The organism is Algibacter sp. Ld11 (genome assembly GCF_045066735.1).
In the GTDB taxonomy this organism is placed as follows: Bacteria; Bacteroidota; Bacteroidia; order Flavobacteriales; family Flavobacteriaceae; genus Algibacter.
On the sequence record NZ_JBISHH010000007.1, the window covers coordinates 173,015 to 230,685 of the forward strand.

Annotated in this window: 54 protein-coding genes and 1 tRNA gene (1 of these 55 cut by a window edge); 35 read left to right on the forward strand and 20 right to left on the reverse strand. The window is 33.8% G+C overall.

All coding sequences use genetic code 11. From position 1 onward, the window contains the following. Positions 1-635 carry the 5' portion of a M48 family metalloprotease gene (locus ACJJV4_RS03785; protein ID WP_405292138.1) on the reverse strand. It extends 133 nt beyond the left edge of the window, so only the first 635 of its 768 coding nucleotides appear in the window; the start codon lies at positions 633-635; its stop codon lies beyond the left edge, outside the window. Between the two features lie 97 nt (positions 636-732). Continuing rightward, a complete protein-coding gene (locus tag ACJJV4_RS03790) occupies positions 733-1,182 on the reverse strand; it encodes a GNAT family N-acetyltransferase (RefSeq protein ID WP_405292139.1) in 450 nt (149 codons plus the stop codon). A gap of 44 nt (positions 1,183-1,226) precedes the next feature. On the opposite strand from ACJJV4_RS03790, the gene ACJJV4_RS03795 reads away from it, so the two are divergent. Both ACJJV4_RS03795 and ACJJV4_RS03800 read left to right on the forward strand, forming a co-directional pair. Next, positions 1,227-1,652, forward strand: coding sequence for a GNAT family N-acetyltransferase (locus ACJJV4_RS03795; protein WP_405292140.1), 426 nt, complete (start codon positions 1,227-1,229; stop codon positions 1,650-1,652). Positions 1,653-1,701: 49 nt separating this feature from the next. Continuing rightward, positions 1,702-1,774 (forward strand) — tRNA-Gly (locus ACJJV4_RS03800). Between the two features lie 374 nt (positions 1,775-2,148). Here ACJJV4_RS03800 and dnaN read toward each other — a convergent pair. The 4 genes from dnaN to ACJJV4_RS03820 form a co-directional block, all read right to left on the reverse strand. After that, positions 2,149-3,267, reverse strand: a complete 1,119-nt coding sequence (gene dnaN, locus ACJJV4_RS03805; RefSeq protein WP_405292141.1) for a DNA polymerase III subunit beta — start codon at positions 3,265-3,267, stop codon at positions 2,149-2,151. 175 nt (positions 3,268-3,442) lie between these two features. After that, complete coding sequence (gldG, locus tag ACJJV4_RS03810) at positions 3,443-5,827, reverse strand: gliding motility-associated ABC transporter substrate-binding protein GldG (RefSeq protein ID WP_405292142.1); 2,385 nt, start codon at positions 5,825-5,827, stop codon at positions 3,443-3,445. A 59-nt stretch (positions 5,828-5,886) separates the two neighbouring features. Then, positions 5,887-6,183 carry a putative quinol monooxygenase gene (locus ACJJV4_RS03815; protein ID WP_405292143.1) on the reverse strand — a complete coding sequence of 99 codons (297 nt, stop codon included), beginning with the start codon at positions 6,181-6,183 and terminating at the stop codon, positions 5,887-5,889. 53 nt (positions 6,184-6,236) lie between these two features. Next, on the reverse strand, positions 6,237-7,115 hold the full coding sequence (locus tag ACJJV4_RS03820; protein WP_405292144.1) for an S-adenosyl-l-methionine hydroxide adenosyltransferase family protein: 879 nt from the start codon (positions 7,113-7,115) through the stop codon (positions 6,237-6,239). A 169-nt stretch (positions 7,116-7,284) separates the two neighbouring features. On the opposite strand from ACJJV4_RS03820, the gene ACJJV4_RS03825 reads away from it, so the two are divergent. The 4 genes from ACJJV4_RS03825 to ACJJV4_RS03840 all read left to right on the forward strand — a co-directional run bounded on the left by ACJJV4_RS03825 (position 7,285) and on the right by ACJJV4_RS03840 (position 11,253). Next, on the forward strand, positions 7,285-8,238 hold the full coding sequence (locus tag ACJJV4_RS03825) for a PhoH family protein (RefSeq protein WP_405292145.1): 954 nt from the start codon (positions 7,285-7,287) through the stop codon (positions 8,236-8,238). Positions 8,239-8,458: 220 nt separating this feature from the next. Further along, positions 8,459-8,968: a hypothetical protein gene (locus tag ACJJV4_RS03830; protein WP_405292146.1), complete on the forward strand. Its 510-nt coding sequence runs from the start codon at positions 8,459-8,461 to the stop codon at positions 8,966-8,968. A 120-nt stretch (positions 8,969-9,088) separates the two neighbouring features. Further along, positions 9,089-10,033: a phosphoribosylaminoimidazolesuccinocarboxamide synthase gene (locus tag ACJJV4_RS03835; protein WP_405292147.1), complete on the forward strand. Its 945-nt coding sequence runs from the start codon at positions 9,089-9,091 to the stop codon at positions 10,031-10,033. 68 nt (positions 10,034-10,101) lie between these two features. Beyond that, complete coding sequence (locus ACJJV4_RS03840; RefSeq protein ID WP_405292148.1) at positions 10,102-11,253, forward strand: adenylyltransferase/cytidyltransferase family protein; 1,152 nt, start codon at positions 10,102-10,104, stop codon at positions 11,251-11,253. 86 nt (positions 11,254-11,339) lie between these two features. On the opposite strand, the gene ACJJV4_RS03845 is transcribed toward ACJJV4_RS03840, so the two are convergent. The 5 genes from ACJJV4_RS03845 to ACJJV4_RS03865 form a co-directional block, all read right to left on the reverse strand. Continuing rightward, on the reverse strand, positions 11,340-11,987 hold the full coding sequence (locus ACJJV4_RS03845; RefSeq protein WP_405292149.1) for an HAD family hydrolase: 648 nt from the start codon (positions 11,985-11,987) through the stop codon (positions 11,340-11,342). A gap of 21 nt (positions 11,988-12,008) precedes the next feature. Then, complete coding sequence (locus ACJJV4_RS03850; protein WP_405292150.1) at positions 12,009-12,794, reverse strand: carbonic anhydrase; 786 nt, start codon at positions 12,792-12,794, stop codon at positions 12,009-12,011. A 74-nt stretch (positions 12,795-12,868) separates the two neighbouring features. Next, positions 12,869-15,280, reverse strand: coding sequence for a TonB-dependent receptor domain-containing protein (locus tag ACJJV4_RS03855; protein WP_405292151.1), 2,412 nt, complete (start codon positions 15,278-15,280; stop codon positions 12,869-12,871). Beyond that, complete coding sequence (locus ACJJV4_RS03860; protein WP_405292152.1) at positions 15,267-15,674, reverse strand: RNA methyltransferase; 408 nt, start codon at positions 15,672-15,674, stop codon at positions 15,267-15,269. Before ACJJV4_RS03860 ends, ACJJV4_RS03855 begins: the two co-directional genes overlap by 14 nt. A 2-nt stretch (positions 15,675-15,676) precedes the next feature. Continuing rightward, positions 15,677-16,765, reverse strand: a complete 1,089-nt coding sequence (locus ACJJV4_RS03865; protein WP_405292153.1) for a heparan-alpha-glucosaminide N-acetyltransferase domain-containing protein — start codon at positions 16,763-16,765, stop codon at positions 15,677-15,679. A gap of 76 nt (positions 16,766-16,841) precedes the next feature. Between ACJJV4_RS03865 and ACJJV4_RS03870 the strand changes: the two genes are divergently transcribed. The 3 genes from ACJJV4_RS03870 to ACJJV4_RS03880 all read left to right on the forward strand — a co-directional run bounded on the left by ACJJV4_RS03870 (position 16,842) and on the right by ACJJV4_RS03880 (position 20,368). Then, positions 16,842-18,218, forward strand: a complete 1,377-nt coding sequence (locus ACJJV4_RS03870) for an alanine/glycine:cation symporter family protein (protein WP_405292154.1) — start codon at positions 16,842-16,844, stop codon at positions 18,216-18,218. Between the two features lie 184 nt (positions 18,219-18,402). Further along, positions 18,403-18,660 (forward strand): DUF4212 domain-containing protein, encoded by a 258-nt coding sequence (locus ACJJV4_RS03875; RefSeq protein WP_405292155.1) that lies wholly within the window; start codon positions 18,403-18,405, stop codon positions 18,658-18,660. Beyond that, positions 18,650-20,368: a sodium:solute symporter family protein gene (locus tag ACJJV4_RS03880; RefSeq protein WP_405292156.1), complete on the forward strand. Its 1,719-nt coding sequence runs from the start codon at positions 18,650-18,652 to the stop codon at positions 20,366-20,368. The genes ACJJV4_RS03875 and ACJJV4_RS03880 overlap by 11 nt, the downstream gene beginning before the upstream one ends. 118 nt (positions 20,369-20,486) lie before the next feature. Here ACJJV4_RS03880 and ACJJV4_RS03885 read toward each other — a convergent pair whose 3' ends face one another. After that, on the reverse strand, positions 20,487-21,071 hold the full coding sequence (locus tag ACJJV4_RS03885) for a superoxide dismutase family protein (RefSeq protein WP_405292157.1): 585 nt from the start codon (positions 21,069-21,071) through the stop codon (positions 20,487-20,489). A 219-nt stretch (positions 21,072-21,290) separates the two neighbouring features. Beyond that, positions 21,291-22,208, reverse strand: a complete 918-nt coding sequence (locus ACJJV4_RS03890; RefSeq protein ID WP_405292158.1) for an AraC family transcriptional regulator — start codon at positions 22,206-22,208, stop codon at positions 21,291-21,293. A gap of 229 nt (positions 22,209-22,437) precedes the next feature. Between ACJJV4_RS03890 and ACJJV4_RS03895 the strand changes: the two genes are divergently transcribed. The 22 genes from ACJJV4_RS03895 to ACJJV4_RS04000 all read left to right on the forward strand — a co-directional run bounded on the left by ACJJV4_RS03895 (position 22,438) and on the right by ACJJV4_RS04000 (position 44,718). Then, positions 22,438-23,937: an aldehyde dehydrogenase family protein gene (locus ACJJV4_RS03895; protein WP_405292159.1), complete on the forward strand. Its 1,500-nt coding sequence runs from the start codon at positions 22,438-22,440 to the stop codon at positions 23,935-23,937. Between the two features lie 78 nt (positions 23,938-24,015). Further along, the gene (locus tag ACJJV4_RS03900; RefSeq protein WP_405292160.1) at positions 24,016-24,372 is read left to right on the forward strand and encodes a DUF779 domain-containing protein; all 357 of its coding nucleotides are present in this window, start codon (positions 24,016-24,018) and stop codon (positions 24,370-24,372) included. 163 nt (positions 24,373-24,535) lie between these two features. Beyond that, entirely contained in the window at positions 24,536-26,443 is a 1,908-nt protein-coding gene (gene acs, locus ACJJV4_RS03905; protein WP_405292161.1) for an acetate--CoA ligase, read from the forward strand. 138 nt (positions 26,444-26,581) lie between these two features. Beyond that, on the forward strand, positions 26,582-27,895 hold the full coding sequence (locus ACJJV4_RS03910; RefSeq protein WP_405292162.1) for a hypothetical protein: 1,314 nt from the start codon (positions 26,582-26,584) through the stop codon (positions 27,893-27,895). 254 nt (positions 27,896-28,149) lie between these two features. Next, the gene (locus ACJJV4_RS03915) at positions 28,150-29,100 is read left to right on the forward strand and encodes an SDR family oxidoreductase (protein ID WP_215957482.1); all 951 of its coding nucleotides are present in this window, start codon (positions 28,150-28,152) and stop codon (positions 29,098-29,100) included. 9 nt (positions 29,101-29,109) lie between these two features. Continuing rightward, positions 29,110-30,021, forward strand: coding sequence for a helix-turn-helix domain-containing protein (locus ACJJV4_RS03920; protein WP_405292163.1), 912 nt, complete (start codon positions 29,110-29,112; stop codon positions 30,019-30,021). 3 nt (positions 30,022-30,024) lie between these two features. Beyond that, positions 30,025-30,528 (forward strand): hypothetical protein, encoded by a 504-nt coding sequence (locus tag ACJJV4_RS03925; RefSeq protein ID WP_303558724.1) that lies wholly within the window; start codon positions 30,025-30,027, stop codon positions 30,526-30,528. Between the two features lie 230 nt (positions 30,529-30,758). After that, a complete protein-coding gene (locus ACJJV4_RS03930; RefSeq protein WP_145001962.1) occupies positions 30,759-31,331 on the forward strand; it encodes a Crp/Fnr family transcriptional regulator in 573 nt (190 codons plus the stop codon). 118 nt (positions 31,332-31,449) lie between these two features. Beyond that, entirely contained in the window at positions 31,450-31,932 is a 483-nt protein-coding gene (locus ACJJV4_RS03935) for a cupin domain-containing protein (protein WP_405292164.1), read from the forward strand. A gap of 32 nt (positions 31,933-31,964) precedes the next feature. Beyond that, a complete protein-coding gene (locus ACJJV4_RS03940; protein ID WP_405292165.1) occupies positions 31,965-33,062 on the forward strand; it encodes an L-dopachrome tautomerase-related protein in 1,098 nt (365 codons plus the stop codon). A 133-nt stretch (positions 33,063-33,195) separates the two neighbouring features. Next, a complete protein-coding gene (locus ACJJV4_RS03945) occupies positions 33,196-34,134 on the forward strand; it encodes a cyclase family protein (protein WP_405292166.1) in 939 nt (312 codons plus the stop codon). 25 nt (positions 34,135-34,159) lie between these two features. Further along, positions 34,160-35,368 carry an MFS transporter gene (locus ACJJV4_RS03950; protein WP_405292167.1) on the forward strand — a complete coding sequence of 403 codons (1,209 nt, stop codon included), beginning with the start codon at positions 34,160-34,162 and terminating at the stop codon, positions 35,366-35,368. Between the two features lie 3 nt (positions 35,369-35,371). Further along, the gene (locus tag ACJJV4_RS03955) at positions 35,372-36,310 is read left to right on the forward strand and encodes an aldo/keto reductase (RefSeq protein WP_405292168.1); all 939 of its coding nucleotides are present in this window, start codon (positions 35,372-35,374) and stop codon (positions 36,308-36,310) included. A gap of 55 nt (positions 36,311-36,365) precedes the next feature. After that, a complete protein-coding gene (locus ACJJV4_RS03960; RefSeq protein WP_405292169.1) occupies positions 36,366-37,334 on the forward strand; it encodes a TIGR03571 family LLM class oxidoreductase in 969 nt (322 codons plus the stop codon). 241 nt (positions 37,335-37,575) lie between these two features. Continuing rightward, positions 37,576-38,055 carry a hypothetical protein gene (locus tag ACJJV4_RS03965; RefSeq protein WP_405292170.1) on the forward strand — a complete coding sequence of 160 codons (480 nt, stop codon included), beginning with the start codon at positions 37,576-37,578 and terminating at the stop codon, positions 38,053-38,055. Positions 38,056-38,377: 322 nt separating this feature from the next. Then, positions 38,378-39,274, forward strand: a complete 897-nt coding sequence (locus tag ACJJV4_RS03970; protein WP_405292171.1) for a hypothetical protein — start codon at positions 38,378-38,380, stop codon at positions 39,272-39,274. After that, positions 39,274-39,906, forward strand: a complete 633-nt coding sequence (locus ACJJV4_RS03975) for a hypothetical protein (RefSeq protein WP_405292172.1) — start codon at positions 39,274-39,276, stop codon at positions 39,904-39,906. Before ACJJV4_RS03970 ends, ACJJV4_RS03975 begins: the two co-directional genes overlap by 1 nt. Before the next feature lie 55 nt (positions 39,907-39,961). Continuing rightward, a complete protein-coding gene (locus ACJJV4_RS03980) occupies positions 39,962-40,648 on the forward strand; it encodes a hypothetical protein (protein ID WP_405292173.1) in 687 nt (228 codons plus the stop codon). Positions 40,649-40,875: 227 nt separating this feature from the next. After that, positions 40,876-42,555 carry a hypothetical protein gene (locus ACJJV4_RS03985; protein ID WP_405292174.1) on the forward strand — a complete coding sequence of 560 codons (1,680 nt, stop codon included), beginning with the start codon at positions 40,876-40,878 and terminating at the stop codon, positions 42,553-42,555. Between the two features lie 164 nt (positions 42,556-42,719). Beyond that, positions 42,720-43,514, forward strand: a complete 795-nt coding sequence (locus ACJJV4_RS03990) for a hypothetical protein (RefSeq protein ID WP_405292175.1) — start codon at positions 42,720-42,722, stop codon at positions 43,512-43,514. 240 nt (positions 43,515-43,754) lie between these two features. Next, positions 43,755-43,979 (forward strand): hypothetical protein, encoded by a 225-nt coding sequence (locus tag ACJJV4_RS03995; protein ID WP_405292176.1) that lies wholly within the window; start codon positions 43,755-43,757, stop codon positions 43,977-43,979. A gap of 175 nt (positions 43,980-44,154) precedes the next feature. Further along, the gene (locus ACJJV4_RS04000; RefSeq protein WP_405292177.1) at positions 44,155-44,718 is read left to right on the forward strand and encodes a porin family protein; all 564 of its coding nucleotides are present in this window, start codon (positions 44,155-44,157) and stop codon (positions 44,716-44,718) included. Positions 44,719-44,778: 60 nt separating this feature from the next. On the opposite strand, the gene ACJJV4_RS04005 is transcribed toward ACJJV4_RS04000, so the two are convergent. The 3 genes from ACJJV4_RS04005 to ACJJV4_RS04015 are packed head-to-tail and all read right to left on the reverse strand — an operon-like array spanning position 44,779 to position 47,999. After that, complete coding sequence (locus tag ACJJV4_RS04005; protein ID WP_405292178.1) at positions 44,779-45,444, reverse strand: PolC-type DNA polymerase III; 666 nt, start codon at positions 45,442-45,444, stop codon at positions 44,779-44,781. Between the two features lies 1 nt (position 45,445). Next, the gene (locus ACJJV4_RS04010) at positions 45,446-47,362 is read right to left on the reverse strand and encodes a DUF294 nucleotidyltransferase-like domain-containing protein (RefSeq protein WP_405292179.1); all 1,917 of its coding nucleotides are present in this window, start codon (positions 47,360-47,362) and stop codon (positions 45,446-45,448) included. Between the two features lie 22 nt (positions 47,363-47,384). Continuing rightward, positions 47,385-47,999, reverse strand: coding sequence for a fumarylacetoacetate hydrolase family protein (locus ACJJV4_RS04015; RefSeq protein ID WP_405292180.1), 615 nt, complete (start codon positions 47,997-47,999; stop codon positions 47,385-47,387). Between the two features lie 337 nt (positions 48,000-48,336). Here ACJJV4_RS04015 and ACJJV4_RS04020 point away from each other — a divergent pair, with 337 nt between their 5' ends. The 3 genes from ACJJV4_RS04020 to gyrB all read left to right on the forward strand — a co-directional run bounded on the left by ACJJV4_RS04020 (position 48,337) and on the right by gyrB (position 52,924). Further along, the gene (locus tag ACJJV4_RS04020) at positions 48,337-50,109 is read left to right on the forward strand and encodes an ABC transporter ATP-binding protein (RefSeq protein WP_405292181.1); all 1,773 of its coding nucleotides are present in this window, start codon (positions 48,337-48,339) and stop codon (positions 50,107-50,109) included. A 3-nt stretch (positions 50,110-50,112) separates the two neighbouring features. Beyond that, positions 50,113-50,631: a DinB family protein gene (locus tag ACJJV4_RS04025; RefSeq protein ID WP_405292182.1), complete on the forward strand. Its 519-nt coding sequence runs from the start codon at positions 50,113-50,115 to the stop codon at positions 50,629-50,631. A 343-nt stretch (positions 50,632-50,974) separates the two neighbouring features. Further along, positions 50,975-52,924 (forward strand): DNA topoisomerase (ATP-hydrolyzing) subunit B, encoded by a 1,950-nt coding sequence (gene gyrB / locus ACJJV4_RS04030; RefSeq protein ID WP_405292183.1) that lies wholly within the window; start codon positions 50,975-50,977, stop codon positions 52,922-52,924. A gap of 109 nt (positions 52,925-53,033) precedes the next feature. Here gyrB and ACJJV4_RS04035 read toward each other — a convergent pair whose 3' ends face one another. The 4 genes from ACJJV4_RS04035 to ACJJV4_RS04050 all read right to left on the reverse strand — a co-directional run bounded on the left by ACJJV4_RS04035 (position 53,034) and on the right by ACJJV4_RS04050 (position 56,902). Beyond that, the gene (locus ACJJV4_RS04035) at positions 53,034-53,498 is read right to left on the reverse strand and encodes a hypothetical protein (protein ID WP_405292184.1); all 465 of its coding nucleotides are present in this window, start codon (positions 53,496-53,498) and stop codon (positions 53,034-53,036) included. Positions 53,499-53,671: 173 nt separating this feature from the next. Continuing rightward, positions 53,672-54,709 (reverse strand): hypothetical protein, encoded by a 1,038-nt coding sequence (locus ACJJV4_RS04040; protein WP_405292185.1) that lies wholly within the window; start codon positions 54,707-54,709, stop codon positions 53,672-53,674. Positions 54,710-54,968: 259 nt separating this feature from the next. Then, the gene (locus tag ACJJV4_RS04045) at positions 54,969-55,754 is read right to left on the reverse strand and encodes a membrane metalloprotease (RefSeq protein WP_405292186.1); all 786 of its coding nucleotides are present in this window, start codon (positions 55,752-55,754) and stop codon (positions 54,969-54,971) included. An 89-nt stretch (positions 55,755-55,843) separates the two neighbouring features. Next, positions 55,844-56,902, reverse strand: a complete 1,059-nt coding sequence (locus tag ACJJV4_RS04050) for a hypothetical protein (RefSeq protein ID WP_405292187.1) — start codon at positions 56,900-56,902, stop codon at positions 55,844-55,846. A gap of 203 nt (positions 56,903-57,105) precedes the next feature. Between ACJJV4_RS04050 and ACJJV4_RS04055 the strand changes: the two genes are divergently transcribed. Further along, positions 57,106-57,627 carry an RNA polymerase sigma factor gene (locus tag ACJJV4_RS04055; protein WP_405292188.1) on the forward strand — a complete coding sequence of 174 codons (522 nt, stop codon included), beginning with the start codon at positions 57,106-57,108 and terminating at the stop codon, positions 57,625-57,627. Positions 57,628-57,671 lie beyond the last annotated feature (44 nt).

Genomic DNA, 57,671 nt, shown 5'->3' on the forward strand with positions numbered 1-57,671 from the left:
ATCTCTTCTGGGTTATAACCTGCTTTTAACATAAACCGTACGCCCAATTCGTCGCTTTCAAGCTCGTCATCACGGCCGTTTGTAAGTAAGGTGTTTTGTCCTATTCCGCTAACTACACCTCCCATATCGGCACCTACAGAACCAGCTGTTGTTAAACCTTGCCAGTATTCACTCTCTGCAATACGCTCTGCACTATGGCGCCCAAGAACGTGGCCAACCTCATGGCCTAAAACACCAGCCAATTGGTCTTCGTTTTCTAATTGCGAAAACAAGGCATAGGTAATAAAAATTTGTCCGCCCGGTAAAGCAAAAGCGTTTATGGTATTTGGGTCGGCAAGTAAATGAAACTCATATTCATACGGGGTCTGTTTTGCTATACTATTGTTTACTAATTTATTTCCAACATTATCAACTAACGCTTGGTATTGGGTGTTTTCGTGCAAACCGCCATGCTGTTGTGCCATTTGTGGAGCACTTTGCAAACCAATAGCGATTTCTTCATTGGCATTCATAGAGATAGTTTGCATACGGCCCGTATATGGGTTTTCTTCCCTTTGGCTACATCTTTTAAAAACAAAAAATAATGCAATTGCAACGCCAATTAGTAAGCGTACTTTTAAATTTTTCCCTCTCATTTTGGTTGGTTTTTAGTGTTTAGTAAAATACAAAATAAAGCAATACATAAATTAGACCCGTTTTTCTTCACTCAGTCACTTTAAATTAATTTATAGTTTAAAGGCATTTTGTCATTACAAAATGTGGTCCTATATCTGCGATGTTAAAAGAATCTCCAAAAACGATATAGCCATTTCTCATGTAAAAACTCACGGCAACTTCTCTCGCATTACACCAAATTAATGTCGCACTCTTTTTAAATAAAAAGGCATCGCAATATTTCAGTAGTTTATGTCCAACGCCTAAACCTTGGTAAGCTTCCAAAACAGCCATACCTCTCAATTGGTATTGCATTTGTGCTTTAAAATTATGGTTTCTATTTTTTAAAAACGAACAGACTCCAATTAATTCTTCAGAATTGTAAATGCCAAAATGTAGTGTGGTTTCTAAATTGTCACCTTCAAAAACACAAGACGTAACGGGTTTCCCTTGTCTTAATACAGGATGTCGCACGATGTGTGTTTCTTTAGCTTCTATTTGTTTTATGGTGTAATTTTGCTTTTTCATAAAATCAAACTTAATTAAAATATTTATCTTCACTAAAAAAAATAATGTCAATCGCATTTAAAATACTCGAAAAGGAAAATATAGATTTAGTAATTCCTTTAATTCAAAAATTGAATAACAATAAAGTTTCCGATGCTATATTGCGCGAACGTTTTGTCGAAATGTTTTCGCAAAATTATGAGTGTGCCGGACTTTTTAAAAATAATGAGCTTATTGGTGTTTGCGGGATGTGGTTTTGCACAAGGCATTATTCTGGCAGAAGTGTGGAAGTGGATCATGTTTTTATAGATGAAATTTATAGAGGACAGCGTTTAGGGGCTCAGTTTTTTGAATGGATTTACAGTTATGCAAAAAATAAAGGATATCAGGCTTTAGAGCTAAATACCTATGTATCAAACCATGGCTCGCACAAATTTTATTTTAATGAAGGTTTCAAAATTTTAGGCTATCATTTTCTAAAAAAAATGTAATTTTATTTTGACCAATAAGTATATTATCTATATATTTGCACCCGGAAATGCGAGAGTAGCTCAGTTGGTAGAGCGTCAGCCTTCCAAGCTGAATGTCGCCGGTTCGAACCCGGTCTCTCGCTCAAAAGCTTCATAGAAATATGAGGCTTTTTTGTTTTCTATATTTTCCTTTTCTCAAAGCTTTATTATTTAAAAAAAGTAGAGATTTATTCTTAGCCAGACACAATATTCAATAGGTTCTTTTCTAAAACTATTTTGGGCGTTACCCTTTGGGTCAGGCTTTTCGTTACAAGTCCTCGCATCCCGATTTCATCCGGGCTGCTGTGGGCTTTTCTCTGCAATCCTTAACGCGGGTTTTTCGTGAGGTTACTTCATACTTAATAGTGTTAAGTTTAAAACGCTATTTTATTTGTTTAATAAAAACAAAAAGAGGTTATTTGACTTTAATCAAATAACCTCTTTTATTATGTTGTAATGCTACTATTTCAATATAACCTTATGCATTTAGCATAACAGGCATAACAAGCATAGTAATGTGTTCACCTTCATCTAAACCATCAACAGGTGTTAAAATTCCTGCTCTGTTTGGCATACTCATTTCAAGTTGCACTTCATCCGATCCTAAATTGTTTAGCATTTCGGTTAAAAAACGAGAGTTGAAACCAATTTGCATATCATCACCTTGGTAATCACAAGTTAATCGTTCTTCTGCTTTATTGCTGTAATCTACATCTTCTGCAGAAATATTTAATTCGGCACCAGCAATTTTTAAACGAATTTGGTGCGTTGTTTTGTTAGAGAAAATACTAACACGACGCACAGAGTTTAAAAACTGTGTTCTATCTATAGCTAGTTTGTTTGGATTCTCTTTCGGGATAACCGCTTCGTAATTTGGATATTTTCCATCAATTAAGCGACAAATTAATTCTGAATTTTCAAAAGTAAATTTCGCGTTACTTTCGTTGTACTCAATAGTGACATCGTTTTCACTACCTGCTAAAATTCCTTTTAATAGATTTAAAGGCTTTTTAGGCATAATAAACTCGGCTACTTGGTTTGCCTGAACATCTCCACGAGTATATTTTACTAATTTGTGAGCATCTGTAGCAACAAAAGTTAAACCTTCTGTAGAAAATTGAAAAAATACACCACTCATTACTGGGCGTAAATCATCATTTCCAGCTGCAAAAATAGTTTTGCTAATTGCTGTTGCTAAAATATCACCAAGAATTACAGTTTTACTTGGGTCTTCTAAAGCTACTGCTTTTGGAAATTCATTACCATCGGCATAAGCTAAAGCGTATTTACCGTGGTTTGAGCTAATTTCAACCGTGTTATTATCTTCAACTACAAAAGTTAAAGGTTGTTCCGGGAATGTTTTTAAAGTATCTAGCAACAAACGCGCAGGAATGGCAACACTGCCTTCACTGTCACTCTCAACGTCTAGCGTAGAAGCCATAGTGGTTTCTAAATCACTAGCCGAAACCGTAAGCTTGTTGTGGTCTAATTCAAATAAAAAATTATCTAAAATAGGTAAGGTGTTTGAGCTATTGATTACACCACCTAAAACCTGCAATTGTTTTAACAAATAAGTACTTGATACTATAAATTTCATGTGTTGAATTATATTTTTTAGAGGTCAGCTGTTACATTTTTTATAGTTGTTCTAAACAACTGTAAAAAAGTGTTTAGGTATAAATGTTTCAGCTATTAACTTAGTTTAATTTGTATTTATGCTACTTACAAATATATTCTTTAAGACTTATATTTGGAAACAAACTTATTAACATTTAAGCACTATATTTTTTCTTTCTAAAGTAATTAAAGCTAAATCCAAATATAGCTAACAAAACCAGTGGCAATGCGATGTTAATAAGTTGCCATTGCGTTTTTTCTGCTGTAATTTTTTGTTTGTTTAAAAATGCGACAGCAATTTCTTTAGATCTAATGTTTATAAGTCCGTTATCATCGAGTAAATAATTTACTGTATTCAGTAAAAATTCTTTGTTACCGTAATTTTTTCCCGTCCATCGATCGAAACCTAATTCTTGCGGTATATTTTTAACCACATCGTTTTTAATAATATCGCCATCTGCAATAACAACAACTTTTGTAGTCTTGCTTTTATCTTTGTTTTCAGAGAGCTCAAATGGTTTGATTCTATTGCTGTAAACTGACGGAAACTTACCTTCTAGTAAAACGGCTAAAACTTGTTTTCCTGAGTTAAATTCTGCCGGATTTTGTTCTTGTGTTACCACGTCTAAACTTATTTTTCGTGGTGTGCCTTCTAATCTTGTTAACGGAGCTGTTTCTAATAGAATGGTTTTTTGTACGCCATTTTTAAGCGTGTCTATTTGGTTTGCAAAATCGAATTTTACCAAGTCTAAATTGTTTACAACAGGATGGTTGCTGCTTGAGTTACCGAATGGTGAATATGGCCAACGTAAATTTTGAAATTGCGATTGGCTACCTTCTCCAATTGCCAATGTAATGGGCGCAGAGTATAGTGAGGCAACCATTACTGGGTTTATTCGGATACCATATTTAAAGAAGAAGTCGGTTAAGTTTACATCACGCTGAACGGCATAGTTTGTACCTGAAGCATTGTATAAACTATCTTTTTCAATAGCAACAGCATCTATAAGCCATAGGCTTTTTCCTCCTTGCATGGTGTATTGGTCTAACACAAATTTTTCCGGTTCTGTAAAAGCTTCTGTTGGTTTAGCCGAAATTATTAAATCGAAATTATTTAATTCGTTTAAAGTCTTTTGAGGTTGTTTAGCAACACTATCTAGAGTAAAAGGAGCAATTAAATAATATTCCCCTAGTTTTTTTACAAAATCTGCGATGTATTTATCTTCTAGTTGTTGGTTTCCTTTTAAAATGGCTATTTTTTTACTTTTAGGATTGGTAAGTTTTCTAAAACCATCCGCGAAAGCGTATTCTAAATGCTGAACTGAGTTGCTTACCAATTCTTCTTGGTTGGTACCAATTTTATTTTTAATTAAAGGTATAGTTACTGTTAGGTTGTTATAGCTCGCTAATGCCCACGGAAAAATAATAGCTTGTGTTGAGGCGCCATTTTCTTGAACACTCATTTGCATGGGTGTTAAACCGCGCTGAGTAAGCTGTTCTATTATAATATCACGATTGGCGGCATCTGCCAATGGATTGAAAAAATTAAAAATTATGTTGGGGTTTTCGGCTTCAAACTCTTCAAGTAATTGTTTGGTTTCAGTTTGTAGACGTCTGAATTCTGAAGGGAAGTTTTCACCTTCTAAGAAAATATCAATTATTAATGGAGATTCAACATCTTTAATAATGTCTAAACTCGCTGCGCTTAATGTATAACGAGAATCTTCGGTTAAATCAAAACGTTTATGTATTCCGTTACCAGCACTATTCAGAATAAATAAACCAACAAAAAGACTAACAATTTGTATCCAATATTTTTTCTGTAACGCTTCGTTTCTAATCCCTTTTACCGTTAAAAACATAAAAAAACTTGTAATACTTAAAAAATATAAAACATCGCGAGTATCTAAAACGCCACGGCTCATGCTTTTGTAGTGGGAACTCATACCGAATTGATCTATAACATTACTAGAAGCAAAATCGGCAATACCTTCAAAACCAATGTAAAACAGAAAACATAAAAAAACGGAACTTATAAATGCTACAATTTGATTGTCGGTAAAAGTAGATGTGAAAATACCAATGGCTGTATAAGAAGCAACTAAAAAGAGTAATCCAAAATAAGAGCCAAGCGTGCTGCCAATATCTAAGTTGCCAATAGGGTTTCCTAATTGGTTTATGGTGTAAGCATAGAGTAGTGTTGGCGCAAGTGCTATTAAAATTAGAATGATGGCTCCAAGATATTTACCTAATACCACACGGGTAAGTGAAATAGGTTTGGTTAGTAAAAGCTCTAAGGTGCCTTGTTTTTTTTCGTCGGAAAAACTCCGCATAGTTACCGCTGGAATTAGGAATATTAAAATCCATGGTGTTAGGAGAAAGAAAGGTGACAAATTGGAGAATCCGTAATCTAAAATATTAAAATCACCTTTAAATACCCATAAGAATAGTCCGTTTAGCAATAGAAAAATGGCAATGACTAAATAGCCAATGGGTGATGCGAAAAATGTATTTATTTCTTTTTTTAGTATGGCGAGCATATGTTTTACAAATGTAGTCGCAATTATAAATTATTGCTTTTTATTATTAAATGTTAGTTTCAATCTAATGTTTCTAACCTATCCAAACTCCAAGCTTCTGGTCTAGCTCTAAAGAGTGGTTTTAGAGTTTTCCAAAGAGCTTTAAATTCTTTAGATTTTCGATATTCTTGCAACTGGGCATCACTTTCCCAATAACTGTAAGTGAAAAGTATAGTTGGATCGGTTTTATCTCGATATAGTTCTAGAAAAGTACAGCCGTTAGAGTCCCTAATTCTAGTTTTGTTGTTTTCAAAACTTTCCAAAAAGACGTCAACATTCTGTCTATAAAAACCCATTTTAACAATTCGAACTAACATATTTTATTGTTTTGGTTATTCCAAAAGAGATTGTATTCAAAAGTTTTATTTTTTTAAATACGCCCATCTAGCGCTATTTGGCTTTTTGCAATAATAGAAGCCGTACTGAAATTAACACTTACTGCATCCATAATACCCAAACCTAATAAGGTAGATGCACTACCAACTGTAGACGGATTACTTTTAAAAACTGAAATTTCTAAAAACCCGCCAGAATTAAAAACGACTAATTTTCTCCCTTCATCTTGACGTTTTTCAGCAGGAATTTCAAAATTTACAATATCGCTATATTTTAGATGTATTTTTTTGAATTTGTAATTTCGAGCCGATATTTCAAAATCTCGACCTTTCTGTATACTTTCAAAAAAGCTCCGTTTTATATTCGTTACAACATTACCATAGTTATCTATATATATAATACTGCCTACAATTTGAGTTTTATCGTCATTAACAAAAGGTTCTATATTTTTAATAGGCTTAATACTATTTATGTTTTTTCCAACCACATCTAAAGTTCCGCCACGAGCAATATGGCATGCTACTTTTACAAATACATCTAGCACAGGGAAACTCGTTTGTATTTTATCGTGAATATTAATTTCAACAATTTTTTCAGGCACAATTTCCGAGCAAATCATACTCATAATACCATTGTTGGCACAAATAAAATAATGGCCATCTAATTTAACAGCAATATGCTTGTTTTCCGGGTTAATTTCCGAGTCAATACCAATAATATGTATAGTGCCTTCAGGGAAACTACTATAGGCATTTTGTATAATATATGCCGCTTCAGGAATACTAAATGGAGATACATTATGCGAGATATCAACAATATTAACATCGGGCAGCTCACTATAAATAGCACCTTTGGTTGCGCCAGTAAAGTGGTCTTTTAGGCCAAAGTCTGATGTTAATGTTATTATTGCCATGAACGAAATTGTTGATATGTTTTTAGCGTTTTGTCGTCTAAAATTACGTATTTTTGAGTTGAACGCTTACGAGATACAAACCTACATAAATTTTTGTTTTCGTTTTTATATTTTAAATGAAAATTGAGAGGTTTTAATATCAAAATTTAATAAAATTAAAACAACGCCTTTGAATGAAATCATTATTGAATTAGAAGAAATTACGCCTAAAGAATTTTTTGGCGCACAAAATGTAAATATTGAACTTTTAAAAAAGTACTTTCCTAAATTAAAAATTGTAGCGCGTGGCAACCAAATTAAAGCTTTTGGAGAAGAAGAGCTTTTAGATGAATTCGATCGCAGGCTTACCATGCTCCTAAAGCATTTTGCGAAGTATAACAAGCTAGATGAAAACGTTATAGAGCGCGTATTAACTAGCCAAAGTAGCGACGATTATATTGCATCTGCCAAAGGAGGTGAGGTTATTGTGCATGGTGTAGGCGGCAAGCTTATAAAAGCCCAAACGGCCAACCAACGTAAATTGGTGGAGCTTATGCATAAAAACGATATGGTTTTTGCTATTGGTCCAGCCGGAACAGGTAAAACCTATACAGGTGTTGCTCTTGCTGTGCAAGCACTTAAAAACAGAGAAGTAAAACGTATTATTTTAACACGTCCAGCAGTAGAAGCTGGTGAGAATTTAGGTTTTTTGCCTGGGGATTTAAAAGAAAAGTTAGACCCGTACATGCAACCACTTTACGATGCACTTCGAGATATGATTCCTGCAGAGAAATTAGCACAGTATATTGAAAATGGGACTATACAAATTGCTCCGTTAGCCTTTATGCGCGGTAGAACTCTAGATAATGCTTTTGTTATTTTAGATGAAGGGCAGAACACTACACATGCCCAAATGAAAATGTTTTTAACCCGTATGGGTAAGCATGCAAAGTTTTTATTAACCGGAGATCCTGGGCAAATAGATTTACCACGACGTACTATTTCTGGTTTAAAAGAAGCGCTTCTAATTTTGAAAAATGTAGAAGGTGTTGGTATGATTTTTCTAGATGATAAAGATGTTGTTCGTCACAAGCTCGTTAAAAAAGTAATTGAAGCTTACAAAAGTATCGAGAATATAGATTAATAAATCGATAAAGGTATAAAGTAGCAACTCAAGCTACTTGAAGATTAGATATAGAGCCAGTTTTTTAACTGGCTTTTTTATTAAGCTTTTTTTATAACGTATTGATGTACTGTTTTTAACGAAAAAGCATCCTATAATTCTATAAATATTACCCATAATCTTGTAACTTTTTTTGGCCTATGTTTTAGAAATTTGCATATAATTAAAAAAGAAATACATTATGAAAAAATTATTTTTAGTAGCAGTTTTATTCGGTTTTAATTCAGTTTTTGCACAAGAAGATGTGGAATTTACTTCAGATAATTCATGGTTAAAGGCCGGAATAACAACAGGAATACCAGTAGGAGATACAAGTGATGCATCATCCTTTTCGTTAGGTTTAGATTTAAGAGGTCAATATTTAATTAATCCCAACATTGGAATTGGAGTAGCCTCCGGTTATAATCACTTTTTTGGTGAAGATAATGTTGATGATTTTGGAGTGATTCCTGCAGCAGGTTTCTTTCGTTATTACTTTACGCCAAACGGTTTGTTTCTAGGAACAGATGTTGGATATGGTTTTTTAACTAATGTTGAAAATAATGATGGCGGATTGTATGTTAACCCTCAAATTGGTTATCACAATAAAGATTGGAATTTCTATGCTTATTATCAAAATACATTTGCAGAATACGATGTGGATGTTCAAAATGTTGGAGTAGGCGTTACCTATAATATCAGATTTAAATAAATATTAGGATTATTGAGTAATACTTAAAAGGAGAAATGTAAATTTCTCCTTTTTTTATTTAGATTTGTTTGGCGATAGTAAACAAATTACATTTGCAAAACAAACAACAGTCTACTTCTAATGAACACAATTACTGATACTAATTTCAAGTTTCCGGGACAAAAAAGTCTTTATAAAGGAAAAGTAAGAGCCGTATATAACATAAATGATAACGAGTTAGTTATGGTTGCTACCGATCGTTTATCTGCTTTTGATGTTGTTATGCCAAAAGGTATTCCTTACAAAGGGCAAATATTAAACCAAATCGCAACAAAAATGATGGATGCCACTAAGGATATTGTTCCTAATTGGTTAACAGCAACACCAGACCCGAATGTAGCCGTTGGGCATTTATGCGAGCCTTTTAAAGTAGAAATGGTAATTCGTGGTTATATGTCTGGTCATGCAGCACGTGAATATAAAGCTGGAAAACGCATGCTTTGTGGTGTTGTTATGCCAGAAGGAATGAAGGAAAATGATAAATTTCCTAACCCTATAATTACGCCAGCAACAAAGGCTGAAATGGGCGACCATGATGAAGATATTTCTCGTGAAGATATTTTAATACGTGGTATTGTTTCCGAAGAAGATTATGTAGTTTTAGAAGATTATACTCGAAAATTATTTCAGCGCGGAACAGAAATAGCAGCGTCTCGCGGATTAATTTTAGTAGATACAAAATATGAATTCGGAAAAACTAAAGAAGGAAAGATTGTCTTAATTGACGAAATTCATACACCAGACTCTTCTCGTTATTTTTATGCCGATGGTTATCAAGAACGTCAAGAAAAAGGAGAAGCACAGAAACAACTTTCTAAGGAATTTGTACGCCAGTGGTTAATTGCTAATGATTTTCAAGGATTAGAAGGACAAACGGTACCTTTTATGAGTGATGAATATATTCAATCCGTATCCGACCGATATATTGAACTTTATGAAAATATCACAGGTGAAACTTTTGTGAAAGCCGATGTGTCTAACATTCAGGAACGAATAGAAGCTAATGTTTTGGCTTATTTGAAATAGAATTTTTCTGCCCTAGGAAATAAAATTCTTTTTAGTAATTATTAATATTAATTTAAATTTGAGTTATAATGAGTAAAAAGGTTTTTGTGTCAGGTTGTTTCGATATGCTGCATAGTGGGCATATAGCATTTTTTAAAGAAGCTGCTAGCTATGGTGATTTGTATGTTGGAATAGGCTCTGATGCAACAGTTGAAGAATTAAAAGGTCGTCAAACTATAAACTCTGAGCAAGAAAGAATTTATATGATCAATTCTATTCGATATGTTAAAGAGGCTTTTGTGAATACAGGTTCTGGTATTTTGGATTTTAAAGATGATCTTATTAAATTAAAACCAGATTACTTTATTGTAAATGAAGATGGCTTTTCTCCAGCAAAACAAGAGCTCTGCAATAGCTTAGGTATTGAATTAAAATTATTGGAAAGAATACCAGACGCAGGATTACCAGAACGTTCTACAACAGCTATACGATCTGCAGGAAATTGTACCTTGCCTTATAGAATAGATTTGGCAGGAACTTGGATTGATCAGCCTTATGTTTCAAAATATGGATCAGGTTGGGCAATAACCTTATCATTAGAACCTGTAATTGAGTATAACGAAAGATGCGGAATGTCTACATCTACTCGAAATGCTGCAAAAAAAATATGGCCGTATTATTTACCTATGGAAAAACCAGAAAAACTGGCAGAAATCCTTTTTAAATTTGAAAATACTCCGGGATCAACCATGATTTCTGGTGCACAAGATGCAATTGGGATTTGCATGCCCGGTTTGGTAAGGCATCAATATGATAATGCTTATTGGCCAATTAAATTTGAGTCTATTCACACCGAATCTACTTTATCATGGCTGGAAGATCATCTTTATATGGCATTATTGTGGCCTAGAGAACCAGGTCTTGATTTGCTAAAGGTTACTCATATAAATGAGAAGAATGTAAAGGAGCTTTCTACTGCTGCGGATGAAGTTTGGGATGCCATTCAACATATGGATTTAAAAAAGTTTTCTGAGGGGTTTATGAAATCGTTTAACGCGCAAACCAAAATGTTTCCTGCTATGGTAAACGATAGAGTAAATGCTGAAATTGAAAAGTACAAAGATAAAGCTCTCGCTTGGAAATTAGCAGGAGCTGGAGGAGGTGGCTATTTAATTTTAGTTTCAGACAAGCCAATCGAAGGTGCAATGCGAATCAATATAAGAAGAAAAGAAGTTTTGTAATTCTTGTTAATCTTTATAACTGTACTTAGAACGCATATTAGTAAAAAGGGGTTAAACATAAGTTTAACCTTTTTCTTTTAAATTAATTACAACAAATCGATTAAATCTAGCGGGTGATTTAATATGTGGCTCGCTCCATGATCAATCAATTCTTTTTTATCTCTAAATCCCCAAGATACACCAACAGCTAACATGTTTGCGTTATTTGCTGTTTGTATGTCTATACCGGTGTCACCAACAAAAATTGTTTCTTCGGGTAGTACATTTAGCGTTTTACATATTTCTAATGCTACTACCGGATTGGGTTTTTTATGCGCTTCAATCTTCAGCCCGAAAACAGGTTCAAAATAGTCTGGCAGCAATGCTAATACTATTTTTTTAGTAAGTACATCTGCTTTGTTTGAAAAAACGCTTATTTTTAGTTGTTTCGATTTTAAACTATCTAAAAGTTTAATAATACCGCTGTAAGGCTGCGTTTTGGTTGTGCATTGCTCACTATAAATAGTCATCATGGTGTTAAGGCAATTATCTGTTTCTAAATCACTTCGGTGATTTTTTGGTAAGGCATTAATCACCAAACTTTTTATTCCGCTACCAACAAGGTTTTTATAGGTGTTATAAGTGTGAGTAGGATAATTGTGATTTAGTAGAACGGTATTCATGGCGTCTGCTATATCTTCTATAGAATTAACTAATGTGCCATCCAAATCAAAAATAACTGCTTTATATGTCATCTAACTTAAAAAATGAAAAGGTTAATAATTCAATTTAACTTTACGATCGTTTAGGGGTTGCTCATTTCTATAATTGTTAATGGGCATATTATTTCTTAGTTTTAAAACTTCTTTTTCCGATAGTATAAAAGGTTGTTTAAAAACGAACCAGTTTACACCTTCGGTGCATGGTGGCGTAGTTAAAGATCCGCCATAAGAATAATAGTTTTTATCTTCCAAAAATAAACTAGATAAATCTATTTTTTGATGAATAGCTTTAGTTTCTCCATTATTAATGGGTAGGAAGCTTTCAAAAAACTCAAATAATTGACTGTCATCACCTTCTTCTCCCATTATTCCCAAAACAGCAATATGCCCCGATTTACTAATGTGCACTAGATGCATTTCTATGGGGTAAATAACACCATTTATTTTATGTTCTGATGGTTCATGGAAATGAATTTGTTTTAAGTAAAAGTTTTCATTTTTGTAATTTATCGAGTCTCCAGCTTCAAAATCAAACTGCACAGAATGGCCGTTGTTTATTACTTTACTAATATGTGTAGATGGTGTGTAAAGTATTTTTAAATCTCCTTTTGTTGCCGTCGAGTCGGCATCTTTATTAATAATATTTATTGGAGATTGGTGTTTGCCGTTACAATCTGAGTTTTTTTCAACCTCAATCCAATGTTCTGGAGAAGTTTCACCTGCATAACTCCAATGAGAGTTTTCATGTGTTTCGTTGGAATGCTTCGTGTTATCGTGATCTTTGCAGGATAGTAAAAATGTTGTTAATACTATTAAAGGTAAAAAGGTTTTAATTTTCATTGTGTTAAGTTTTACAGAACAAATTTATGGATGTATTTTCATTTAAAACCTTACATTTATCATGTCTTTTAAAGTTAAAACTTGTAAGTGTATCCTAAACGAATAACTTGAGTTTCGTAATAGTTGTTACTCGTGTAACTAAAATCTAGCCCGTTAATTTCTTTTCTAACTACCATGGTATTTAAAAGATCTGTTACGTTTAAAAAGATTTCACCCTTGTTTTTTTGAATAGATTTTTTAATGCCTAAATCGATACCAAATTGTGATTTTGTTTTTCCCTGAGGAATAATATCTGGAGCAAAATAACTAGCCGTAAGTTGAGCATTTAGATTTTGGGAGAACTTAAGGGTGTTATTTAATTTTATTGTGCCAGAAGTCATTTTTTGTTTGTCGGCTGAAAAAATATTTTCACTTGGATAAAGGTTAGTAACAGAAAAGGCATCTATAGTATTATTATAGATATTCGCATTTAAATTAAAAGTATAACTTTCTGAGACTTCTTGGTCGTAAACTAGTTCTACACCATTGTTAGTACTTTTTCCTGCATTTTGAAAAATGGCATAAATAATGGGGTCGTTATCTACGATACTCGAAATTCTCGTAATGGTGCCGTTAGCAAAACGGTGATAAATTGCGGTATACAAACTACTTTTTTTCCAAGAGTGTTTATACCCTAACTCTAATATATTTGTGAACTGAGGACGTAAGTTCGGGTTGCCTACTTTTACTATTTCAGCGTCGTCGTATTTCGGGAATATACGAATGTCTACTTCATTTGGTCGGTCTACTCTGCGGTTGTAGAAAAAAGAAATTTTGTTGTATTCATCTATTTTTTTTGCCAATCTCAGGTTCGGAAAAGGTTCAAAATAGTTGTATCCACCACTTTCGTATGTGTTATGCTCAGGGTTTACTTGGTAGTTTAAATCTACATATTCAATGCGCAAACCAATTTCGGCTTCGTATGTCTCATTTTCAAAAATATAATTACTATAAACAGCAGGAATAAGTTCTTTATACTCAGCTTTACCTCCAGCTTCAATATCTAATGGTGTGTTTGTACCAGGAAAGAATTCCATGTTTATTGGTATATTTCTTTTTCTCAGTTTTAAACCGGTTTCTAGTTTTCCATACTTTAAAGGTTTTACATAATCTATATTAAAATCGTAAACCTGTTCGTCTGAAAGGAGTTTAAAAGAGTTTTTGCTAACGGGTTCGTTTGGTAAAATATTATCGAAAAAATACTTTTCATCTTCACGATGAAAGGTGTAATTAAAACCAAATGTTATTTTATGTCCGGCTTCCTTAAATTTATGCATATAGTTAGCTGTTGCCATTGCTGTTATTTTTACTTCGTCTTCAAGAAATTGCCATAGTCTAAGGCGTTCTGTTAAATCGGCATTAAAAAAAGGTTGGTCACCTTTATCAATAATAACTTCGGTGCCATATAACCCCGAAACCGTCAAGCTGTTCTTGTCATTAATATTCCAATCGAATCCCGATTTTAGCGTGGTAAACTTCGTGTCGCGATTTCGTTTAGATTGTTGTTTGATAATGGCGCCATCATTATAATTGCGAGTAACAAATTCGTTTTTATTTAAAGTTTCAGTATATAAATAATCACCTTGAAAAAAAATGTTGAGTTGGTTTTTTCTATAGTTTAATGATAGAGATGGATTTAATTTAGGTGTTATTTTGTACTGCGGACGAATATCCGGTAAGTTTTTCTTGCGTTCCCATAAAGCTCCTAAACCACCCGTAAAACCAATTTTCCCGTTAAAGCCTTCTGCTTTGTTTTTTTTATATATTATATTGATAATACCTCCGTTTCCGTTGGCATCATATTTAGCCGATGGGTTATTTATTACTTCAATGCGTTCTATGGCAGATGATGGAATGTTGTCTAAACCCGACTGGTTTCCGAACCCAGTAAGAGCTGTTTGCTTACCATCGATAAGTATAATAATTTGATCGTTTCCACGAAGTTTTATTTTGCCATCTTGTACTGATACACTTGGTAAATTTTGCATAGCTTGTAAAACCGATCCTCCATTTTGATTAATATTATCTTTTAAAGAATAGGTTTTTTTGTCCATTTTAGAACTTAAACCATTTTGTTCACTTGTTAGAATTACTTCGTCTAAGGCGGCAATATCTTCTTTTAATAAAATAGTTTTAATGTTTAAGTAAGCAGAGAGTTTACCAACAAATAAGGTTTGATGATATGTTTTGTAACCCACACTCGAAATTTCTAAAATATATTGTCCTGGCTTGGTGTTTTCTATAGTAAAAAAACCGTTTTCATCACTAGCTGTACCGGTAACGAATGTTTCTTTTTTTACAGTTTTTAAAATTACGTTTGCAAAAGGAATAGCTTCTTGCTTGTTAAACTCTTTTATATTTCCAGAAATGGTAATTTCGCTTTGCGCGGAAAGATTTATACTTGTAAGTAGAAAGCATACTATTGAGTATAATTTAAAAAGTTTCATGTGTTGATTTATTTAGTTGGTTTTTTTTCTTTTTCGCTTTAGGTTTACTGGCTTTTGCTAACGGGTTAAATTTTAAGCATAGTTGCAGCCAATACTCTAAATCGGCTTCATTATCAAAGCCTTCTGGAGTTATATAAAGGTAACCTTTTATGGAGCGACCAGTAAAATCCATAGAAAGGCATTCTGGTTTTTTTATTTCATTTAAATAAGCGTTTTCGCCAATACGAGCCATAATTAAGCTATCGCCGTAATCTTTATTGATAAAAATTGCGCAAAGCATTTTGTTGTCAACTTTAAAACAGAGTCCCCCCATCATTTTTAATTCAGAAAAATAGATTTGTTTATCGCTTAATACACGCCTAATCCTATCAGCCAAAAATTCATCGTAAGCCATAATTAGTTTTTAAATTTTCCTGAGAGCTTTCGAATTAAATTATAAATAAAAGCATTTGTTTTTGCGTAATAGAAAGCTACAAAACAGACGACCATCATGAAAACGACAGCACCTAGAACGGCTTGCGTTGGGTCTAAAGATTTTCTAAAAAACCTATTTAAGCCTAAGCCTGTAAAACTTCCGTAAAGTATTATAAAGTGAATAACGTAGATAGAAAGCGTCTTTTCGCCTATTCTAGAAATTATGGATTGTCTTAGAAAACGTTCTAAACTGTAAAAAATCCCAAATAAAATTAAGGTGTCGCCAAGTCGAGTAAAAAGATAATTGTAATAGGCGCTTTGTTTTAGTAATTCTATATCTGTTAAAAGATATAGTCTAATTAGCACTGGTGACGATTGAAATATAAGAAAGAATCCTGTAGTGAAAAAAGTGATAATAGCTATTAATTTAAAATGTTTTCGGTGTAGATGTCTAAAAAATACCGTAGATAAAAAAGCGCCAAAAAAGGAGTAACCTATCCATGGTAAAATAGTGAATACCGAGCCGTTTTTTGTGGTAATATAATTGGCTAAAAAAATAGGAGTATTGGGAATTTCAATAGATCTATATAGTGGTTCCGAGATAAAGGATAAGCAACCCAGCGAAAAAAGTACAAAGGAAAATAAATAATTATATTTTTTGAAAATTAAGTGCAATCCAGCTAAGGTTATTAAAGCTAGACCAATACATTGTAACACGTCTACCACCCAAAAGCGATTATTAAAATCCCCATAGATCCAATTAAAAATATCTAGTCGCAGGCTGTAGCCTATAGCAAGTAGTAATAAGCCTCTAAATAAGCCTTTCTTTATCCTAGCTTTATCATCGCCTTTAGCATGAGCTCGTAATAGTAAATACGAAAAAACGAGTCCGGAAATTGTAAAAAAGGTAGGAGCTGTAAATCCGCGAAAATAAACCCAAATATTATAGACAACATGAGAGTCGCTTCTGTATGCTCGTGCCAGTAAATTATCTATAAAGTGCCCTTGCAACATCATTAAAATGGCAAATGCTCTAACGGCATCAATAAAATATATTCTGTTAGTTTGCAATAAAAATGAGTTTTGAAATATAAATATACTTTTAAAAAATGTAAAGGTCGTGTTTGTAATTTGATATATTTATAAAATGAAGTTGAAAAACATAGAACAAATAATAAAAATTTTTTCTGATTACGCTTGGGGTTTACCTTTAGTTTTGTTGTTAATTGGAGGCGGTTTGTACTTATTAATATTATCGAAGTTTTTGCCATTTCGATATATTGGCCATGCGATTCAGGTTTTAAGAGGGAAGTATGACGACCCGAACGATCCTGGTGAAATATCTCATTTTAAAGCTTTAACAACGGCATTATCTTCCACTATAGGTATGGGGAATATTGCAGGTGTAGCGGCTGCTATTTCACTTGGTGGACCTGGAGCCATGTTTTGGATGTGGGTGAGTGCTATTGTTGGGATGTCTACTAAGTTTTTTACATCATCATTAGCTGTCATGTTTAGAGGTAAAGATAGTAACGGTGATCTGCAAGGCGGCCCTATGTATTTTATAACAGAAGGCTTGGGTAGGTCATGGAAACCACTCGCCGTAATGTTTAGTGTTTTTGGTTTAATTGGAGCTTTACCTGTTGTTAACGTAAACCAATTAACACAAGCTATAAACGATATTCTTTTAAAACCGAATGGTGTTGAGGTTGGGTTGAAATCAAACCTTATTTTATCGGCTATTTTGATAAGCTTAACTTCTGTTATAATTCTTGGAGGTTTAAAGCGGATTAGTAACGCAGCATCAAAATTAGTTCCAGCTATGGTTGTTCTATATTTTGCGCTGGTATTGTTTGTTTTGGTTTCAAATTACCAAGTGGTTCCAAAATATTTTGTAATGATTTTTAGTGATGCCTTTGCGGCGAATAATTTTAAAGGCGAACCTTTTTTCGGAGGTGTTGTTGGTGCTTTGGTATTATTGGGTGTTCGTCGTGGTGCATTTTCAAACGAAGCTGGTATAGGTACGGCTCCAATGGCACATGGAGCAACAAAAACAGCAGAGCCTATTCGAGAAGGTTTGGTGGCTATGTTAGGGCCAGCAATCGATACATTAGTCGTTTGTACTTTAACAGCTTTGGCTATTTTGGTTACGGGTGTTTGGCAAACTACTGCAGATAATGGCGTGAGTTTAACGGCTTCAGCATTTAGTGAATCTATGCCAGTTTATGGTAAATATTTATTAATGGTTTGTGTAGCTATTTTTAGTATTTCTTCTTTGTTTTCATACTCTTATTATGGTACTAAATGTTTGTCTTTTTTAATTGGTGCCGATAAAAAGCATTATTACAATTATATTTATATTCTCAGTATTGTATTAGCTGTAACCACACCTTTTAGTGCTATGCTTAATTTAATAGATGGTGTATTTGCTCTTATGGCAATACCAACAATGTTGAGTACTATCGTTCTTGCTCCTAGAGTTTTAAAAGAAGCAAAGGCATATTTCAAGAAATTACAAGCTTAGAGATAGCATTCATTTTTTTACAAAAAACTGAAATGTGTAATTAAAAACAAGTTAATTAGTTGTTTTTGAAAGACTAAGGAGTTTTGTATTATTTTTATGTGTAGCTTTAGCGTTACCAACTGGTAACATTTAATCTCTTAAGTAAATGTTACCTGTCCACTTTACCAACTAACTAAATTACACCATGACAGACAAAGACCGGGCGAAAGCCTATTGGAAAGAAAACATTAAATATGTGCTTTTGCTATTATTTATTTGGTTTATAGTTTCTTTCGGCGCAGGAATTATTTTTAAAGATGCGTTAAACACCGTTAAATTTGGCGGTTTTAAACTCGGTTTTTGGTTTGCTCAACAAGGTTCTATGTATGTATTTGTTGTTCTAATATTCGTATACGTTCGGTTAATGAATAAGTTGGATAAAAAATACGGATATGATGCATAGTTGGATTCTTGCAGGTTTAGGGGTTCAAAATTGGACGTACATTTTAGTAGGTATAACATTTACCATTTACATCGGCATATCCATATGGGCTAGAGCCGGTTCTACCAAAGAGTTTTACGTTGCGGGAGGTGGTGTTTCTCCATTAGCAAATGGTATGGCCACGGCGGCCGATTGGATGAGTGCGGCGTCGTTTATTTCCATGGCAGGGATTATTTCTTTTGCAGGTTATGATGGTGCTGTGTATTTAATGGGATGGACAGGTGGATATGTGTTGTTAGCTTTATTGTTAGCTCCTTATTTACGTAAGTTCGGTAAGTTTACTGTTCCCGATTTTATTGGTGATCGCTATTATTCTAATACCGCGCGTTCTGTTGGTGTTTTTTGTGCACTCATTGTATCTTTTACATATGTGGCAGGACAAATGCGAGGTGTGGGCTTAGTCTTTTCTCGTTTTTTAGAAGTCGATATTAATACAGGTGTTATAATCGGAATGATAATCGTTTTATTCTATGCTGTTTTAGGAGGAATGAAAGGGATTACATATACGCAAGTCGCTCAATATTGTGTTCTTATTTTCGCTTTTATGGTTCCGGCTATATTTATTTCGATTCAAATGACGGGAAACCCTGTTCCGCAATTAGGTTTTGGTAGCCAGTTAGCTGATGGTTCTGGCACGTACTTATTAGATAAACTCGATGGACTAAGCACCGACTTAGGTTTTGCAGAATATACTGAAGGATCAAAATCTATGATTGATGTGTTTGCCATTACATTAGCATTAATGGTTGGTACGGCAGGATTGCCACACGTAATTGTTAGGTTTTTTACGGTTAAAAGAGTAAAAGATGCCAGAAAATCTGCAGGTTTAGCTTTATTGCTTATTGTAATTTTATACACCGCAGCGCCAGCAGTATCGGTTTTTGCGCGTACAAACATGATTGAAACCGTAAGTAACCAACCATATGAAAATATGCCAGAATGGTTTACAAAATGGGAAACCACAGGTTTAATTGTTTTTAATGATAAAAATAACGATGGTATTATTCAATACGTCGCAGACGAAAGTAAAAACGAACTTAGTGTTGATAACGATATTATGGTTTTGGCAAATCCGGAAATTGCAAAATTACCAGATTGGGTAATTGCTTTAGTTGCAGCAGGTGCATTGGCAGCAGCGTTATCTACAGCGGCGGGTTTATTATTAGTAATATCGGCATCAGTATCTCACGATTTAATTAAAAAAATGATTAAGCCAGATATTAACGAAAAAGGAGAATTAATTGCAGCACGACTTGCAGCTGTAGTTGCTGTTTGTGTAGCCGGTTATTTTGGTGTAAATCCGCCTGGGTTTGTAGCAGCAACGGTTGCGTTAGCTTTTGGGTTAGCGGCAGCTTCATTTTTTCCTGCTATTATTTTGGGTATTTTTTATAAAAAAATGAATAAAGAAGGTGCTATCGCAGGTATGGTTGTTGGTATTTTATCTATGCTGTTCTATATGACTAAGTTTAAATTTGGCTGGTTTGGTGGCGGCACAAAAGCCGATTGGTGGTTTGGTATTTCACCAGAAGGATTTGGTACGGTAGCCATGGTAATTAATTTTGTAGTTTCAATTGTTATTATGAAGTTTACTCCAGAGCCACCAGAATATGTACAAGAAATAGTTGAAAACATTAGAATACCAAGTGGAGCGGGGGAAGCTACACACTAAAATATAATTTTCTGCTTTACTACAAGAGTAGGCGTAAAAAAAAACTGGATGCATACATCTTTTAAAGATAAATGCAACCAGTTTTGTTTTTAGCAATCTGTAATTTTATAAATGCGAGTTATTGAATAATACCAGCACAGCCAATACGAGCGCCAGCATCACCAGAGGGTTGAGATTTCATATCATCTACACCAATATGTACAATTATGGCTTTACCCAAGATGTCTTTAGTTTCATCACCACAGCCCATACACCATTCGTCTGTAGTTTTTGTAATGGTTGCAATTCCGTTCGCGTTTGCTGTTAAGTTTCCTATATCTCCTTTGTGATAACCAGTGGCATCACCCCAAGCACCATGTGGTTGTGCTGTAGGATTCCAATGTCCGCCAGACGATTTTCCATCATCAGAAGAGCAATCTGCTTTTTCATGAATATGTATGGCGTGTTTGCCTACTTCTAATCCTGAAATGCTTCCGTTCATGGTAACTTGGCCATTTTCTTCAGAAAAATTGAGTGTTCCTTTAATATCGCTTCCGCTTTTTGGCGATAATAAAATGGATAAATTTTTATACTTCACGATGGTGTTTTCAACGTTTTTAACCGCTTCGGTTTCTACAATAGTTTCATTTTCTTTTTTAGAATCTTTACACGAAGTTGCAAATACAAGAGTAAATGCGAGTACTACTAATTTTAAATTTTTCATAATTTTTTCTCCTTTTTAGTAAAGTTAAGAAGATAATTAGTGCATTGCAAATTGTAGCTAGTTTCTTTGTTTTTAGAAAGATTGCTTATTCTTTTTATCGCTATAGCTTTTTGTAAAACATGCAGGGCTATAAAATCTTATTTTTTAGATTCTATAGAAGATTAAAAAAGGTTTAGAGGCTGTTGATTAAAATAAACTTGAAGAAAAAGTAGTAATTAATTATTTAATAATGGAAGCTTTAAATTGTTGCGGTGTTATCATTTCCATTTTCTTAAACTGGCGATTAAAATAACTTGTATTATTAAAACCAGATTTAAAAGCAATTTCCGACATTCTGAAATCTTTGGATTCTTTTATGAGTTTTTTCGAGAACTTAATTTTTTCAGAATTAATATAATCAATCGGAGATATACCCAACGTGTTTTTAAATTTCTTATGAAAATGAGATGTGCTCATACATGCTTTTTTTGCTAGTAAATCCACACTAATATCTTTATTTGTTAGGTTCGTTTTTATAAATTTAATAACCATACCAATTCGGGTATCGTTAAGGAAAGCTCCGGACTCATTAAGAATATAAGCTTTAGCTTTGGTTTGCAGTAAACGTACCACGAGCTCTTGTATCATTAAATCGAGAAGAACATCTTTAGAGGTGTTATTGTTTGTAAATGTATAAACCAAGCGCTCAACAAGATGGTTAACATCTGTATTATTTATAAGATGCGATGCATTTTCATCAAGTTTCCATGTGTTATTTTTGTTTTCGATAGCTACGTGATGGTTAAATTTTTCAACAACTTCATCTATTTTACTCCCATCAATACCTAAAGCTAGGCATTGTGTAGGGCAATCTTGTGTGGCTATTGGAAAATCGATAACCATTTCTTTATTGGTTGGCATAACCACAGATTCTCCCGGGAAGAAATCAAAAGATTCTAAACCATCAATATGCATTACTTTTTTACCTGTAAGCATGCTTGCTATTATAGGAAAATCGAATTTTAGCGAAACTTGTTCCGCGTAAGCGTGTGTTTCATAAATGTTTAATTCGGCATATTCGGCATTGTAGGTCGTTCTGTTTTCAACTAAAGTGGTGAGTTTTCTAATACTTCTGTGGTGGTTTAGTAACTGGCTCATAATCAATAATACAAAAAAGATGGGTGTTAATGCTTATATAATAGATACGTTCAATATTTCGATAAATATGTTCAACTGGCTAAGGATTTGATAATATAACTTTATCAAAACTATATAATAAGCAATTTATTAATAATAAAAATATGAATATGTTAAAATATAGCAAATTCATGTTAATTATTAGAAATGTAGCTTAGAAATGTTTAACCAACAACAAAAACTGAGAAAAATGAGTTATTCTAAACCAACATTTAAGACGTCGTATAATAATTTTATTAACGGCAAATTTGTCGCGCCTATTGGTGGCCAGTATTTCGATAATACATCGCCAATAGATAATAGTTTAATTGCTAAATATCCGCGATCACAAAAGGAAGATATCGACATGGCGCTCGATGCTGCTAATGCTGCAAAAGAATCTTGGGGAAATACGCCAGCCGCCCAACGTGCAGCTTTACTAAATAAAGTTGCCGATATTATTGAAGCGCATCTTGAAGAATTTGCATTAGTTGAAACTTGTGATAATGGGAAACCAATTCGCGAAACCTTAAATGCAGATATTCCTTTGGCTATAGACCATTGGCGTTATTTTGCTGCCTGTATCCGGGCTGAGGAAGGTAGTGCCACAGAGCTAGACGCGAACACCTTATCTATGAATATTAAAGAACCGCTTGGTGTAGTTGGGCAAATAATTCCATGGAATTTCCCACTATTAATGCTCTCATGGAAAGTGCCTCCGGCATTAGCAACCGGAAATTGTGTGGTTTTAAAACCGGCAGAACAAACGCCATCTACAGCAACATTGCTTATGGAGAAAATAGCCGATGTTTTTCCTCCAGGAGTATTAAATATTGTGCATGGTTTTGGGCCAGAAGCAGGAAAACCATTAGCATCTAGCCCTAAAGTTGAAAAAGTGGCCTTTACAGGCGAAACCACGACCGGGCAATTAATTATGCAATATGCTTCTAAAAACTTAAACCCAGTAACTATGGAGTTAGGAGGGAAATCGCCTAACGTGTTTTTTAATTCGGTTATGGATGAGGACGATGCGTTTTTAGATAAAGCTATTGAGGGTGCTGTTTTGTTTGCTTTTAATCAAGGTGAAGTTTGTACTTGTCCGTCTCGAATTTTGGTTCAAGAAGATATTTATGATGCTTTTATGGAACGTGTTGTGGCGAGAACAAATGCCATTATTCAAGATAATCCTTACGATGTGAATACTATGGTTGGGGCACAAGCATCGAACGATCAATACGAGAAAATACAAGCCTATTTAGAAATAGGAAAAGAGGAAGGCGCAAAAGTTTTAACAGGTGGAAGTGCTAATAAATTAAGTGGCGATTTAGCGAGTGGATTTTACATACAACCCACTATTTTAGAAGGTCATAATAAAATGCGAGTCTTTCAAGAAGAAATTTTTGGTCCGGTAGCTTGTGTTACAAAGTTTAAAGATGAAGCTGAAGCTTTGGAAATAGCCAATGATACACTTTACGGTTTGGGTGCTGGAGTTTGGACCCGTGATGCGCACCAATTATACCAAATACCACGCGCTATTAAAGCAGGTCGCGTTTGGGTAAATTGTTATCATACTTATCCTGCACATGCGCCGTTTGGAGGTTATAAAAAATCGGGATTTGGTCGTGAGAACCACGTGATGATGATGAATTATTACAGACAGACCAAAAACATGCTTATTTCTTACGATAAAAATAAATTAGGTTTCTTTTAGAATTAGATTCAGATTAATAGTGTAATACTTAAAAGGTTGAGCCGTATTGTGTTTAGCCTTTTTTGTAAATTTAAAATTATGGAAAGAATAGCAATAACTAATAAGGCGGCGCTAGTTGTAAATACATTGAAAGCAAAGCATGGGGATCTTGTTTTTCACCAAAGTGGTGGCTGTTGCGACGGATCGGCACCAATGATATTTGAAGAGGGTGATATGTATCTGGATGATAATGATATTTTGTTGGGTACAGTGGAAGGCGTTAATTTTTATATGAGTAGGGATCAATTTGAATATTGGAAACACACACATTTAACTGTTGATGTTACAGAAGGGCGAGGAGCAAGTTTCTCTCTTGAAATTCCGTTAGGATTACGTTTTTTAATTCATTCACGTCTATTTACAAAAGCAGAACAAGCCTTTTTTAAAACCATTTAAAGATAATTATTTTCAGTACACTTATTTTGTTAACAAAAGCTAAAAACAAAGTGAAATACATAATATTTTGCTATTTTAGAACTCGAAACCAAGTAGCTCTTAGAAAAGAGAATCTAGCAATAATTTTTAATATTTTTTGCTAATAACCAACTAAATATAAATCATGAGTAATTATCACATAAAACATTTAGAAGAATATTATCAAGTCTATAGAAAATCGGTTAGAGAACCCGAAAACTTTTGGGAAGAAATAGCTGAAGAGCATTTTATGTGGCAAAAAAAATGGGATAAAGTTTTAAGTTGGGATTTTGCGAAGCCCGAAGTAAAGTGGTTTGAGGGGGCAGAATTAAACATTACAGAAAACTGTATTGATAGACATTTACCAACGCGTGGCGATAAAACCGCAATTTTATTCGAACCCAATAATCCAAACGATCCGGCTGAACATATTACATACAACCAATTGCACGATCGTGTAAATCAATTTGCGAATGTTTTAAAAAACCGGGGGGTTGCAAAAGGTGATCGCGTTTGCATTTACTTACCAATGATTCCGGAACTCGCTGTTGCCACTTTAGCATGTGCTAGAATTGGCGCCATCCACTCGGTGGTATTTGCAGGTTTTTCTGCTACAGCATTATCAACTCGAATTAACGATTCCGATTGTAAAATAGTAATTACTAGCGATGGTTCTTACCGAGGTTCTAAAACTATAGATTTAAAAGGTATTGTAGACGAGGCTTTAGAGAGTTGCCCAGGTGTTAAAGATGTTTTGGTTGCCAAACGAATTAATACGGATATCCATATGGAAGCTGGTCGTGACCAATGGTTGCAACCACTTTTGGATGCGGCATCTACCGATTGCAAAGCTGAGGTTATGAATGCAGAAGATCCGTTGTTTATTTTGTACACATCGGGTTCTACCGGAAAACCAAAAGGCATGGTGCATACCACAGCCGGATATATGGTTTATACGGCGTATACTTTTAAAAATATATTTCAATATAAGGAAAACGATGTGTATTGGTGTACAGCCGATATAGGTTGGATTACTGGCCATAGTTACATTCTTTACGGTCCGTTAACAAATGGAGCTACAACAGTTTTATTCGAAGGTGTACCTAGTTATCCAGATTTTGGACGCTTTTGGGAAATTGTAGAAAAACATAAAGTAAATCAGTTTTACACTGCACCAACAGCTATTAGGGCATTGGCAAAACAAGGTGTAGAATTAGTAGAAAAATACGATTTATCATCGTTAAAAGTACTTGGCTCGGTAGGTGAGCCTATAAACGAAGAAGCTTGGCACTGGTATAATGATAACGTCGGGAAAAAGAAAAGCCCAATTGTTGATACTTGGTGGCAAACAGAAACTGGTGGAATTATGATTAGTCCAATTCCGTTTGTAACACCAACAAAACCAACTTATGCCACGTTACCATTTATTGGTATTCAACCAGCTTTAATGGATGAAGAAGGGAATGAGTTAAGAGGGAATCAAGTAGAGGGGCGTTTATGTGTAAAATTCCCTTGGCCAAGTATGGCTAGAACCATTTGGGGAAACCATCAGCGTTATAAAGATACCTATTTTTCGGCTTATGAAAATAAGTATTTTACCGGTGATGGCGCATTGCGTGATGAGGTTGGTTATTATCGAATTACAGGTCGTGTAGACGATGTAATTATCGTTTCTGGGCATAACCTCGGTACTGCTCCTATAGAAGATGCGGTTAACGAGCATCCAGCAGTTGCAGAGTCTGCCATTGTTGGCTTCCCACACGATATTAAAGGAAATGCACTTTATGGTTATGTTATTCTGAAGGATTTTGGTGAAACCAGAGATCAAAACAATCTTAGAAAAGAAATTAACCAAATGATTACCGAGTCTATCGGGCCAATCGCGAAACTAGATAAAATTCAGTTTACTGCTGGCTTACCAAAAACACGTTCGGGTAAAATTATGCGACGTATTTTACGTAAAATAGCAAGTAACGATACTAGTAATTTAGGTGATACAAGTACATTATTGAATCCCGAAGTTGTTCAGGAAATTATGGATAACGTACTTTAGTTTAATACATTAATCATTTAAAAATAAATAGCTTTAATAACACCTTTTTTTTTAAAAAGGTGTTATTAACTATAAAACTGGTATATAGGTAATGCTATTTATATGCTTATGTTGTACGCAAGCTGAAAAACGAAACTCTTGAAAAAAGAAATTGAACAAAAAATTTATAAATTCTTTCTTGAATCCAGTGATTTCAATGGAATTCCTTTGAGAAATATTTCAAGTACTTTGAATATTGAATATAAAAAATCAATAGACTTAATTAAAGAACTAGTTCTAGATGACAAAATAACAATTCAATCAAGTACAAATCCTCATATTATTTATTCACGTCTTTACCCTATCGAAACTCAATTGAAAATTCTTGAGGATTCCAAGAACTGGAAAACAAAAGAAATGAAAATAGGGAAAATTGCAATAATATCAGAAAATACAGATTTTCCAATATGCATTTATCCTTCTCAAAGTTCACTTAAATCTAATAGAAATTTAGATGAATTTGGAGAAGCAATTTACACTAAAGCTCTTGCGTGTGGAGAACCTCAACTAAGTCCACGATTTTTCGACATTGAAGTATTGGAAAGATATTCAAACGACCCTAGATTCAATTTTGTATTTGAAGATTACTCAGGTAGAATTTCAGCAAAATATGATGATAATGAAAAACCTTTAGTAAGAGGAGAAGATGATGTTTTTCTAAAAACTTTTGGTTTAGGTTTTGATGAAAATGATAACAGGTTAGCTGTTGTCTATTTAAGATACTTAAACGACTTAACACCTGAGCATCAGGTTTTTTGGAAAAATAAAGAAAGGACTGAAAACTGTTTCGTTCTACAAGAATATTATGAAAATACAATTAAAGGAAATTGGACATCATCACATTCTGTATTTAGTGCTTTTATAGGCGAACTAACTTGTTTAAATGACATTTCAAAAACTATTTTTGATAAATCTTTATTTAGAAAAAATTTTAATGATTACAATCGACCGAAAGAATTTACATTTTTCTTTTCACCAACTTTAAAGAATTATAATGATTTTGTACTTCTTTTAGATAAAATGATTTCAGACAACATAAACAAAGATTTCTTTGAAGGTAAAGTTGAGTTTTACGATTACATTGAAATAGAAGATGGAATTAAGGAACGAAAACCAAAAGGAACATTAAGACTTTTCGAAGAATGGTTGAGTGGAATATTTAAGGCTGAACAAGACAAAGAATTAAAGAAAATATTTAGTATTTTAAAAAACATTAGAAGACAGCGTCAAAACCCAGCTCATAGAATAAGTGAAAACGAATATGACCAGAAATATATTGAGCAACAAAAAAAATTAATAAATAATGCTCATCATTCTATAAAAGGATTAAGATATATTTTTAAACAACACAGAAGAGCGAAAAATTTTGAAATACCAGATTGGTTAGAAAATGGAGACATAAAAACATTCTGAAAAAAGCCTGCGTACAACACCATATATAATTTATTGCTAGTTCTAGCCTACTTACGAAAATCCTCGCGGATTTTATATTCGGTTTTTATTTGCTAAATTAGGTGCTAAACCACGCAACGTATCATATACAAAACCGTTGTGTGTAATTAAACCCAACCAAAAAGTATACGACATTCGAAAATCTGTATAAGAAAACAAGACCTCTTCCGTCCGACCTTTGCCTTATAATTTTTTAACACAAAAAATAGACGGAAATGAAAACAAATCAATTTGGCAAAAAAGGATGGACACCTGATAGAATCGGAAATCTGAATGGCAAAGTGTTCGTTATAACAGGTACTACAAGCGGAACAGGTTTTGAAGCAACCAAAATTTTACTTTCAAAAGGTGCTAAAGTGGTTATGCTCAATCGAAACCCTAAAAAAGTACAAGACACCATTGCAACATTGAAACAAGAATTGGGTAACGATATTGATATAACCAATATTCAAATGGACTTATCAGAGCAAGTATCTGTAAAAAAGGCTACAGAAGAAATTTTAAAAACAGTTCCCAAAATCGATGCATTAATTTGCAATGCTGCAATTGCCCAAGTACCTAAACAGACGCTAACAACAGACGGTTGGGAAAGTCAAATGGGAACGAATTACTACGGAAATTTTACTCTTCAAGCATTATTGTTCCCACTTATTGAAAAATCTAAAGGTCGAATTGTAACGGTAGGAAGTCTGGGATATGATATGGGAATTAAAACTATCAAATTTGAGGATTTGAATTGGGATAAAGATTACACACCTAATAATGCTTATAGTCAAAGCAAATTAGCTCAAATTATATCTATCTATGAACTACAGGATAGATTGAAAGAAGCAGGTAAATCAGATGTTAAAGCATATGCTTGTCATCCTGGTTCTTCAAGAACAAACCTTATAAATACAAGTGGTAGTTTTATGATGAAATTCATCTTTAATCTAATGAAATTATCGCCATTAACACAATCGGCTGAAAAAGGTGCTTATCCGCAATTGATGTGTGCTTCAGAACCTAATTTAGATCAAGGTAGTTTTTATGGTCCTACAGGAAGAAATAATTGGACTGGTCCTGTTGGAGCGCATAAATTAGAATCACACGCAAAAGACAAAGTTGTTGCAAAAAAATTATGGGAACTTTCTGAAAAAGAAACAGGTGTAAAATGGAATATATAAATTTGTATTATGGAGCACTTTAAAACATTATCATCTTATTTAGATTATTTAGGACTTCCTCGACCAGAGCATCCTATGTTGAGTATTTTTAACTCAAAAGGCGAAGGTTATTTACCTTGTCCACGAGAAAGTTCGCCACCAATTACAAATGATTGTTACTCTATAAGTTTTAAAAAATATGTAAAGGGAGATTTAAACTACGGACGAACAAAATATGATTTCACTAATGGAGCTTTGATTTTCATTGCACCAAGACAAGTCTTACAATGGGATAATAGTGTGGTTTTTGAGCAAAAAGGCTTTTCAATAAACTTCCACGAAGATTTTATAAAAGGAACAGAATTAGCACAACAAATTAAAAAATATGGTTTCTTTTCCTATTCAGTAAATGAAGCATTACATCTTTCGCCAAAAGAAGAAAAGCAAATAGAATCGATAGTTGCTAATATTGAAATTGAATATCAAAATAATCAAGATGTCTTCAGTAAAGAAATTATTATTTCTCAATTAAACACGTTGTTAAAATATGCAAATCGTTTCTATGAAAGGCAGTTTTTAAATAGAATAGAAATATCGAACGATTTGTTAGAGCAATTCAATCAGTATTTAAATGAATATTTTGAATCAGTACAGTTGCAAGAAAAAGGTATTCCAAGTATTGAACAAGTCGCAGATAAAATGTCGGTTTCACAACGATACTTAAGTGATACTTTGAAAAAGGAAACAGGTAAAACTACAACCGAACATTTACACTTACATTTAATCGATGAAGCAAAAAATATATTATTACAGCCAAATAAGAGTATTTCAGAAGTGGCTTATGAATTAGGGTTTGAATATCCACCCTATTTTTCGAGATTATTCAAAAAGAAAGAAGGTATAAGTCCGACCGAGTACAGAGAAAAATATAAACTAAATTAAACAATGGAACTATTAAAATTAGCCACAGAATGGGCGAAATCCGAAATCTTCTCAACACGTTTCTTCATCCTTTTTGCAATTATATTTTTAATCGCAAGTATTGGGTTTTGGCAGTTAGGGAAAACAGATTTAGCAAAGGCTTACATCATTCCGACTTTGATAGCAGGCATACTAATTTTGATAATTGGTAGCGGTCTTTACTACACCAACATTCAAAGAGTTAAACAATTTGAGAAGGACTTCAATACTGATACATCTGCCTTTTATCAATCCGAAATAGAACGTTCTGAAAGCACTTTAAAGGAGTATACAGTTGTATTTAAAGTAATTCCAATATTAATTATCATAGCAGCATTATTAATTCTGTTTGTTAACACACCTACTTGGAGAGCAATTAGTATTACAGCCATTGCAATGTTAACAGTCATTCTGTTAGTTGACGGAACTGCCCACTCAAGAATAGAAAGCTACCATAAAGAATTGAAAGTGGTAGATATAAAAAAATGAAGTCAAAAAATAACTACACACAACAACGTATATAAAAAATAGCAGTTAAGAGCTAAACCTTAAGTTTGGTTCTTTTCTGCTATCTTTGTTTTAAACCGAAAAGTAGTACTTATAATTCTGCTACTTTTCATATACAAGACCGTTGGCATACATTTGACAAGCAACACTATTTAACAGATTTAAACACTAGTAAACTTTCCAGAAACAGAAATAAAAAATAAATTTGCATTATGGAAGAAAAACTTGATTTACTAAGACAACATTTTGAAGAGTTATTTGCATTAACAAATGACGAATGGAATTTTATACAATCGCACTTTGAATATAAAAGCTTAAAAAAACACCAATTCTTAATCCAAGCAGGACAAGCTGTGGATTTTGAATATTGGATTGTTAAAGGCTTAGTTAAGGCGTATTCCATAGACGAAAAAGGCAAAGAACATATTCTTCAATTTGCTATGGAAAACTATTGGGTGAGCGACCATTGTGCTTTTCAACACCAAGAACCGGGTTCTATTTTTGTAGATTGCCTTGAAGATTCAGAGTTTTTCTGTTTGTCTTTAGAGAATAGAGAGAAAATTTGCTTAGAAGTCCCAGCAGTTGCCAACTTCTTCAGAATTAAATCTAACAACGGTTATATAAATTTACAGCAAAGAATCCTTTCTTTACTCACAATGACCGCAGAAAGCAGGTACGAATACCTGTTAAATAAACTTCCAAAATTAATACAACGCGTTCCTAAAAAATTAATTGCTTCCTATTTAGGCGTATCCAGAGAGACTTTAAGTCGTTTTAACAGTTAAGAGTGACATAAATCACTTTTCAAAATTGATGTACATCACAAAAAAACCGTGATGTATGTCCTCGCACACCCCTTTGTTTTCATAGAATTTTGTATCGAACAATTAAATACAATGTACTATGAAAACTACAAGAACACTTTTTCTATTATTTACAGTTATTGCCATAGGTTTTAACACCTATGCGCAAGAAGACAAAAGACCGTTAATGGGTAACTCCTACGGTATTATCAATATTGATGAATACGTAACACTACTTCCTAAAGACCACAACGGTATCATCAAAGACATCAGATTAATAGACCGTGAACACGCAGGCGTTAGAATCTTTCGGTTATATGATGAAGTGCCTATGCACTACCACGCAAAATCTGATGCTTACCTCTACATTTTAAATGGCAAAGCAGAATTTTATGTTGCCGATAAAGGTCCTGTTGTTGCAGGAAAAGGCGACTTACTTTTTTGGGGCAAAGGTACATCGCACGGTAACGGAAAAATTTTAGAAGGTCCGTTAGACGTACTCGTTTTTGATGCCATTGCAAGAGACCCAAGCGATGTTATCTGGGTAGACCCATCAACGCAAAAGAAATTTTTAGGCAACTAATCAAATCATATTCAATTTTAAAAACAATAACGATGAAAACAGTAACAATTATAAAAACAGTCTTGTTCGCATTTGTAATGAATTTTACACTATTAGCACAAGCACAATTAGAAACTATAGCAACATTTCCAGAATCAAGACCGGGGAATATAACCGTGTCTAACGACGGAAGAATATTTGTAACAATGAGTGCCTTAAGCGCTTCAAAATATATGGTGAAAGAAATTTTGCCTAATGGAGAAGCCATTCCATTTGGAGATAAAGAGTGGATTGTAAAACCAGAAAACGGAAGTATAAAAGGTATCAATTCAACTATCGGAATTCAAGCCGATGCAAATGGAATTCTTTGGGTGTTGGATATGGGTAACGTAAAGCAAAATCAGGCACCAAAATTAGTTGGATTTGATTTGGTTACCGGTAACGTCACAAAGGTTTTTCCTATTCCGAATACAGTATTATCAACAAAACCTTTTTTACAGGATTTTGTGATTGATGTCAAGAACAACACTGCTGTAATTGCAGATATGACCGATGCTTTAAATCCGCCAATTGCACCAGCTTTTGTTGTGATTAACTTAGAAACAGGTTATATAAGACGAGTTATGGAAGGGAATGCTTCATTTTTGTCTGCTGATGAACCAGTGAAAATTCACGGTAGATTAGTATCCCACAAAAGAAAAGACGGTACTACCATTCAGCCAAGATATCCTTTAAATCCAATTTCCATAGATGACGAAAACAAGTATATCTACTATGGTGCAATGGGAAACACCAAGATTTACCGCATACCGTCTGCTGTTTTAGCGGATGAAAGCAAGCAAGATAGCGACCTTAATAAGTACATCGAGTTTTATGCCAACAAACCAAAATCTGACGGATTTAAAGTAGGTGCAAACGGAAAAGTATATGTAACCGATGTTGAAAATTCAGCCATTGTAGAAAGTACGCCTGCTGGAATGAAAACCATTGCGCAATCTAAAAAAGACCTGTCTTGGCCCGATGGTGTTGCCATACACGGAAACTATTTGTACATCGTAGCAAATCAGCTTCATAATCTGCCTTTGTTAAATGAAGGAAAAGATGCTAGTAAACCACCTTACTTGGTTTTAAAAATGAAGCTTCAAGATTAAATAAAATTAAAAATAAGGTGATGTATGAGCAGTGTTAACTGTGACATACATCACTTTAAAATGGTGATGTACATCCTCGCACACCCCTTGCTTTAATCGGAAATTTGTATCAGAAATTTAAAAACATATTAAAATGAAAACAATAGTAAATACTTTAAAAACAATTGCATTAGCAGCCACACTTTTTACTGCTTTAACTACAAACGCACAACAAGTACCAACGTCACCTTATGGTGCAGACGATGAAATTGGTGCACTTAACCTTTTAAATGAAGAAACGGTTTTAGATGCCGTAAAATTGGTTAAGAAAGGAAAAGTATACCGCTTAGGAATGGTGGTAAATGCAGAAACCGCAGCTTTCCGTCACAGATACTTTCATATTGAAACGTTGCAACCAGAAACTGCTGCTGCAGGTTCTAATAAATTCACCTACGTAGATGACCAATTAATTGGTTGGACAGGTGTTGGATCTCAAATAAACGGATTGGCACATTATGGTAGAGACAATGTGCATTATAACGGACATAAAGTTGAAGATTTTTTAACCGTATCTGGTGTTAAAAAATTAGGGCTAGAAAAATTACCTCCAATTGTAACTAGAGGTATTGTTTTAGATATGCGCTCCTATTACAATCAAGATATTGTAAAGGAAGGCACTGTTTTTACAGTTGAGGACATTGAAAAAGTAGCCAAAAAACAAGGCATTGAAATTCGTAAAGGAGATGTAGTGCTATTTTACACAGGATGGACCAAATTAATGGGTAAAGATGATAAGCGTTACCTAGCTGGCGGACCTGGAATTGGTACAGAAGCTGCACATTATTTAGGTAAAAAAGGAATTGTTGCAGCAGGTGCAGACAACTGGTCTTTTGAAGCGGTGCCACACGAAAATAGAGCACTGTCTTTCCCTGTAAATCAAATGATGGCAACCGAATACGGTGTACAAGTTTTGGAAAATATTCTTGTAGATGAGTTGGTTGAGGATAAAGCTTGGGAATTCCTTTTTGTATTAGGTCACCCTTTATATGAAGGCTCTACGCAAGTACAAATAAACCCTGTTGCCATTAAATAACAATAATAAAAAATAATTAGAAATTATGGAAACATCAACAATACATAGAGATACTACGGTAGCAAAAAAGAAGAGTCTACCAGCAGCATTATGGGCATTAACCATAAGTGCATTTGCCATAGGAACAACGGAATTTGTAATTGTAGGTTTATTATCTACCGTTGCAAACGACCTAGGCACATCATTAACATCAGCAGGATTATTAGTAAGTCTGTACGCCATTGGTGTTGCTATTGGTGCACCCATTTTAACTGCCTTAACAGGTAAAATTCCAAGGAAACAATTACTAATGGGAATTATGTTACTATTTATAATTGGTAACGGTTTAGCAGCTATTTCACCAAGTTTTGAGTTGTTGCTATTATCTAGAGTTGTAACAGGTTTTGCTCACGGTGTATTCTTTTCTATCGGGTCTACCATTGCAGCTAGTTTAGTTCCAAAAGATAAGCGAGCAACAGCCATTTCTATAATGTTTGCAGGTCTAACGGTAGCCATTGTAACTGGTGTGCCTTTAGGAACATATATCGGTCAGAATTTTGGATGGAGAGCAACTTTTATTGGTGTTGCTTTATTAGGATTAGTAGGTGCAATAGCTAGTTTGGCTTTGGTTCCTAAAAACATCAAACAATCGGCTCCATTACGACTTATAGACCAATTAAAAGTGATTAAGAATCCATCTATTTTATTGGTGCTAGCCATTACTGCATTTGGTTATGGTGGTACGTTTGTCACTTTTACGTACTTAACACCTTTGTTGGAAGAAGTAACCGGTTTCTCTTCAAATATGACTAGTGTATTTCTTTTAATTTATGGTATTGCCATCGCAATTGGGAATATCATAGGTGGTAAAGTATCTAACAATAAACCAGGCAAAGCATTATTAGTAATGTTTGCTTTACAAGCCATCGTATTGTTTGTGTTATACTTCACTGCTTCTAGTCAGATTTTTGCCATCGTGACCTTGTTTTTTATGGGAATCCTAGCCTTTTCAAACGTACCTGCATTACAATTATACGTGGTGAAAATGGCGGAAAAATACTTACCAGGAACCGAAGATGTAGCATCTGCCTTAAACATTGCAGCTTTTAACGTTGGTATTGCTATTGGTGCTTATGTAGGCGGAATGGTTGTGGAATCTGAATTAGGTATTGAAGCGACTCCTTGGGTAGGTGGTATTCTAGTAATTGTTGGATTCTTGTTAACCTTAGTTTTATTCAAAAAAGAAAAAATATAAATAATGACTGCATTAAAATTTAGAAATAACGACGAAATGCCAATTTTAGGTTTAGGAACGTTTCGTTCTGAACCAAATGAAGTGTACAAGGCTGTACTTTCAGCTATTAAAATAGGATACAGACATATAGATTGTGCTGCGGCTTACGGAAACGAAAAAGAAGTAGGTAATGCCATTGCTGAAGCCATAAAACAAGGTTTGGTCACACGTAACGATTTATGGGTGACTTCCAAATTATGGAATGCTTCCCACGGAGCGGAAAATGTGATTCCTGCACTGAACCAGACTTTAGAAGATTTACAACTTGACTATTTAGACCTGTATCTTATCCATTGGCCTGTCGCTCTTAAAAAAGGAACGGAAATGCCAGAAAAAGCATCTGATTTTATTCCATTATCAGAGGTGCCTTTAACCAATACTTGGAAAGGGATGGAAGCTGCTTTAGAGGAAGGACTTGCAAAACATATTGGCGTGAGTAATTTTAATGAAAATCAGTTGAAAGAAATACTAGCGACTGCAGTGCATCAACCAGAGATGAATCAGGTAGAAATGCATCCATTTTTGCAGCAAGACGCATTACAAACATTCTGCGTAAAAAACGATATTCTGCTAACTGCATACGCACCTTTAGGCTCGCTTGAAGATGACAATAGCACGCTTCGTTTGTTAGAAAATGATACGATAAAAAACATTGCCAAAGCAAGACGTATGTCGCCTGCACAAGTAGCATTGTCATATACGATGCAACGAGGCATTGCGGTAATTCCTAAATCTATAAATGAGGCGAGATTGCTTCAGAATTTAGAGACGTTAAACTATACACTTACTGAAGAAGACATGGCGTTGTTGAAGGATTTGGATAAAGGACATCGCTTTATAGATGGCAAATTTTGGGAAGTTGAAAACGGACCCTACACTGCAGATAGTATCTGGAATAACTAATCTTGAAAATCATCAGGTGTCTTAGCGGATGCCTGATGAATTTAAAACACACACTATGAATCCATTTGATAAACTATACAAACCAGGTAAAATGACCCTTGGTATAGAGTTTCCTTTAGATAACGATTGGTCAACCGATGGAAATCGCAAACGTTTGGAAGACAACAGACCTTTTGGCGTGCCAGATATATCTAACCATTTAGCCTTAGCACAACAGATTGACGAAGCAGGATTCGCAGCCTTATGGATGCGAGATGTTCCTGTGTACGACCCAAATTTTGGTGATGGTGCTCAATTGTTTGACACCTTACCATACTTGGGTTATTTAGCTGCTGCTACCAAAAACATTTTGTTGGGTACAGCTGCCATTGTATTGCCATTACAACAACCTATAAAGTTAGCAAAAGCTACTGCTACCATAGAAAATTTAAGTGATGGCAGACTATTGTTAGGCTTTGGTTTGGGCGACAGACCTGTGGAGTTCCCAATGTACAATATCGATTATAAAAAAAGACCTGAAATCTTTAGACAAAATCTTGATATCATCAAAGAAGCTTGGAAAACGAATAGCGATTTAAAATCTAAGTACGATTTTTTAACTAGTGGAATAGAAGTGTACCCTAAACCGAAAAAAGATATTCCGTTAGTCATAGCTGGTCATTCCGGACAAAGTATTAATTGGATTGCCAAAAACGCTCAAGCTTGGTTTAATTATCCAAGACCTGTTGCCGAAACTTTGGAGAACAGAAAATACTGGTGTAATGCATTGTATGATGAAGATCAAGCAGCCAAACCTTATATTTCTGCCATACATTTAAACCTATCTAAAGACGACAATGCTACTTTTAAACCACAGCGTTTTGGTGGTACGGTTGGAATCAACCATCTTACCGAATACTTAAAGTCCTATGAAAACGTTGGTGTTAATCATATGGCACTAAACCTTAGAAAATCTGAAACGCCAGTTAGTGAAGCTATTGCTAAAATTGAGGAGGTTGTATTACCGGAGTTTGATACTATCTAGTTCTTTACTATACCATAAATTATATATATAAGATTAAATAATAATTCCTAAATTAAAAAACGTGTGGCAACAATGTATATGTTTTATTGCTAGGTTCTAGCCTGCTTACGAAAATCCTCGGAAAATTATAGGCTATAAAACACCCCAGGAAATTATGGATTCTGAACTAAAAAATGTAGCTTAGTATCTCAAAAAAAAAGCAACGTTTGTTGCGTTAGAACCTTGAATGCAGTAACACAAAATGAAAATCGAGTTTAAAGAAGAACAAAAATTCACTCAATGGTGGCTTTGGCTGATTTTAATCGGAATTGGAACATTATCGATTTTCGGAATTTACAAGCAATTAATTCTCGGAGAAAAATTTGGAGTTAAACCAATGGCAGACTTCGGACTTATTATTTTTTGTGTGCTTATTTTTGGTTTAATAGCTATGTTTTGGTTTATGCGACTGAAAACTGAAATTGACCAAAATGAAATACGAATAAACTTCTTCCCTTTCGTTAAAAAGCAAGTAAATTGGAAAGAAATAAAAAATGCTAAAATCGTGAATTATGGATTTGTTGGAGGTTGGGGAATCCGACTATGGACAAAATATGGAACGGTATATAATACGAAAGGAAACAAAGGTTTGGCAATTGAGCTTCAGAATGGGAAAAAATTTCTAATCGGAACTCAAAAAGAAACTGAACTGAATAAAATATTGGAAAAAGTCAGTTGGTAACATTGTTTAAAAATAACGCGTGAGTTTATTACTAAATCAAAAGCTCTATGTTTGTTTATGTAGCCCGCCAAATATAATATTTGGCATTTTCAATATAAAAGATAAACACAAAATATTATATTTGGCTAAGTGTCAAACCAAAGCGAGAGGCTTATCTCTTGCCTTACGTTTTTTATGCTAAACGTTGGTATTAATTACATAAAGAACGAAACATAAATGGCGTTTTTTAAAGGTAGAAAAATCTTTGAGAAATAGCACTCTTGCGTTTAACAGAAAAGCTACTTATTAATAATAGGGCTGATTTTATCTTATAATTTTAGATATGAATAAAATACTAATACTACTAATTTTAGCCACCACAATGGGGTACGGACAAAGAACTAAAATAGATAAGAACGTTACAATAGATTTAGAAGAATTAAACTTAAAAGGTAATGTAAAACGAGTAACGGTATATGAGAAGACATTGGATGTTGATACAACTGCAATAATTTCTGAAGTAAAGGAATTTAATGAAAACGGATTTTTATTATTAGAAAAAACCTATCGTCGTGGTAAATTGAATACCACTTATAAATACACCTATAAAGACGGAAAAGTAGAAACCGTAATTGAAACCCAATTACCACCTTACGGATATACCACCATTAAAAAGTATGTTTATAAAGATAACGTAATAGAGATGAAAGCTTATGAAGATGATAAGCTGACAGAATCTTTTACACAAAAAATGGATAAAAACAACAACATTGTATACTCAAAACACGACAACTACAACTTTAAATCGTATTGTGAACATTTTTACGAATACGACAACAACAATAATGTTACGCGCCTAAAAAGAGAATGCTACAAAGAAAATGTAAAAAACGATAGTTATACCGTTGATTATACATATAAAGATAATTTGCTAGTAAAAACACATCAATCTAATAGTGCTTTTTACGATGGAAAACCAACTACAGAAATTTACACCTATGATAAATTAAATAATTGTACTGAATTAAGTAAATATGTTAATAATGTATTCGAAAATAAAGAAACTAAAGTTTACAAAAATAATTTATTAATAGAACACCTCTTTTTTGATAAAGATGGCGTTAAAATAACAGTTGTAAACTATGAATATGATAAGAATAAAAATGTTAGTAGTGAAGCCATTCATAATATAAAATATAAAGAAACTACTATTAAAACCTATGTAGTAGAAGAATACTGATGAAGAAGGCCACTAGAAAATATATCAATGAATTTAGTAAACAGGTTAACAAATCAAATTATACATTAATAACTAAAGACAACTTATATATTGCAACAGGAAATAATATATATATTACTATGGACTTTAAACTTCAAGAAGTTGTTATAGAGAACGTTCTTGTTGTAGAATTTACCGTTATAATAGGTGATTATAAAAAAGCATTGGAAGATGGTATTTTAAATCCTGTTTCAGAAGAAAAGATCATTATACTTGAAAACGATTTCTACAATAGCTATTCTGAAGATCCTGTGCATACTATTTATAAAGACACCATAAAAAAGCTCAAACCTTTTATTGGGCTTAACTCATGCATCTACAAAAATTCAGAATACACTTTTTTTCAACAAATAGGTAATCACGATCTTATTTTAAAAGATCCTTTACCTATACAAGTTATTAGAGGTAAAGCAGAAATTACTCAAGTTATAGAACAACTAAAACAAATTAACTTGCCTAACGGGTGGCTAATACAAAAATCTAAAGGCATAGGTAAAAAGAGTAATATTAAAATATATAAGAATTTAATAATAATCACAGTTATTATAACGATACTAATAAACGCTATTATAGCTATTGGTAGATTATTTTAAAAAATTACAAAAAATTAAACTAGAATTGTACTAATTATATAAAACAGCCCAATTTATGCTACACAAAATTTTACTATTAAGTTTCTTTTTAACGCTCTTTAATTCCATTGAAGACAAAGGACTAAAGGCATATTACTACCCAATAGAGAAAGAGAAAACAGTTAGGGTTTATAAGTTTATTGAAAAAAATCATCCAGACTATTCCGAATATTTAAAAATTACAATTGACCCAGAAACAAATACAGTTTTAACAGAGAAATATTTAAATAACTTATGGCATTTTAATAGTGGTTTAGAAAAACTTAATAAAACTGGGACAGAACTTATACAATACACAGATTTTTGGAGAAAAAGTAACGGAGACACACTAACCGTAGAAGCTAAAATAATAGATAAAGAAGCTTTTAGGTGGGACGATAAAGAAAGCGTTTACGAGTATTCTTTAAACTACACCGATCCTAGAGAAGGGCCTTTAAACCTTGAAAAATCTAGAATTCTACATAGCTTTAAAACCATTACAATAGATAATAAAACATATAAAACCGCCATGTTTCTTGATCAGTATACAGAAGAAAATTCAAGCTATCAAAGTTCAGGTTTTTACCAGCACGTATATTATGCTGAAGGTTTGGGCATCGTTAAATATGATACACATAAATTAAAGACTTCCATAGAAATGGAATTAAATGAGATATTAACCGAGGAAGAGTTTAATAAACTACTTTATAAAAAACTTAAATAAAATGATAGTAGGTTACAGAAAGGCAAAAATGTAACTTATAGCCTAAAAAATCACCTAAATAAAAATAACGAAACGCTGATACCGTATAAAATTTATTACTAGTTCTATAGTCAGCTGAAGAAAAGTCTGACCAATGTTATTGAGTAATAACTATTTGCTAAATTAGGGGCTTAAACCACACAACTAACCGTACACAATACCGTGTGCAATTAAAAAAAACGGAGTAAATGAAACAAAATTTAAGATTAATACTTATTCTATGTATTACCCAACTGATTTTGGGCTGCTCTCAACCGGAGAAGTCTAATATGGTACAAAAGGAAGAGAAAACTAATATTGAACTAAAAGACAATTGGTACTATCTTAACGGAGAAAAGTTTTTTGTAAAAGCCATTGGTTACGAAATAGGTGCACGACCAGGACAACATCCATATGAAGATGAAAAGAAAGATCATCTGGAGTTAATGAAATTTGATCTTGAGAACATAAAAAAAGGAGGTTATAATACTATAAGAACATGGAGTCAATTTTCTGAAGCACAATTAAAATTGGTGCAAGAATCTGGTTTAAAGCTTATTATGGGGTTAGAAGTTAACCCGGAAGAAGATTATAGCGACCCTAAATTTATAAATCATTGCAAGACACAATTGGTAAATATTTTGAAATATGCGCCAAAATATGATTGCATAATTACGTATTTGGTTATTAATGAACCTCAAACAGATCACATTCATAAAGTTTCAGCCAAGGCGTTTAAAGGCCTCATGAAAATGATGGTAGATATGATTCATGAGGGGCATCCAAACGTGCCAGTAACGCTTTCTGCAAATGCTATGATTAGCGATTGGATGGATGAAAGTATGTATGATGTATACGCTTATAATTGTTATGGCTACAATGAAGGTCAAACAGCAACAATGGGGTTTAGAGATTATATTAAAGGTCTAAATGAATTAAACGGGTTAGATAAACCCTTTATCATTACTGAATTTGGACATTCAGTATCACCAAAAGGAGGTTTTGGTAGTTTTGGCTCAAGAACCTTAAAGGAACAAAGCGAAGGGTTGGTTTCTAATTACCGAGATCTTATGGATGCAGGAGCTGTAGGAATGTGCCCTTTTTATTATGCTGATGGTTGGTGGAAAGGTGGAGAAAAAAGTATACACAATAAAGAGCAGCCAGAAGAATGGTTTGGGTTTTGGGGTTATAAAGATATTAACGACAAATATGGTTCACCTCGTCCTGTTTGGTTTGCTATGCGAGATTATATGAAAGGGCTTATAATAAGCCCTAAAAATAAAACAATACACGCCAGCACCACCACGATACCTTTAGAGCTTTATAATGATGCGACAATTAAAAAAGTAGTTGTAAAAAATCGTGATAAAGTTATCTATTCTAATAGCATAATAAGTGCAGGCTATTTTGCAGACCAATTAACAATTAATCCAGTTGGTATGGAAGCCATGGAACTTGCTTTTGAGTTTTTTGATGGTGAAGATAACGTTGTTAAAAACGAATCTATTATAATTCTAGCTTCTAATACAGCAATAGAATTGCCTAAATTAACTATAGAAGTCACACCTAAAAAAGATTTTAGCGCCGTAAAAGTTGGAAGCATTAAAACAACAATTGAAACTAATGAGAATTTTAAATTGATTGGAGACTTAATCGTTAGTTATAATACTCATCTTGGATGGGACGTTGGTCCACAAGTATCTGTTTCGGTTAAGGGTGAAATGGACAAAAAAGTAATTACTTCTGAAAATTTCTTCGATATTCCTGATAATTGTTGGGTTGTAAATGCATCGGCTGGAATATCTGTTAGGTATGGTAAATTTACTTTTAAAATTCACGATCAAAAATTAATTTATAGAGGTGAATGGGCTAAAGAAATTAGTCGTTAATTAGCCTGCACATGGTGCAGTATTAAAAAAAAGCTATTTTTTTCGTTTAACTCATGCTAGTTGCTTTGTTTGCTTATAAGTAATTTTCTTTCGGAAAATCGTCGCACTCAAACACGCAACTTATCATATATAAAACCATTGGCAACAAGCTAAAAAAAAAGGCAATGAAGTACTTCAATCTATTCGGTAAAACCAAAGGGCAGAGTTCAAATCCTGAACCTGAAAAACCGGAATTTGAGCAAATCAAGGTTTTTAAGAGTTTACCAAAAAAGGAATGGAAATTAGCCTGCAACGAACTGAATAAAATAATTGGTATAAACCTTAAGGAATATGGGTTTAAAAAGAAAGGTAGAAAGCATTATCGACTTACAAATGATTTACTTGAAGTTATTGATATTGACAATCGTGGAAGTTGGTCTGGTGCTAAAGACGATATTGAAGTTCGAATTGGATTAGTGCCATACTGTTGGAGGAACCTTACTGACGAATACTATTTAATTGGTTCGAAAAAAATAGAAGAAATAGATAATACAATCAGAAAGCATTTTAAAATATCAGAGGAGTATATAGTATTAGCAAATTATTTATCAGAGAAATTAATTAAAAAAGTACTGCCATTTTTTGACAAATACAATTCGACTAAAAAGATAACAAACAAACCATATATTTTTCCTTTTTATTCCAAGTGTGGAGGAAATGACATTTACAAATCTCAATTTCTAATTTTATTCTCGGAACTTAAACAACATAAACCTAATAATGCAATTGAAATTTTAGAAAACGAAATTGAATTTCACGAACGATTAGAAAATGAAGAAATAGTAGACCAATGGAAAAAACTTAAAGAGTTGATTGAAAAAGGAAATTGGAATGAAATAGACAAAGTTTTAGCCGAAAACGAACTTAAAGAATTAAATAAACTGAAAATAAATAGAGTTGCCAAAACCTTATTAAAATAATTACTCTTTCTAGGTTTAACCAAAGGTGGTTGCTTTTTCGAAACATCTGATTTTTCTTTTGGAAAATCTTCGTTCATAAAGCAGTAGTTACCCTATATATATATATATACTTTCGATTTTTAACGTTTTTTTTATTTACTGAGTTGAAACGTACTAATGCTAATGAAAAAGTTAATTACCAAAAAAATATCCACTCCAACCAAGTTTAACTTTAGTATCTTGCCTTAATAAAATATTATTATGAAAATAAACTTATTGTCTTGTGATGCTCAAAGACCAGATAGAAGAGCGATAGCTAAATGTATTGCTGAGATTTCTATTGGTAGAGATGCAGGCTTGGCCAATGAATTTACAGACATCCTTTTAGAAGGGGATTCTGTCGATATTGAGTTAGACGATAAAAACACAGGTTCTGCATTACGTGCTCTACGAAAGCTAGATATTGACTACGAAATCGTAGAGTAGTTTTAATCCGATTTTCTTAACTAAAACCTTCAATTAGTAACATGTTTTTAGTGTTAATTAATTGTTAATCAGGATTTTGTTAAATTTGGTTAAAAAGGTTAAAATTATTTTAAAAGTAAATCAATTCATCATAAAAAGGTTTGTTTTGTTTCAAATAACAAATAAATTTTTAATTATGAAAAAAGTATTACTTACTGCTGTAATAGCAATTTTTGGATTGGTAAAAGTAAACGCACAAGATGTTCAATTTGGTGCTAAATTAGGATTAAACTTTGCTTCAATCACAGGAGATAATACCGATGGATTTGATACGGTAACGTCTTTTAATTACGGACTTGTAGCTGAGGTGCCGCTTTCTAAAAAGTTCTCCTTTCAACCTGAGGTTTTGTATTCTGGTCAAGGTTTTTCTTTAGGCTCTGATGAATCTGATACGGTTCAGTTAGATTATCTCACGGTGCCGTTAATGGGGAAGTATTACTTAACTAAAGGCTTAAGCTTAGAAGCTGGACCACAAGTAGGCTTTTTAGTTTCTGCTAAGCAAGACGATGTTAACCTAAAAGATAGTTATAAAGGTTTAGATTTAGGTGTCAACGTTGGATTGGGATATAAATTAGACAACGGACTTAATTTTTCAGCACGCTACAATGTAGGCTTATCAGATGTTAATGATGTCGATAGCTTTTCTGATAAATATAAAAACGGAGTTATGCAAGTGTCTATTGGTTACTTCTTTTTCTAAAAGAACAGCATAAATTAAGATATTCAAAACCGAAGCTAAAAATGTTTCGGTTTTTTGTTTTTAACCGCGTAATAAATAGCCCCATTTTAAATGTTTCCGTTTATCTAATCGCGATAATATTTTTAAAAAAGCCAAAGCGGTTATTAAGGCGTCGCCACTAGCGGTGTGTCGGTCTACTTTAGGTACATTAAGTTCTTTGCACAAATCGTCTAGAGAGTAATGATTTTGTAAGCTGTCTTGGTATATTTTATGTTTCGATTTTTTAAACAGTACACCCGTATCAATAAACTTGTTTTTTAACCTTCCTAAGCCGTTGCGCAGCAACATTTCGTTCATCATATTTTTATCAAAACCAGCATGGTGAGCTATAAGTACGCTGTTTTTTATGTACTCTAAAAAAGCTTCAATGGCTTCTAGTTCTGTTACTTTTTCCTGATTACCATTCTTCATGAGGCCATGAATTTTTACGGTTTCAGATTTAAAAATATCCTGATGAATATAAAGTTCAAAACTATTATTTATAGGAATGGTTTTGCCTGTAAATGCTACCGCACCTATCGATAGCACTCGGTCTTCCTTTTTGTCAAAACCCGTAGTTTCTGTATCAAAAGCAACAAAGCGCGTATCTTCAATAGGGCCTTTAGCTTTCTTTTTAAAAAGTTCTAAATAATCCAAGTAAAATTGGGGATAATCGTTTTGTTTTCTGTTAAACCAATTAAAAGCCATTTTAGATAAAGTTTTTTAAATCGTAACGTAATTTTAAAGTCTCTTGTATGTCATGTATCGGTTTAAAACAGCGCTTTAGTTTTAGTTTTTCTTCTTTAGTTAAAGTATCTAATTTTATAAATTTCCCAGAGTTATTATGTAGTAACCCTTGTTTGGTTTTAAATTTAGATAAGGCCTTAAAGGCATAAGCGCAAGACTCGTAAAGTTCTTTGTTATTCGGTTCTATTTCTGCCATTTTCTCATAGCGCTCATAGGTGTTATTTACATTTTTAATTTGGTTGCTTAGTACCAATAAGCGCGCAGCATCTATTAAAGGCATTAAACCGCGACTTTTTATATTAAACAAATCTTTTTGTTCGCCATTTTGCTCAACTAAAAATTGTTTGAAAATACCGAGCGGAGTTGGGCTTTTTATAGCTTCGCTACCAAGAAATTTATAGAACATACTCGAGCTTTCTAAGGCTTCAAAAATACTTTCAGATAAGGTGTCTACTAATTTTTCATTACCATAAACTCGAGAGTAATCGAAGAAAATAGAGGATAGTAAAATAGCTTTATCATCCGGACTTAAAATCCAATTCTGAAATTGGGTTTTCCATTTAGAAATAGATTTACACCATTCTGGGTTAACGGCCATCATATCGGCTTCGCAATATTCAAAACCAATTTTATTTAGGGATTTAGTTACATACTTTGCTAATTGTAGAAAATAAGCTTGAGTTTCTTCATATTGATCTTCTGGAACATCATCAAATACCAAGGCGTTATCCTGATCTGTAAATAGCAACTGCTCTCTTCTCCCTTGGCTACCTAAGGCAAGCCAAGAAAAAGCAACTGGTGGCTCTGTTGGCATTTTCTTTAAAGCAATTTCAATCGCACGAATGGTTACGGCATCATTAATTTCCGAAATAACATTAATAATATGCGTTAACGGTATGTTTTGCTCCAAATAACTTTTAAGCAAAGTGTTTGCTTTTAAGCGCGCTAAACGTAATTTTTTGGTGCGGTTGGCACGTTTTATTTCTTTTAAAATTACCGAAGGTGTGTTTCCTAAAGTAACCAAAACATCATGATGCGTAAGTACCCCAATTAAGCGCGAATTTACCGTGCCATCTTTGGTAATGCATAAATGACCAATACTATTTTTTATCATTTTTAGTTGGCCATCGGCAACTGTTAGATCTCTTTTAGCTGTAATTACAGGCGAACTCATAATATTTGAAACTGCTGTGGTAATTGGAAATTTACCCGTTGCAATTTTATTTTTTATATCACTATTGGTAATTATACCTACAGGTTTTTTGGTTTTGTCAACCACAATAATACAACCAATTTTATGGGTACACATAAGGCTAGCAGCTTCTTGTAGTGTAGATTCTAGAGCGCAAGTAATAGGTGTTTTTGTGTAATTTGCGGTTTGGAAATTAACAATGTCTTGTGAGGTGTTGGGTAGGTAATCTTTAAAAATAGCATTGTTTTCCTCAGTAGTGTAAGAGTCGTAGGCGTTGGTTGCAAAAGCGGTAATAAGGTATTGGTAAACCTTGGCATTATTCTCTGTAGCCGACTGAAAGTTTTTAATCGGCAAGGCGTAAATAATAGTCTCCTCGTTAGCTGTAGCCGTTAATTTATAGTTTTCTCTAGCAATAAGAGGTCGAACACCAAAAATATCGCCAGTATCGTTAATAGTAACCAACTCTTGTGTGTTGTTTTCTGTGTGAAACAAGCTAATGGCTCCAGCTCTTACAATATAGAAATACTCGTTTGCTGGTTGATCTGCCTTAAAAAGTGTATCACCTTTTTCGAGGTAAACAATTACCGTTTCCTCGGCGATTTCTAAAAGTTTTTTAAACTTTATTAAATCGAAGGGCGGATAAATTTTTAAGAAATCGCAAACACGTTCAGCAATCGAGTTTTTCATAAGTTTGTTTTCGGTGTAAAAATTATATTAATTTAAAATCTAAAAGTAATTCACCTTCAATAGATGCTTGTAAATGGTCACCTTTCACATTAAGTCCAGCACCAGCAGCAGGTGTTCCTGTAAAAATAATATCGCCTTCTTTTATGGTCATAAAACTCGATACATACGCTATAATTTCAGCAAAATTATAAATCATAAAATCGGTGTTTCCAACCTGTTTTTGTTCACCATTAATAACCAAATCGAAATTAATATTGTTTAAATCCGGGAAGTTAGTAACAGGCTTAAAACCCGAAATAGGTGAGGCACCATCAAATCCTTTAGCTAAAGCCCAAGGGCCTTTATTTTCGCGGCTTGCAGCAAGCACATCTTTTGCTGTGTAATCAATACCAACAGCAATCTCCGAAATGTAACTGTTAGCATCTTTCAAGTTAATATCTTTCCCCGTTTTTCCAATTTTTATTACCAATTCTACCTCGTAAGCCAATTGGTTTGTAATCGCCGGGAAAACAACATCCGCATTATCTGTTACAACGCTACTATCTGGCTTTGTAAAAATAACTTGTGCACCGGTTTTAATTGCGCTAATTTCAGACTTATCATTCACATAATTTTTTCCAATTCCAATAACTTTCATCTACTTAGTTTTTAGTTTATAATCAAATATTAAGAGAAAATAAAAGTAGTAAATAAGCCATTTAAAAAAGCGGTTTTTAATAAAAATAATTTGGGCGTTACCACAAGGGTCGGGCTTTCGGCAGTCGCTTTTTTGTGTTGCATTGGTGCAACAACACAAAAAGAGCTCCAACAAATGCCTCAATCCCTAACGCGGGCTAGTCTGTTACATTAAAGCTTGTGAGGTCATGCAAAGTAAATTTACGTTGTTGAAATTAAAAAAAGCAAATGAAAATATGTCATAACCCTTACATGTGGTATCTTTATTGACTTGTATTTTCAATATACTAAATTTTCACATGCAACACCTTAAAGAATCCACATCACCCAAAGATAAAACAAAACAAAAAGTCACCATGGCACAAGCCTTCAAAACCATTATTTGGCCACGCCGGAAATTGGTTTTATTAGGTTTGTTATTAATCGTAATTCGCAGTTTGGCGGGTTTAGTATTGCCTTGGCAAAGTAAGGTGCTGTTAGACGATGTTGTGCCAAGCAAAGATGTCTCGATGTTGTATAGTTTAATTGGTATCGTAATTGCTGCTATTACAGTGCAAGCGGTGACCTCATTTTTACTAACACAAATTTTAAGCGTACAGGCCCAATACTTAATAAGCGAATTAAGAGCGCAGGTACAAAAAAAAGTACTTTCTCTACCTATTAGTTTTTTCGATAACACCAAATCGGGTGCTTTAGTATCTCGAATAATGAGCGATGTGGAAGGTGTGCGTAATTTAATAGGTACAGGTTTAGTACAACTTGTTGGCGGATCGTTTACGGCTATTGTTTCTTTAGTGATTTTAATAGATTTAAACCCATGGATGACGCTTTTTGTGTTTGTTCCTTTATCTATTTTTGGATATATCGCGCTTAGAGCCTTTAAATATATTCGTCCTATTTTTAGAAAACGCGGAAAAATTAATGCCGAGGTTAAAGGTCGACTTACCGAAACTCTCGCTGGTGTGCGTGTTATAAAAGCCTTTAATGCTGAAGAACAAGAAAATATTGTTTTCGAAAAAGGCGTTGATAAATTATTTCAAAATGTAAAAAAGAGTTTAACCGCAACCGCTTTAATGACGAGTTCTTCTACCTTTTTAATAGGTGTAGCCACTACAGGTATTATGGGTATTGGTGGTTATTATATGATTCTAGGAGAAATGACCACTGGTGAATTTCTTTTCTTCACCTTAGTTCTTGGTTTTATGATTGCGCCTATTGTACAAATGAGTAATATTGGTAGTCAGCTTACCGAAGCCTTGGCTGGTTTAGATCGTACCGAAGAACTTATGAACATGACAGCCGAAGAAGATAACGCGGCCCGAACCATAGAGCTTAACACATTAAAAGGAGATATTGAATTTAAAGATGTGTCGTTCTCTTACGAGGAAGGAAAAGATGTCTTGCATAATATTAATTTTAAAGCTCCGGCAGGTTCGGTAACAGCTTTAGTTGGTAGTTCTGGGTCTGGTAAATCGACAATAGCAGGGCTTTCGGCAACGTTTTTAACACCTAAAAAAGGTAAAGTTACTATAGATAATCAAGATTTATCTAAAGTAAGGTTGAGTAGTTATCGCCAGCATTTAGGTGTGGTTCTGCAAGATGAGTTTTTGTTTGAAGGCAGCATAAGGCAAAATATTATGTTCCCCAGACCAAATGCTACCGAGGCCGAATTACAAAATGCTGTAAAAGCCGCTTATGTTAATGAGTTTACGGATAGGTTTGACGACGGATTGGAAACATTAATAGGGGAGCGTGGTGTAAAACTTTCTGGCGGACAACGTCAACGTTTGGCTATTGCGCGTGCTATTCTAGCAAACCCTAAGGTTATTATTTTAGATGAAGCAACTTCGAGTTTAGATACCGAAAGTGAAGCTTTAATTCAGAAGAGTTTATCAGAATTAATAAAAGATAGAACCACTATAGTTATTGCGCACCGTTTAAGCACCATTCGTAAAGCTGATCAAATTTTGGTTATTGAAGCTGGCCATGTTGTAGAACGCGGCACGCACGATGAATTGATTGCTTTAGGCGGACGTTATTATGATTTATATACTTATCAAGCAAAAATTTAATATATGAAAGTAACCGATTTAAGAACGACCGAGTATAACGAGTTTTACGCAGGCTATATAGGTAAAGTACCCAAAGACTGGACGATAAAAAAAGGGTTTGATTTAGGGAAAACCGAAGTCGTTGCGTTTTTTAAAGCTATCCCAAACGATAAAATGAAATACCGTTATGCCGAAAATAAATGGACGGTAAAAGAAGTCTTTCAGCATATTATAGATACCGAGCGTGTTATGGGGTATCGCTGTTTTAGAATGGCGCGTCACGATGCTACGGCTATGGCAGGCTTTGAGCAAGATGATTATATTAAACCATCTAAAGCCAATCAAAAATCTATGGATATTTTGGTTGAGGAATATGTAAGCGTTCGACAAAGTACAAATGCCTTAATACAAGGTTTAAGCGACGAAGATCTGGAGTTTGTAGGGAATGCTAACGGAGCGGCAATGTCGGCAAGAGCAGTCGCCTTTATGATTTTAGGGCACGAAATCTGGCATATAGATATCATAAAAGCATTGTATTTGTAATTCAAAATATCAATTTTAAGACACTTTCTTCTTTTTAGTGTTTTGGAGTGTGCATTATAAAGGCTTAAATTTAATCTAAAGTGCTTTTAAAGCGATTTAAGGCACTTTTTAAAAATTAACAAATGTTAATAATTATTGCGTTAAGTCGATAAAGTGCATTTAAAATGCCATTTTAATTCGTATATTTGTTTGTATTCAAAAGGATGCTATATAGCATCTTTTTTTATGCTATTGAAATACGGGGTCTTTTTATATAACGTAAAATAGAATACAAGTATTTCGATAATCCTGTATAGAAATCAGGGTCTCATATTAATAATAAAATAATATCAATTCATAATTTATGAGCGAAGAAAAAGAAGAATTTAACAAGCACAATTATTCTGCCGATAGCATTCAAGCTTTAGAAGGTATGGAGCACGTGCGTATGCGTCCGTCGATGTATATTGGCGACGTTGGTGTACGTGGGTTACACCATTTAGTTTACGAGGTTGTCGACAACTCGATTGATGAGGCTTTAGCCGGACATTGTAATAATATTACAGTAATTATCAACGAAGATAACTCGATTACTACTGAAGATGATGGTCGTGGTATTCCTGTAGATTTACACAAAAAAGAAGGCGTTTCGGCTCTAGAGGTTGTAATGACTAAAATTGGTGCTGGTGGTAAATTCGATAAAGATTCTTACAAAGTTTCTGGTGGATTGCACGGTGTTGGTGTAAGTTGTGTTAATGCATTATCTGCTCACTTAAAGGCTACCGTTTATAGAAATGGAGAAGTTTGGGAACAAGAGTACGAGCGTGGTAAAGCTTTATATCCTGTAAAGAAAATAGGAGAAACGGATAAGCGTGGTACTATAGTTACGTTTAGACCAGATGATACTATTTTTAAGCAAACTTTGGAGTATAGTTATGATACTTTAGCAAGTCGTTTACGTGAATTGGCTTACCTTAATAAAGGTATTACAATTCATTTAGTTGATAGAAGAACAGTAAAAGAAGATGGTGAGTTTGAAGGTGAAACGTTTCATTCTGAAGAAGGTTTAAAAGAGTTTATCCAATATTTAGATGCTACTCGTGAGCCTTTAATGAAAGATGTTATTGCTTTTGAAGGTGAAAAAAATGGTGTGCCAGTTGAGGTTGCCATGATTTATAATACATCGTACGCCGAGAATTTACATTCTTACGTAAATAATATTAATACACATGAAGGTGGAACACATCTTTCTGGTTTCCGTCGTGGTTTAACCCATACCCTTAAAAAGTATGCAGATGAATCAGGATTATTAAAAAACTTAAAGTTTGATATTGCTGGTGATGATTTCCGTGAAGGACTTACCGCTATTATTTCTGTAAAAGTACAGGAGCCTCAGTTTGAAGGGCAAACCAAAACAAAATTAGGTAACCGCGAGGTTTCTGCATCTGTAAGTCAAGCAGTATCAGAAATGCTTACTGATTACTTAGAAGAACATCCAGATGATGCTAAAATCATTGTTCAAAAAGTAATTCTAGCAGCACAAGCACGTCACGCCGCTCAAAAGGCTCGTGATATGGTACAACGTAAAACGGTAATGAGTATTGGTGGTTTACCTGGTAAACTATCCGATTGTTCTGAGCAAGATCCTGCAAAATGCGAAGTATTCCTTGTAGAGGGAGATTCGGCAGGTGGTACGGCTAAACAAGGTCGTGATAGAGCGTTTCAAGCTATTCTTCCACTTCGTGGTAAAATATTAAACGTTGAAAAAGCCATGACACACAAGGTTTTTGAAAACGAAGAGATAAAAAATATCTTTACAGCTCTTGGGGTAACTATTGGAACAGAAGAAGATAGTAAAGCTTTAAATCTTTCAAAATTACGTTACCATAAAGTAGTGATTATGTGTGATGCCGATATCGATGGTAGTCACATTGCTACTTTAATTTTAACGTTCTTCTTTAGATACATGAAGGAACTTATTGAAAACGGACATATTTACATTGCAACGCCACCATTATACTTAGTAAAACGTGGTGCTAAAAAACAATATGCATGGTCTGATGCAGAACGTGATGAAATTGTGTCTGAGTATGGAGATGGATCTAAAATACAACGTTATAAAGGTCTTGGAGAGATGAACGCAGAACAACTTTGGGATACAACTATGAATCCTGAATTTAGAACCATGCGTTTAGTTCAAATTGAAAACGGAACAGAAGCCGATAGAGTTTTCTCTATGTTAATGGGTGATGAAGTACCGCCTCGTAGAGAGTTTATTGAGAAAAATGCTATTTACGCAAATATTGACGCGTAAAACATATTCATTTTATATACAAAAGCGCCTGTCTAAATTTAGACAGGCGCTTTTTCTTTGGCTATTAATGTAGGACTAATTTGGGGCAAAATTTTTATAATATACTTTTCTAGAATAACCCCAAGCCAGCTCTTACGCTTGGCGTGCTTACTCTAACTCTCGTGTTAACTGTACTTCTGTTATTATATCTATTGTTGTAATAGTTATTGCTATAACCATAGTAGTAAAAAGAAGCATGATGATAGTAATGGTCGCTGTGATGGCAATGGTTATCACAATGCTCGTAGTGGTTTGCATAAGCATCTTTTTTGCCTTTCATGTATGCGCGGTACGCTTTTTTGTCGTTTCGCTTTAGGTTCTTTTCATAGGTTTTTTGATCTTCCCAAAAAATTTCATCATCAGCTTTTGAATCAGCTGTAAATTGTTGTTCGTATTTGGCATCTTCTAATGCGCGTTTTTGGTAATACGATTTTTTATCAATGTTTTCTTCTTGAGAAATTTCTGTTTCTTGACTATACGTTGCAAAAGAACTTCCTATAATTATTGCGAATACTAATGTTTTAAATAATGTCATCTCTTTTAAAGTTTAAATTACTAATTAAGCTTTTAATAAGCCTTCATTAATAAGACACTTAGTATATAGTTTACCCTATAGTTTTTTTAATTTTTTTTTAAATAAGAATATATAGAGCAAAAAAGAACACCCGAAGGTGCTCTTTTAACGCTATTAAAACTAATTCAAAATTCTTATTTTTTAGATAAAAACACTGACGACGCAGCAGCTAGACTGTTGTTTACTACAGGAGAAATATTACCGCCAGAACCAATGTTGTTAAAAGCTAAAATTCTTCCGCCTCCATTTCCTGCTTCAGCAATAAAAATAGTTTCGGTTTCAGAATCGTACGCGACGTCTACAGGATTACCTAAAAGTGTTGCATCTCCAGCTACTCGAGTTTGTTGAGTTACGGCTAATGTTGCGCCATTTTCTGTGTCGTTAAATTTGCTGGTGAAGTCTTCTATGATGTGAAATGCACCATCGTCTTGACCGTTAGCGGCATCTGCAATATCTGTCATTATCATAATATCCGAAGCTGTATCATAAGTCAATCCGTGTGTTCTTGTAATACCTTCAAAAGCAATTCTTTTTGATGCGCTTAGGGTTGCATCACTTGTGTTTGCCGTGAAATTGTTAAAAACAGCAAGCTCGTTTGTAGCATCTACAACGGCGTATAGATCGTTACCATTAAATGTTATTCCCCACAGTTTAAAATCGGTTATAATGGTATTTCTTAAAGTAAAAGAGTTTCCGCTTTTAGTGTAAATATATAGTTTTCCGTCAGGCGTTGTTGCATCGCCATCTACATCCGCATTATCCGCAACAACATATATATTGTTATTAACAGCAACTTCTCTTGGACTAGACATATCATTAGTGCCAGAGATATCAACACTAACAGCAGCGTTGGTTAATAGTGAAGAAATATTAGAGAATCCTTCGAGGCCTAGCTCGGAGCGAGATGCTTGTATAACAGCATCTGACGTAGCATCGTAATATATGCCATCGGCCATTGCTGATGAGGTTATTAATGTTTTAGTTGAAATGTTTGCGGCATCCGTAACATCATAAATGGTGATATTTCCATCAGAATTATTAGAAGCATAAAGTGCTGTGCTTGCGCTATAATCTTTGTCAGAATTATTGTCGTCGTCATTACTACAAGAGCATACTAATACAGATGTTAAAATAGTGGTTGCAAATAATGTGTTTAAATTTAATCGTTTCATAATGTGATTTTTTTGATTTGTACGCATACCTACGTAATTTACATAGTAGCGGTTTTATGTTTAATAGAATATTTACACATATATGCCATATGTGCTTTTTTTTCTAAAACAAAAACCTGTGTAACTCCTTTAAAATCAATTGTTTTGTAGTTTTTGTTTTAAAAGTGGAAGTGTAAATAAAATTGAATAATTTTATTTTTTTAGAGCGTATTCAGTATATATATCTGGTAAACTAAATTTAAAAATGGGTAGAAGATTTTTATTTTCCGCCATTGGCTTGTAAATCGGCAATACACTGAGCGTCCAGTTGTGGAGCGGTACTCATGTTTGCCATATCGCTTAGATTTACAGCAGATTCTGATGCCCAATACATTAAGCAGTTTTCTACATTGCAATGTTTTGGATGTTCTTCATCTTCATGCTCACTTTGTAGCGGTGTCCCTAAATTTGTAAGCCCAAATATATGCCCAAATTCGTGGTTAATTACTGTAGTCTCTAATAACGTTCTGTCTGGCTCAAACGGACTATTAATAAAGCTTTCTACCGTTTCTTGATAAACTACAAACGAGGTGTTCCAATAAGCAGTTCCTAATACTACGGTATTATCTGTTTCAGAATCGTTGTCTGATTTTCCGTCCGAAAAATAAGCCCAAACAGCAATTTGGTTACTTGTGTTATAGTGTGTTCTATGCTCTGTTTCTATGTCGGCAATATCTTCTAAACTATAAGTGGTTTTTCCGGGTGAAGGAATTGCTCTTTTTTCAACAGTAATACCATTTGGTTTATAGGTTCGGTTTTCTAGAAAAGTAGTGAAATTGTTTAAAGCACTTTCCGTAGGTTCAAAACCTTCTACATAAACGACTTCAATAATTATGCTTGTAAAGGTGTCATCTGATAGTAAATCGTGAGCAGAACTTCCTGTGGCTTGTCGGTTTAATACTTTGGATATCGTATTATCTGTATCGTTGGGTTCTTCCGATTCGTCTTTAGAACATGCACTTATTATTAAGAGGAATAGAAAGGAAATTAATATTTTAAACTTCATTGTATTTTGTTTTTTATTTTATAAAACAGCTGCCTATAAATAGACAGCTGCTTTTACCATAACTTACGGAACAAATGCTAAACTAGTTTTTAAATTTGAGTTAAAACTAATGTAATAGCTGAATTTGTTGAGCTTTGCAGAGAGATAGAACTTTGAGAATAACTTGTAACTTCCCAAGTATTATTTAATAATTCGAAAGATGTGTTTCCTGTAAAAGTTAAATTTAAAAATACTTCAAGCTCAGATGCTACGGTATAAGTGCCTTCAATGTCGTTAATGGTTGTGTTTACTGTGTTTTCTGCTGTACAACTTAAATCGTTAGCAAAATCGATAGTGTAATCGGCATAATCATTTGCAGTGTTAACACTAGTAGATATAAAAGATTCTACTTTAAAAACGCCATCAACTAAAATGCTTTCTAAAGTATCTGCATTTTCTTCTGCTTCTTCCATAGCTTCATCATTTTCTAAACAATTTGTAATTGCAGTTTGTAAATCTGCATCGCTACTAAGTTCAATTACGGTATTGCTTTCTCCAGTTAATGTTGCAGTAATAGGGTAGTTTATTGAAAATAAAGCATCGTCGTCAAAATTATTCATGTAAGTGTATAGTTGTTGTTCAGACTCTATAACAACGTTTCCGGTTTGTTCTGCGCTTAAATCGTAAGTTAAAATTGTAATTGGGAAATCTATATTGATGCAGTTTATAGCATCTTCAGCTTCGCTTTCTGCTGTTTCACAAGCATCAATAAGCGCATCGTATTCTGTTTGGTTTGCTACTTGTACTTCAGTATAATTGCTTAGCTTAACTGTTAAAGGGAATTGAAATTCAATGCTGTCATCATCATTTGTAAACTGTCCTAAAATATTTAAAACAAGTTGGTAATCTGCTTGACTAATTAAAGTGATTTCTGTGTTATTAATTGTTGCAGTTAAAGGAAATAAAATGGAAGAGCAAGATACACCATCTAAAAAATCGTCAAAACTACCATCGTACATAGACGAGCGCTCTAAGTTATTTGCTGTAGGTGATGTTGCAGAATTTGTATTTGGGTTTTGTCCGTTTTCGTTATCAATTTCATCTTGACAAGATGTGAAACTCATAATTGATGTTAGTAGGATTGCTGTTAATAATTTTAAATTTTTCATGTTTTTAATTTTTAGGGTTTTTATAATTTTCTTTTTCACAGCCGTTTTTTTCGCCGTTCTGTAATTAAGACCCTTAGATTTAAATTTACCCTACGATTTTTTTTAAAATATTTTAAATTAAATGTAAGTTGCTGTTTACTAGTGTGTATTGTTGTTGGTTTTTTTTGTTATATTTTTACCGCATATCAATTTGTATAAACTTTATGAATAGCCCCAAGCATAAACTTTGCGAAGAATCTCATTTCAACACCTTTTACACAAAACATATTCAGGCCGCAAGTAATTTTGCCTTTTATAAGTGTGGAGATGGTGATGCATCTTTAGATTATGTACAAGATGCATTTGCTAAAATTTGGGAAAATTGTTCTAAAATAGATTTCTCTAAAGCTAAAACGTATCTTTTTACCACGGTTAATAATTTATTTTTAAATACTATTCGTCACCAAAAGGTGGTGCTAAATTATGCAAAAGAATCGCCATATTTAGATGAAACCAATTTGAACCCAGAATATTTAATGGAAGAAGATGAGTTTAAGCAAAAACTTATGTTGGTTATTGAGAACTTAAGCCCAGAACAACGTGAGGTTTTTTTATTGAATAGAATAGAAGATAAAAAATATAGAGAGATAGCCGAATTGCTAGATATATCTCAAAAAACAGTTGAAAAACGAATGTCGGCAGCCTTAAAAATATTAAGAAGTAAAATTGAAGCCTTAAAAATTTGATTTTTTAATAGGGTAAATAAATAATAAGGTGTCTTATAGTTGTA

Bases quoted from the DNA above. Each gene is read 5' to 3' on its own strand.
- ACJJV4_RS03900 (WP_405292160.1), top strand. From the start codon at position 24,016: ATGGAAAGAATAGCAATAACTAATAAGGCGGCGCTAGTTGTAAATACA.
- acs (WP_405292161.1), top strand. From the start codon at position 24,536: ATGAGTAATTATCACATAAAACATTTAGAAGAATATTATCAAGTCTAT.
- ACJJV4_RS03930 (WP_145001962.1), top strand. From the start codon at position 30,759: ATGGAAGAAAAACTTGATTTACTAAGACAACATTTTGAAGAGTTATTT.
- ACJJV4_RS03955 (WP_405292168.1), top strand. From the start codon at position 35,372: ATGACTGCATTAAAATTTAGAAATAACGACGAAATGCCAATTTTAGGT.
- ACJJV4_RS04025 (WP_405292182.1), top strand. From the start codon at position 50,113: ATGAAAGTAACCGATTTAAGAACGACCGAGTATAACGAGTTTTACGCA.
- ACJJV4_RS03855 (WP_405292151.1), bottom strand. From the start codon at position 15,280: ATGAAACTTTTTAAATTATACTCAATAGTATGCTTTCTACTTACAAGT.
- ACJJV4_RS03790 (WP_405292139.1), bottom strand. From the start codon at position 1,182: ATGAAAAAGCAAAATTACACCATAAAACAAATAGAAGCTAAAGAAACA.
- ACJJV4_RS03975 (WP_405292172.1), top strand. From the start codon at position 39,274: ATGAAGAAGGCCACTAGAAAATATATCAATGAATTTAGTAAACAGGTT.
- ACJJV4_RS03895 (WP_405292159.1), top strand. From the start codon at position 22,438: ATGAGTTATTCTAAACCAACATTTAAGACGTCGTATAATAATTTTATT.
- ACJJV4_RS03840 (WP_405292148.1), top strand. From the start codon at position 10,102: ATGAGTAAAAAGGTTTTTGTGTCAGGTTGTTTCGATATGCTGCATAGT.
- gyrB (WP_405292183.1), top strand. From the start codon at position 50,975: ATGAGCGAAGAAAAAGAAGAATTTAACAAGCACAATTATTCTGCCGAT.
- ACJJV4_RS03795 (WP_405292140.1), top strand. From the start codon at position 1,227: ATGTCAATCGCATTTAAAATACTCGAAAAGGAAAATATAGATTTAGTA.
- ACJJV4_RS03890 (WP_405292158.1), bottom strand. From the start codon at position 22,208: ATGAGCCAGTTACTAAACCACCACAGAAGTATTAGAAAACTCACCACT.
- ACJJV4_RS03950 (WP_405292167.1), top strand. From the start codon at position 34,160: ATGGAAACATCAACAATACATAGAGATACTACGGTAGCAAAAAAGAAG.
- ACJJV4_RS03875 (WP_405292155.1), top strand. From the start codon at position 18,403: ATGACAGACAAAGACCGGGCGAAAGCCTATTGGAAAGAAAACATTAAA.
- ACJJV4_RS03820 (WP_405292144.1), bottom strand. From the start codon at position 7,115: ATGGCAATAATAACATTAACATCAGACTTTGGCCTAAAAGACCACTTT.
- gldG (WP_405292142.1), bottom strand. From the start codon at position 5,827: ATGCTCGCCATACTAAAAAAAGAAATAAATACATTTTTCGCATCACCC.
- ACJJV4_RS03985 (WP_405292174.1), top strand. From the start codon at position 40,876: ATGAAACAAAATTTAAGATTAATACTTATTCTATGTATTACCCAACTG.
- ACJJV4_RS03835 (WP_405292147.1), top strand. From the start codon at position 9,089: ATGAACACAATTACTGATACTAATTTCAAGTTTCCGGGACAAAAAAGT.
- ACJJV4_RS04040 (WP_405292185.1), bottom strand. From the start codon at position 54,709: ATGAAACGATTAAATTTAAACACATTATTTGCAACCACTATTTTAACA.
- ACJJV4_RS04000 (WP_405292177.1), top strand. From the start codon at position 44,155: ATGAAAAAAGTATTACTTACTGCTGTAATAGCAATTTTTGGATTGGTA.
- ACJJV4_RS03980 (WP_405292173.1), top strand. From the start codon at position 39,962: ATGCTACACAAAATTTTACTATTAAGTTTCTTTTTAACGCTCTTTAAT.
- ACJJV4_RS03870 (WP_405292154.1), top strand. From the start codon at position 16,842: ATGAAGTTGAAAAACATAGAACAAATAATAAAAATTTTTTCTGATTAC.
- ACJJV4_RS04015 (WP_405292180.1), bottom strand. From the start codon at position 47,999: ATGAAAGTTATTGGAATTGGAAAAAATTATGTGAATGATAAGTCTGAA.
- ACJJV4_RS03960 (WP_405292169.1), top strand. From the start codon at position 36,366: ATGAATCCATTTGATAAACTATACAAACCAGGTAAAATGACCCTTGGT.
- ACJJV4_RS03830 (WP_405292146.1), top strand. From the start codon at position 8,459: ATGAAAAAATTATTTTTAGTAGCAGTTTTATTCGGTTTTAATTCAGTT.
- ACJJV4_RS04055 (WP_405292188.1), top strand. From the start codon at position 57,106: ATGAATAGCCCCAAGCATAAACTTTGCGAAGAATCTCATTTCAACACC.
- dnaN (WP_405292141.1), bottom strand. From the start codon at position 3,267: ATGAAATTTATAGTATCAAGTACTTATTTGTTAAAACAATTGCAGGTT.
- ACJJV4_RS03940 (WP_405292165.1), top strand. From the start codon at position 31,965: ATGAAAACAGTAACAATTATAAAAACAGTCTTGTTCGCATTTGTAATG.
- ACJJV4_RS03885 (WP_405292157.1), bottom strand. From the start codon at position 21,071: ATGAAAAATTTAAAATTAGTAGTACTCGCATTTACTCTTGTATTTGCA.
- ACJJV4_RS04010 (WP_405292179.1), bottom strand. From the start codon at position 47,362: ATGAAAAACTCGATTGCTGAACGTGTTTGCGATTTCTTAAAAATTTAT.
- ACJJV4_RS03935 (WP_405292164.1), top strand. From the start codon at position 31,450: ATGAAAACTACAAGAACACTTTTTCTATTATTTACAGTTATTGCCATA.
- ACJJV4_RS03815 (WP_405292143.1), bottom strand. From the start codon at position 6,183: ATGTTAGTTCGAATTGTTAAAATGGGTTTTTATAGACAGAATGTTGAC.
- ACJJV4_RS04035 (WP_405292184.1), bottom strand. From the start codon at position 53,498: ATGACATTATTTAAAACATTAGTATTCGCAATAATTATAGGAAGTTCT.
- ACJJV4_RS03925 (WP_303558724.1), top strand. From the start codon at position 30,025: ATGGAACTATTAAAATTAGCCACAGAATGGGCGAAATCCGAAATCTTC.
- ACJJV4_RS03845 (WP_405292149.1), bottom strand. From the start codon at position 11,987: ATGACATATAAAGCAGTTATTTTTGATTTGGATGGCACATTAGTTAAT.
- ACJJV4_RS04045 (WP_405292186.1), bottom strand. From the start codon at position 55,754: ATGAAGTTTAAAATATTAATTTCCTTTCTATTCCTCTTAATAATAAGT.
- ACJJV4_RS03990 (WP_405292175.1), top strand. From the start codon at position 42,720: ATGAAGTACTTCAATCTATTCGGTAAAACCAAAGGGCAGAGTTCAAAT.
- ACJJV4_RS04005 (WP_405292178.1), bottom strand. From the start codon at position 45,444: ATGGCTTTTAATTGGTTTAACAGAAAACAAAACGATTATCCCCAATTT.
- ACJJV4_RS03860 (WP_405292152.1), bottom strand. From the start codon at position 15,674: ATGGCTTACGATGAATTTTTGGCTGATAGGATTAGGCGTGTATTAAGC.
- ACJJV4_RS03880 (WP_405292156.1), top strand. From the start codon at position 18,650: ATGATGCATAGTTGGATTCTTGCAGGTTTAGGGGTTCAAAATTGGACG.
- ACJJV4_RS03970 (WP_405292171.1), top strand. From the start codon at position 38,378: ATGAATAAAATACTAATACTACTAATTTTAGCCACCACAATGGGGTAC.
- ACJJV4_RS04050 (WP_405292187.1), bottom strand. From the start codon at position 56,902: ATGAAAAATTTAAAATTATTAACAGCAATCCTACTAACATCAATTATG.
- ACJJV4_RS03965 (WP_405292170.1), top strand. From the start codon at position 37,576: ATGAAAATCGAGTTTAAAGAAGAACAAAAATTCACTCAATGGTGGCTT.
- ACJJV4_RS03995 (WP_405292176.1), top strand. From the start codon at position 43,755: ATGAAAATAAACTTATTGTCTTGTGATGCTCAAAGACCAGATAGAAGA.
- ACJJV4_RS04020 (WP_405292181.1), top strand. From the start codon at position 48,337: ATGCAACACCTTAAAGAATCCACATCACCCAAAGATAAAACAAAACAA.
- ACJJV4_RS03915 (WP_215957482.1), top strand. From the start codon at position 28,150: ATGAAAACAAATCAATTTGGCAAAAAAGGATGGACACCTGATAGAATC.
- ACJJV4_RS03850 (WP_405292150.1), bottom strand. From the start codon at position 12,794: ATGAAAATTAAAACCTTTTTACCTTTAATAGTATTAACAACATTTTTA.
- ACJJV4_RS03945 (WP_405292166.1), top strand. From the start codon at position 33,196: ATGAAAACAATAGTAAATACTTTAAAAACAATTGCATTAGCAGCCACA.
- ACJJV4_RS03920 (WP_405292163.1), top strand. From the start codon at position 29,110: ATGGAGCACTTTAAAACATTATCATCTTATTTAGATTATTTAGGACTT.